The following is a 56,194-nucleotide window of genomic DNA, read 5'->3' as shown; positions in this document are numbered from 1 at the left end:
GCTGGCGGAGTCCCATGAGCTGCTGCGCAATGCGCTGGCCCACGATGCCCCGGTGATTGAGCTTTCCCGCTGGTACTCCACCCTGGTCTCTGACGCCCTGCACTCCCCCGCCATCGTTGAGTTGAGCGGCGGCAACCAGGTGATCCTCACCGGGGCGATCGGACGGGGCGATGCCCTCCCGACCTCCAAGGTGGAGTGGTTGCTGCTCACCGATTCCGCCGGTGACTCCGGCGCCGAGATCAACAGTGAGATCTCCAAGATCCTGAACAGCGTCGGATTACACCCCGCCCCACTGACCGGCTCTTTCTCCCCGACGGACCGATCGACCTGGGAGAACCGCATCGAGCAGGCTGCCGCCACCGGAGATCCGGCTGGCATTGAGGTCTTCGCGGATGCCGGTAGCTGGCTCCGGGAGCACCTGCTGAGGCACCTGGGCACCGTATTGCCGCTGCTCCACGGAGCCATAGAGCACCGGCCGCCGACGTTACGCAGCGAGAACGGACTTCCCGACCGGGACGCGGTGGTGGATATTCGCAGGGAGCTACTGGCCCCGGTCACCACTATTGCCCGCTGGGCGGGGTTGAGCACCCGGACCCACTGCCTGGCCACCCAGGAGTACCTCCATGCCGCACTTGCCGCCGACATCCTCAACGATGATGAGGCAGATCTCCTGCAACAGGGCTGGGTAACTGGGTTGGACCTGCAGTTTCACCGCTGGATGGATCACGTTGAGAACCGTGAGGTCACCGTCGCAGATCTACCAGCCCTGCAACGTTCCGCATTTGGGGCCGCCAGCCGGGGTATAGCCTGGGTAATTCGTTCGTTGGCAGCCCGACATGACATAGATCTTCCCGGCAACGGGGCCTAGTACTATTTCCTGGTCTGTGCTCGCTACAATGCGAACACTGATTCTTTTGGTCAACCGATAAGGAATGGAGTCCCAGTGGCTGGAGCAGTGGGTCGTCCCCGCAAGAACAGTCCTCGCCGACGCGGCAGTACCGCACGCGAGGAAATTCTCGATGCTTCCGCTGAGCTCTTCACCACCCAGGGCTTCGCCACCACCTCCACCCACCAGATCGCTGATGCGGTGGGTATCCGGCAGGCCTCGCTCTACTATCACTTCCCCTCGAAGACCGAGATCTTCCTGACCCTGTTGACCTCCACCATCGAGCCCTCGATGAAGCTCGCGGAACAGCTGGGCAGCACCGATGCCTCCGCCCCGATGCGGCTCTGGGCGCTGGTCGCCGCCGAGACCAGATTGCTGCTCTCCTCACGCTGGAACGTCGGCAAGCTCTACCAGCTCCCGGTCGCCGCCTCCGAGGAGTTCACCGAATACCATCAACAGCGCAAGAATCTATTGGAGATCTTCCGCTCTTTGGCCGCTGAGATCGTCGGCGAAGCGGACCCCCGCTGCGAACTGCCCTTCCATATCGCGCTCTCGGTGACCGAGATGCGCCCCAATGACGGTGTCGTCCCCGCCCCGCTGAGCACGGAAACCCTGCCGGTGACCACCATCATGCTTGCCGACGCCGTGCTCACCGTCCTCGGCTCGGAGCTCCCCGAGGACCGGGCACAGCTCACCTTGGCGATGCTCGCTGACGCTGAGCAGCAGTCCAGCTAAGCCGAGGTTCCGGTTGGCTCAGCTAAAGACCCAGGCCACCGGCAGCGCCGCCCTGGAGATAACCTGACCGTCCTGCTCGACGATCAGCCCTGCGCCCTGCACATTGATGACTGCAGGTGAGGCATCGACCATGAAACGGCCGCTCGCGGGGTTGGAGGCACCAGGCATAACCGGTGCAGTGAGCGTGCCACCGAAGATATCCGAACGGTAGGTCATCGCACCACTTCCGGATTCACAGACGGTCACCCAGGCATCGCTCCCTCGGGCGGCATAGATCAGCTCTTCACCGGAGGCACAGTTGACGGCACCATTACTGGCCCAGCCACGCTCGTTGACCCCATCGGCTTGGGCCGCCGCCGGAATCGCGCCCGGCTGCGGAGCGGGGGCCGGCGCTTCACTGAGCCGATTGGCATCACGGTCAGCGGCGCTGACCTCACTGTGGGTGGACGGCACCCGCTCCGGCTCTCCTATCATCTGAGAAGCTTCCCCGGAATCAGTTGCTGCCGGCGGTGTCACGGTGAGGGCTTCCTCGCTCGGGCCCCAAGCTGCGTTGCTGGAACCGCCACCGGGCAATCCGCCGTTGGACAGGAGCCAGCCCGTCGCCGCCGCAATCGCCAGGAGTAGCAGCACCACGACAGTGCCCAACACCCGCACCGTGTTATTTTTCCCGGCGTTCGTCACCACGGCCGTAGGAAAGTCATTCTGCTCCCGTGGTGCGCCCCAGGGGTTATTCTCATTGGCTGCCATCGGTGTTCCTCATTCTTCTTGGTCAAGCTGGGGGTGTGACACTCAGGTGTTGTTAGGTGCAGCTGGCGGCGGGCAGATTAATGAGCATTTTAGCGAGCCCGGTGGCGATCTGATCTGCCATAGCCTGGGCATCCGCAAAGGAGCCGGATCCCGGCGACACCGTCAATGCCACCGCCAAATCTCCCAGGGGCCCGGTGACCAGACCAAATTGACGCAGGTCATAGGCTCCCTGAGGGTCCGGACCCCAGCCTCCCTTGAAGCGGGCGCCCGGAAGCCTGCCCAGACCGACCGCCTGCTCCGGAATGATCCCGGACATCAAACTGAGGAGCTGCTCCCCGCCGTCGATGCAGGGCAACCCGGCGGCGAAGCGAGCTTGCTGGGCAGTGGTCCAAGCGGTCTGTCCGAAACTGCTGAAACCAGGTCTGGTGACCTCCGTGGTGACCGGTACCGGGCTACCACCCTCAGCCAGCACCTGTTCCACAGCAGTGCCAGCAGTCACCGAATCCCCGAGCGAAACCCACAATGCGGTGGCGGCTTCATTATCCGAGGACTGAATGGCGCTGACAGCAGTCTGAAACACCCCGGCGTTAACCCGGAGTGCCGCCAGCGCCAGTGGCACCTTGATCGTTGACCAGGCAGCTGCCGGGGCATCTGGTCCCGCCATAATCTCAGTACTGCCATCCGAGACCACCAGCGCGGCGGTACCACCGTAGGTGGCCACCGCGGCGTCGATAAGCGGCTGCAGCTCACCAGTGCTTATCGACGCCGCACTGGGCGCGGGCACCGTGGCAGGCAGGCTCGGCGAGGGCCTCACGACGCTGGGACTGCCAGATTCGGTGAGCGTCACTCTCGTGGGCTCAGCGGTCTCCTCCGGCGGAATCGTGCAGGCGGAAAGGCACAGGGCGACCAGCAGGACCGGCAGGATCCCGCGCTTCACGAGATATACACCACGGCGTTGTTTCCGCCGGTACAGGTGACAAATGCGCCGTTGTCACGGCAGCTCATGGTGTAGGTCCGACCGGTGACCGAGCTGTACACGTCCAACGTGGCGTCGAGCGCCCCGGTGCCCACGAAGTTACTGGCATAGACATCCCGAACGGCGCGGGCAAAAGGTTGGCTGGTCACCGAGGTACCGGCGTAGACATTATTAAAGTTACCGGCTGCGGCACCACTCTGGGCAGCCGGATTGGCGGCCACCGCCCCGGACGGTAGGCCCGGGTACTGCGGCCGTTCCACCACCTGTGGGGCAGCGCCGGCTCCATTGGCAGCCGGGTTCGTCGCCGCATCCGTCTCCGGTGCCGGCACCACCTCAGTCAGCGTGACCTGGGTGACTGCCCGCCCCTCCGAAGAGCGCAGGCCGAAGAGATTCAGGCCCCAGGCGGCGATCCCGAGTGCGAGTACCAGCACCAGCACCACCGCCAGTACGATCGCGATAATTGTCCCCGTGGCGGTCTTGGCCGGCGGGGACTGCTGTGGCGGGAACTGTTGGGACGGCGGTGCCTGGTGCGGATTCTGCCAGGGGTTGGCAGAGTTCTGCGGAGGCACCTGTGAAGGGGCATTCCAGTCGAAGGGGTTATTGGTGCTCATGCCGCTTCTTTCACGTCGCCAGATGATCCATACCTGAGAAATACCTACTCAGCATAAGAAATATCCCAGGAATCGGCAACCGTCAACGGGTGCCCAGGAGAATCTAAATAGGCAGGTGACGCGAGCAAATCCATTCCTGCCCCACCGGATACATGATGATCCAAAAATCACTAGCTGATAATTTCCCTATTTTTAGCACAACAGGATGCGGCGCTACGCCCTATCTGCGACCCGGGAGAGAATACGCTGCGCCTGGGCGATGATCGGCGCATCGACCATGGCCCCGGAAACCTGGTAGGCCCCGCCGCCCTGTTCCCCGCCCGCCAGGATCTGCTGTGCCCATTCGACCTGGGTGGGTTCTGGGCGGTAGGCCTCACGCACCACCGTCACCTGTGACGGATGGATGCAGGCGGTCCCGGCGAAACCGATCCGGGCGGCATCGACCGCCTCCGCCCGCTGGCCGGTGTCATCACGAAAATCAGCGTGGATGGCGTCAAGGGCGAACTTTCCGTGAGCGGCCGCATGCAGCAGCACCTGGGCGCGTGCCAACCGCAATGGCTCGCGGTAGGTACCGCTCATCGCCTCATCCGCCTGGTAGCGGGAATGTGTTCCCCCGAGCAGCGCGGTCAGGTCCTCTGCACCCCAGAAGAGACCGACCACATCCTCCTGCGCGGTGATCTCCGCGATATTGAGCAGCGCCTGCGGGGTCTCCACCATGGCGATCACCAGCAACCCCGCCAACTCCGCTGGGATATGGTCGATGATCTTGGGCACCATCACCAAACGGTAATCCGTTTCCTTGAGCATCGCCACATCCCCGGCGAAATCCGGATGCTGTGGCCCTACCACCCGGACAATGGTGCGGCTGGGATCCAAGGTACTGTCGCGGACCACCTGACGGCTGGCATCCCGGTCACCGTCGCCGGCACCGTCCTCCAGATCAATGATGACCATATCTGCCCGGGCCGCAGCCTTGGCCAGCAGTTCCGGTCGGTGGGCAGGGGCAAAGAGCAGCGCGGGGCCGAGGATCAGCGATTCCATGGACCCCATTATGCCTACGCTCAGCTGCCTCTGGTGGGGTGATGTCCCGGAACCAGCCTTCAGCTCAGCCGAGCCACGTTCGCCAACAGCTCCCGGCACCACTAACGTCGGTATTCATGAAGATGAGCGATACCGCAGGTACTTCAGGCGCCGCCGAAGAAAGCAACGAACAGTCCACGGCAAGCCCGCTTCGTCGGCTGGGCGCGGTGCTCTTTGTAGATATCGCCGCCATCTCGATCCTCTTGTTCGGCCTGCTGATGTTTCTGCCCTTCGAAGGCCCGGAAATATTGATCCGGGTGGTCATCGTGGCGGTGCTGGTGGCACTGGTCCGGATCATCGGTGAGATCGGCTGGGGTTCCAGCCCCGGCAAGCACTTGGCCGGGTTGCGCGTGGTCTTCCACGACCGCAACGGCCGCCCCGTTGCAGGCATCCACCGGGTGGTACCCGCCATCATTCGCAATGCCTGGCTCTGGCTACCCGTAACCTTCGCCTTCTTCGCCGTCGAGAACATCGTCTCCGGGCTCGGGGTCACGGTCGTGATTGCGGTCCTGCTGCGCCGTGACGGCCGAACGCTGACCGACCGGCTCAGCGGGGCCCGGGTCATCAGCGTCGGAGAAGACGAAAAGGGAGCCCGTTAACCGGACTCCCTTTAGGTCAGACGCTATTGATTAGTGCGCGAAGTGGCGGGCACCGGTCAGGTACATGGTGACCCCGGCCTTCTCTGCAGCTTCGATGACCTCGGCGTCACGGATGGAACCACCCGGCTGGACCACAGCCTTCACCCCGGCGGCGGCGAGTACCTCAAAGCCGTCCGCGAAGGGGAAGAAGGCATCAGAAGCGGCGACGGAGCCAGTGGCACGCTCCACACCGGCACGTTCGACGGCCAGTCGGGCGGAGTCGACCCGGTTGACCTGTCCCATGCCCACACCGACGGTGGCACCGTCCTTGGCCAGCAGAATGGCGTTGGACTTCACCGAGCGGACTGCGGTCCAGGCGAAAGCCAGGTCCTGCAGTGCGCCCTCAGCGAGAGCCTGGCCGGTGGCCAGGGTCCAGTTCGCCGGGTTATCGCCCTCGGCCTGGAGAACATCGCGCTCCTGGACGAGGATGCCGCCGGAGATCTCGCGACGCTCCAGGGTGGCGCGCTCCGGGGCCGCAGCGCTCAGGATACGGATGTTCTTCTTCTGGCTGAGGATCTCAATCGCGCCCTCTTCGTAGGAGGGGGCGATGATGACCTCGGTGAAGATCTCAGCGACCTGCGTGGCCATCTCCACCGAGATCTCACGGTTGGCGGCGATCACACCACCAAAGGCGGAGGTGGAGTCGCAGGCGTGGGCCTCGCGGTGGGCGGCGGCGATGGAGGCATCGGAGACCGCGATGCCACAGGGGTTGGCATGCTTGATGATGGCCACACAGGGACGCTCGTGATCCCAGGCGGCGCGCCAGGCAGCGTCGGTGTCGGTGTAGTTGTTGTAGCTCATTTCCTTGCCGTGGAACTGCTCGGCCTGGGCGACGCCACCTTCCGTGGTGGAATCCGTGTAGAGCGCGGCCTGCTGGTGCGGGTTCTCGCCGTAGCGCAGGGTGTGCGCCAGTTCCTGGGAGGAACCGATCCAGGCCGGGAAGCCTGCGGTGTCCTCGGCCTGCGGCAGCTGCTCGCCCATCCAGGTGGCGACGGCAACGTCGTAGGCGGCGGTGTGGCGGAAGGCGTCGACAGCCAGCTCGGTGCGCTGCGGGCGGGTGAAGCCACCGGCCTTGATGGCCGCAGCGACAGCACCATAACGGCTGGGATCGACGACCACGGCCACCGAGGGGTGGTTCTTGGCGGCGGCACGCACCATGGAGGGGCCGCCGATGTCGATCTGCTCTACGCAGGCATCGAAGTCCGCGCCGGAGGCGACGGTCTCGGTGAAGGGGTACAGGTTGACCACGACCAGCTGGAACGGTGCGACACCGAGTTCCTTCAGCTGTGCCAGGTGATCGTCCTTACGGGTATCGGCGAGGATACCGGCGTGCACCTTCGGGTGCAGCGTCTTCACACGGCCCTCGAGGCACTCGGGGAAGCCGGTGAGAGCTTCCACCGGGGTGACCGGGATACCCTGCTCCGCAATTTTCGCCGCGGTGGAGCCGGTGGAGACAATCTCCACGCCGGCGTCGTTAAGCGCCGCCGCAAGTTCCCCGAGCCCGGTCTTGTCGTACACGCTGATCAGCGCGCGCTTGATTGCCTTCTGGTCGCTCATGACTGAACTGAAACCTCTCCTGTTGCACGGTCGATCACTGCCCTGCGCAGAACCGACACGATTAGCTTGCGTTCCACCTGTTTGATGCGTTCATGCAGGGAATCTTCAGTATCATCCAGCGCCACCGACACCGCCTCCTGGGCGATGATCGGTCCGGTGTCCACCCCCTCGTCGACGAAATGAACCGTCGAACCGGTGACCTTGACGCCATAGGCCAAGGCATCCCGGACGCCATGGGCGCCGGGGAAGGACGGCAGCAGCGCCGGATGGGTGTTGATGATGCGGCCGCCGAAACGGTCCAGGAACGCCGTGCCGAGGATCCTCATGAAACCCGCCGATACGATCAGGTCCGGGTTCCCCTCCCCTGCGGCATCGGCGAGCGTGCCGTTCCAGGAATCGCGGTCCGTAGTCATCTCGACGACCCGCGTTTCGACACCCGCGTGACTCGCCCGGTCCAGGGCGGGGCACGGGGTGTCCGCGAGGACAAGACTTACGGAGTAGTTCTCATCCTGGCCATCGAGAATTGCCTGCAGCAGAGTTCCCGACCCAGAGACGAGAACGACAATGTTCTTCGGATTCGTGGATGTCACGTCCCCGATTCTAGCCTTTGGGGGTGACCTCCCCAGCATCGTCATCATCTGGGGTGGAAACCGACTCCGGATCAGCCGGGTTCTCCCCCGAATCTGCCGCCGCGTCCTCGTCTCCGGATCTGTCCTCTATATATAGGGTCTGTTCTGTCTCCGCAGCAGCTTCCTCCGGGACTGCGGGAGTGTGCGCTGACGCTGCTTCTTCGGGGGTGTCTTCCTCCTCTGGATCCTCGGCGATGTCAGTGCTTTCCGCCGCTGCGGTCAGCTCATCATCTTCCCCGTCGTTGTCACCGGAATCCTCCGCTGAGTCTTCCGCTGGTTCGTCTGTGGTGGCTTCGGTAGCTTCAGTGGCTTCAGAATCTTCGGTGCCTTCGAGATCCTCCTGCACCTCTTCCTCACTGGCAGCTGCGTCCTCATACCCCGCAATCTGTGCCTGGCGGCGTTCCACCAGCTTGAGCAGCAGCGCGGTGGTCACCCCCGCCAGCGCCATCCAGAGGAACACTAACCCGGCACTGAGCCAGACCATCGGGCCTGAGGGGCCGAACTCGCCGAGTGCCCCCTGCGCCAGATAGCCGGCGACCGCGGCGAAAAGTGCCGCAAAAGCAGAGGTGGACACCGCCGAGACCAGTGTGGGATTAGCGCGGTAGGCTAGAAAGCCGGCGATCGCGGCTGCCACCACCAGCAGTACATAGAGGCCGGGCAGAGTATCGGCGGGAATCGCGGCCACCAGGGGCAGCGGCGGCAGCGGCGTGTGGTGAATGCTGAAGAGCGAGACCGAGGCCTCACCAATATGGAACTCGGAGCCCACCAATACCGCGGCAGCGCCAATCACCGCGTTGGGGAGATAGAGCAGGGAAACAAAACCCAGGGCGACCAGCGCTCCCCCTCCGTCATAGATCTCCGCCATCTCGACCTGCCGCTGCCATCCCAGCGCCATGGCAACCAGGAGAACCACCATCGCCGCCACCGAGAGATAACCGAGGAAGCGCAGGGCACTGCGGGCGTTGGACACCAGTGCCTCGGGCAGTCCGTAGTGTTTGCACAGCGCCCGCCATAGTTTCCCTCCCATGCCGATCATCATGGCCACCGAGTGCAGGACAATCACCCGCGGGAGCAGCTCGAGGAGCTTGGGCGGATCAACCTCGTAGACCGAGCTGGCGTCCCAGAGCATACCCATGGCGATGCCGCTGAGGATGAGTGGAATCAACAGCGTCAGGATATAGAGGACACCTAGATCAGCCACACTGACGCGATCCTTCACTGCGCGGCGAATCTGCCGGGCCAGCAACCACACCAGGCCCATCGCCGGCAACAGCGGCAGCAGGCCGATGACGGTACCGCCGACCTGGAGCGGAACCAGGTTGAGCGCCAACCACAGCTGCGCGATGGTGGCCGCCAACGCCGCCATCTCGGTGGAACTCAACATCAGTACCGCCAACGCCACCACGATGACACTGAGGACGGCGACCACATTGGGCACCAGGACGGTCGGCAGGAATCTCCGGAGTCGACCACTGAAGGTTGTGGGCACCGGGGCATTGCTCTCACGGCGACGTGTTTTGGCCCGTTCAGCAGCGGCGGTTGAGGATCCGGTACCGGTGGCCCGCTGCGGCTGGGGCCCACGGGTCCTCGGACGGCGCTGGGGCCGGGACTGCGGACTGGTCTTCTTACTCACCCTGACTACTGTGCCACGGAAATCTCTCCGATTGCAGTTGCAACCACGGCTACCCGGACAATCCCGGGATCTGGAATATCGGGAGAACCTTTCAAGGGAGGATCTCTGAGGTGTTCTTCATCGATTCCCCGCCAAAAGGAAACCAAAATGTGACAATCCCTACATCGTCATACTTTTCACCCGTATAGGTTGCCGTGAATGTAACGAACCGCTATCGTTACGTCCAGCAGATAACAAGACGGTCACAATTAACGTGATTGTGACAGAGGATGGAAGTTGGCTACATGCAGAATCTGACTCAGCGGGCGTCCCGAGGTCGCCACCGCAAGTTTAGCGCCTCACAGACGACCAAGGGTCGGATTGCTCTCGTAGCCGTTGCCACCGGTGCGGTCTCCACCGCAGGCGTGGGTGGTGCAGCCGCAGCTTCGCTGCAGCCGGACACCACCACCGAGAACAGCAACGATGTCGATTACCAGCTGGCCGCGAACACCGCGCCGGCCATGGAATTAGGCTCCTCAGCTCCGCAGATTCTGGCGATCGCCGAATACAAGCCGGTCAGCAACCTGGATGAGCAGCTCCACACCGCTCTCCAATACAACACCGTGCGCGTCGAGGCCGATCTGGCCGCCCGTGCCGTCGAGGCGGCCCGCTCCTTGGGTGCCACGGTCGCCCAGTCCGCTGATGGCGCCGTCGCAAAGCCCGCCGAAGGCGCCTTCACCTCCGGCTTCGGCCCGCGTTGGGGCTCCTTCCACGCCGGTATCGATATCGCCAACGCCGAGGGCACCCCGATCATCTCGGTCATGGACGGCACCGTCGTCGATTCCGGCCCGGCTTCCGGCTATGGCCAGTGGATCCGCATCAAGCACGATAATGGTGCCATGTCCGTTTACGGTCACATGTCCTCCCTGAATGTCGGCGTCGGCGAGCGCGTCACCGCCGGCCAGCAGATCGCAGGCATGGGCAACCTCGGTTTCTCCACCGGCACCCACCTGCACTTCGAGATCCACCCCGACGGTAACACCGCCGTGGATCCGATCGCCTGGTTCGCTGAGCGCGGCATCTCCATCTAGTTCTCTGCTGGAACTTTCTCTCTAAACCCCTGTCAGGTCACTGGCCGGGGTTTCCGTCATCTCTGCCCCGAGCTGCGTAGGCTGGGCGGCATGAGCATCGTCAAAATCAACGCAATCACCATCCCTGAAGGTCGCGGCGAGGAACTGGAGAAGCGCTTCGCCCAGCGCAAGCATGCGGTGGACTCCGCCCCAGGATTTGAGGGCTTCCAGCTACTGCGCCCCACCGCCGGCGAGTCCCGTTACTTCGTGGTCACCCAGTGGACCGATCAGGCATCTTATGAGGCCTGGCGGGACGGGGACTCCCGCAGCGCCCACCAGGCCCCGGCGGGCGAGGCACCCCGTAAGCCGGTGGCCTCCGGTGCGGAACTGCTCGAGTTCGAGGTCGTCCTGGGATCCTCCCCCGAGGCCTCATAACCACAGCTCCACATCGGCGCCCCACAGCTAACCCCCGGCAGCTCCCCCATCCAAAGGGGGCGGACCAGAACATGGTTCGCCCCCTTTTTCTGTTTCACCGGCACACTCCAAAGGTTACTCAGTAAGCTTTGCGATCGGTTACTGAGTAACCATCCTTTAACACTTCCGTAGAGGGTGCCTATGTCCATTAAAATCGCGCTGCTGGTACTCCTCCAGGATGAGCCCCGCTCCGCCAGCCAACTCCAACAAGATTTCGCTGCGGCCACCGAGGAGATCTGGCCGTTGAACATCGGCCAGGTCACGCAGACCCTCGGCCGGCTCCAGCGTGATGAGCTCATTGAATCCGCCGGAACCATCACCGGCCCCACCGGCCACACCGCCGAGGTCTACCGGCTCACCCCCACCGGGCAGCAGACCGCCACCCAGTGGTGGAGCTCCCCGGTGCTGACCCCTGCCACCGAACGTGACGAGCTGGTGACCAAGGTGTCCCTGGCTGCCCGACGCCCTGAGATCGACCTGATCAGCGTGCTCGATGAGCAACGTAACGCCGTCATCGCTGAACTGCGGGAGCTCAACCGCAACTCCCGCGCCCTCCCAGATTCCCGGACTGCTGATCGGCTCCTCCACGAGCGCCGCATCTTCCTGCTGGAAGCTCAGGCGAGCTGGCTTGACCGCGTCGAATCCCTCGCCGCACCGGACTTCACTCCACCGCCTCCCCCGAATGAAAGCGAGGTCTGACCTCATGTCCCAACCTGTCAACCAACCCGGCACCGCCGCCCTCGAAGTGCAGGGTGTCTCCTGCGTCTTCGGCCAAGGCGCCTTCCGGCTCCGGTAAGTCCACCCTGCTCAACGTCGCTGGGCTCCTGCAGCAGCCGACCTCGGGCCGAGTGCTCCTCAACGGCGTCGATGCCTCCCAGCTGTCCCCGGCCCGGGCTGCCCGGGCCCGCCGCCGCCACGGATGGTGTCGAGCAGGCGCTGGCCGAGGTCGGCTTGGATGGCATGGGTCCGCGCCGGGACTCAACCGAACCACCAATGCGCTCTTCGGAGGCCGGATCACGCTGGCGGGAACGGTGCTGGGACTGGTGGTGGTCGCTCCGCTGGTGGCCGGCGCCCTCGGATGGGTGCTCACCCCGCAGACACAGCTCAGCGAATACCGGGTGGACTAGAGCTTTTCCATCGGGACGCCACCGATCAGCATCAGCCGGACCTTGCCGGCGGTGCCGAAGTCAATGGTCACCGTCGCCCGGACACCGGAGCCATCCGAGGAGAGTACGGTGCCCAGACCGTACTTGTCGTGGTTGACCCGGTCCCCCACCACCAGCTGCAGATCATTGTTCTTCGCCCGCTTCGGGATCGCCGAAGCGGGCTTTTTCGGCGTCGGGCTGCGTCGCTGTCCGAAGCCACCGGAGAAGCTGCCGCCGGAGCCTCCCGAACCACCCCCATAATAATTGGCCGGCGGGGAACCCCAGGCGGAACCACCCTGATTCTCCGGTTCCTCACGGCGCCAGTCGATCAGTTCGGCCGGAACCTCCTGCAGGAAACGGCTCGGCGGGTTGGTCACCGGGTTTCCCCAGGAGCTGCGCAGCATGGCGCGGGTCAGGTAGAGCTGTTCGCGGGCACGGGTGATGCCGACATAGGCCAGGCGTCGTTCCTCGGCCAGCTCAGTGGGATCGCCCAGGGCACGCAGGTGCGGGAACTGGCCGTCCTCCCAGCCGGTGACGAAGACCACCGGGAATTCCAGGCCCTTGGCGGTGTGCAGCGTCATCAAGGTGACCACGCCCTGCTCATTCTCGGGGATCTGGTCAGCATCAGCCACCAGGGAGACCTTCTCCAGGAAGGCTTCGAGGCTTCCCGGGGCAGCCTCACCTTCACCGAGCTCGAATTCCCCGCCGTCCATCTCTTCATAGGCGACCTGGTTGGCGGCCTCGGAGGAGAATTCCCGGGCGACCGAGACCAGCTCATTGAGGTTGTCCAGGCGGGCCCCATCCTGCGGGTCATTGGAGGCCTCGAGTTCGGCACGGTAGCCGGTGGCCGCCAGGATGTGGTTGACCATGTCGCCGATATCAGGCATGCCGGTGACCTCATTGCGCAGCTCCTCCTTCTGGGTGCGCAGGCCATCCATCATCTCGACGAACTTGATCACGGCGTTGCGGCCCCGGCTGCCGAGCAGATCAACCTTGTCGGCGGCGGCGTCGATAAGCGCTGCACCGAAGCTGAAGGCATTGTTCTCGGCGTGCAGGGCGATGAAGGCCTGGGCACGATCGCCGATGCCCCGGCGCGGGGTGTTGATGATACGGCGCAGACTGACGGTGTCATCCGGGTTGGCGAGGATCCGCAGGTAGGCGATGATATCTCGGATTTCCTTGCGCTCATAGAAGCGGGTGCCGCCGACCACCTTGTAGGGGATACCACTGCGGATGAACACATCCTCCAGGGCGCGGGAGGAATTGTTGGTGCGGTACATGATCGCGATATCGCTGTAGTTGCGCCCGTTGTCCACCAGGCGGTCGATTTCGGAGGCGATGAAGCGGGCCTCGTCGTGCTCATTATCGGCGACATAGCCGACGATCTGCTCGCCCTCACCGAAGGCGGTCCACAGTTTTTTCTCCCGGCGGCCGGTGTTACGGGAGATCACCGCGTTCGCGGCGTTGAGGATGTTCTGGGTGGAACGGTAGTTCTGCTCCAGGAGGATGGTCCGGGCCTGCGGATAATCGCGCTCAAATTCCTCGATATTGCGGATCGTGGCGCCACGGAAGGCGTAGATGGACTGATCAGAGTCACCGACCACGCAGAGCTCACTTGGTGGGACCGCATTGGGATCCTCACTGGCCTCCCCGACCAGGGTGGAGACCAGTTCATACTGTGCGTGGTTGGTGTCCTGATACTCGTCCACCAACACATGGCGGAAACGACGACGGTAATACTCGGTGACCTCGGGGTGCTTCCGGAAGATGCGCACCACCTCACCGATCAGATCATCAAAGTCCACGGCATTGGCCCGGCGCAGCCGCTGCTGGTACTCCGCGAACACTGCCGCGACGGTGCTCTCGAAGGGGTTCTTGGTCTGTGCCGCCTCTGCGGCGGCTTCCGCCGGGGAGACCAGCTCATTCTTCTGATTTGAGATCGCCGAGGCCAGCACCCGGGCACTGAATTTCTTCAGGTCCAGATTGAGGTCCTTGGCGATCATCGTCAACAGCCGCTTGGAATCATCGGAGTCATAGATGGTGAAGTTGGTGTTGAGCCCCGGGACCAACTGGGCCTGCTGCCGCAGGATGCGGACACAGACCGAGTGGAAAGTGGCCACCCACATCCGGTCCGCCACTGGGCCCACCAACCCGGCGACCCGCTCGCGCATCTCAGCGGCGGCTTTGTTGGTGAAGGTGATGGCCAGGATCTGCGCCGGGTGCACCCCGCGGTGACGCAGCAGATAGGCGATGCGACGGGTGAGCACCGCGGTCTTGCCGGAACCGGCACCCGCGACGATCAACAACGGGGATCCGACATGCTCGACGGCGGCCTTCTGCGGTGGGTTGAGACCTTCGCTCAAGTCGGTGGCGGAGCCGAAAGCATCGGGTGCGGACGAGTGAGGGGGTGTGAAACTTTCCATGATGTTTCCAACCTACCCCGGCCCCCGGACATCCCAGGTGATGCATGGGATCAGGACCCCAACGTGGCACAATTGGAGCTATGACCGATGCAGCTGATGAAAACTTCGAGATCCGGATGCCGACCGGCACCGATGACCCGCTCTCTGACGCGGAGATCCAGAAGTATCGCGAGGAAATCAACCGCCTCGACAATCAATTGCTGGACATCGTGAAACGTCGCACCGCGATCTCCAAGGCGGTGGGCAAGACCCGGATGGGCTCCGGAGGTACCCGATTGGTTCACACCCGTGAGGTGGCGATCATCAACCGGTTCCGCGAGGAGATCGGTGAGGAAGGCCCCGCCCTGGCGGCGGTGCTGCTGCGCATGGGGCGCGGCCGACTCGGCTGATTGCCGGTGCCCGCCACCCGCACCGCGGCACTCGTGAGCCAGCTTCACGAGATCGTCGCTGAGCTTGAAACCCTGTATCCGGGCCGGAAATTCACCCCGGACGGACATCTGGTGGGTTCCCTGGGTGAGGTCAGTGCCGCGACGCTTTTCGATCTCCGGCTGCTCCCCGCCTCCACCGCCGGACACGACGCCGTCGATGCCGAAGGCCGCCCGGTGGAGATCAAGGCCACCTATGGCACCCGGGGGACCTCGGTGCGGCAGACCTCTTTTGGTGTGGCTGAGCGGCTGATCGTGCTGCGGCTGGCCAAGGATCCGGAGCTGACGCATGAGGTGGTCTACAACGGCCCCTACTCGCTGGTGCATGCGCAGCTCGGCCGCTTCCAGAGCAATGGTGCCGCCGCCCTCAGCTTGTCCCGGCTCCGACTGCTCGATGCCACCCTCAGCGAGAAAGAGCGGGTCCCCCGGCGGGCGGGCCGCTAGCCTGAGGACATGACTGATGCCGCCTGGCCCATGCACATCTCGACCACCACCTTCGTTGCCCACCCCGATGATCTGGATCAGGCCCGGCACCGCTATCTCGAACGGCTGAACCAGATCCCGGCCGAGCACGCCCGGATCAGCCATCTCGCTGACTATCCCTGGCGGGAATCCAGCACTTACCTGTTGTGGAACCTACGCTGCGGGGCCGTCTTTGAGTCCCAGCGCGGCGAGATCCGGGATCCGGCGACCCTGGAGCTGTTCAGCCTGCACTGCGTTCTCAGCATCAATCCCGAGCATGAAGAGGCCGTGCACGAGAAGCTCTTCTTCGGCGATCACACCGCCTTCGACCCGTTCCCCGGCATGCTCGTATCGCATCCACTGGTGCCCTTCCACCCTGGCGAGAAGTGGGAGGCACCCCCAGCTGAAGAGCATATTGATGCGCCGAAAGCTGCTCTCACCCCTAAAGAACCCGCAGTCCCGGCGACGCAGTGGCTCCTCACCCTTTATCTGTTGGCGGCCGAAGGCGAAGGTCAGCAGCTGGCTGCGGAGTACGCCCGGCTGATCGAGGTGGTTCGCACCCAGTCCCCCGGTATCACCCTGCTCTCGTCCTCAGCTGCCCCGCTGCAATTTGCGGCGGAGGATCCCGATGCCGCCGCCGCGGTCGCCGGGCCACTGTGGTTGAAGGCTTGCCGGCAGTTGGCGGACAATACGGCCACCCCTGGGGTGTACCCGTTGGCGCAGTGGCCCCACCGCGCCCGACTGGTGGTCACCTGTGCATCAGATCCGCTGGACCACCTGCCGGATCCCAAGCTCACCGGTTCCTGGGAGGCCGAGCCCCTGGTCTGATATTCCCACGGGTGTGACCGAGGGGTCCCGGCCACCCGAAAAGCTGTCTCTCCAGCGAGGGGGCTGGTTCTTCACTACATTCAGGGGGAGAACGAATCCCCTCATCAGCAGCTACTAGGAGCCGACGTCATGGCTGATATCACCACCTCGCAACAGTGGAAGAACCTCGAATCCCGCTACGGGCAGATCCAGAGGCAGACCCTGCGTGAGCTCTTCGCCGAAGATCCCGGCCGCGCCGAGAAGTTCACCTTCGATGCCGCCGGTCTGCACGTCGACCTCTCCAAGAACCTTATCGACGCCGAGACCGTCACCGCGCTGGCGGACCTGGCCCGGGAGGCGGGGCTGCGCCCCAAGATCGAGGCCATGTTCACCGGCCTGCATCTGAACAACACCGAGGACCGCGCGGTGCTGCACACCGCACTGCGCCTTCCGGTGGACAAGGACCTCAAGGTCGATGGGCAGGATGTCGCCGCAGATGTCCATGAGGTGCTGGGCCGGATGCGTGACTTCGTCTCGGGGCTACGTTCCGGGGCCTGGCTCGGCCACACCGGCCGCACCATCAAGAAGGTGGTCAACATCGGTATCGGCGGGTCTGATCTGGGCCCGGCGATGGCCACCCAGGCACTGCGTTCCTACGCCACCGCTGGCATCACCGCGGAGTTCGTCTCCAATGTTGATCCGGCGGACATGGCGGCCACCCTGGAGCGGTTGAACCCGGAGTCGACCCTGTTCATCATCGCCTCCAAGACCTTCACCACCCAGGAGACCCTCTCCAACGCCCACGCCGCCAAGCGCTGGCTGCTCGAGGCCTTCGACGGAGACGAAGCCGCCGTGGCCAAGCACTTCGTCGCGGTATCCACCAATGCCGAGAAGGTCGCCGAGTTCGGTATCGACACCGCCAACATGTTCGGTTTCTGGGACTGGGTGGGTGGGCGCTACTCCGTGGACTCCGCCATCGGTCTCTCCTTGATGGCGGTCGTCGGCCCGATGGACTTCATGCGCTTCCTCGATGGCTTCCGCGTCATGGATGAGCACTTCCGTAACACCGACTTTGAGGAGAACCTCCCGGTTCTCATGGCCCTGCTCGGGGTCTGGTACTCCAACTTCGGCGAGGCCCAGACCCACGCGGTACTCCCCTATTCCCAGGACCTGGCCCGCTTCCCGGCTTATCTGCAGCAGCTGACCATGGAGTCCAACGGCAAGTCGGTGCGCCGCGATAGTTCCGCCGTAAACTACTCCACCGGTGAGATCTATTGGGGTGAGCCGGGTACCAACGGCCAACATGCCTTCTACCAGCTCATCCACCAGGGCACCCACCAGGTACCGGTCGACTTCATCGGTTTCGTCCGCCCCAAGGAGGACCTGCCTACCGCTGCGGGCACCGGTTCCATGCATGACCTGCTGATGGGCAACCTCTTTGCCCAGGCGAAGGTGATGGCCTTCGGTAAGACCGCCGAGGAGATCATCGCGGAAGGTGTTCCCGAGGATCTGGCCAAGCATAAGGTGATGCCGGGCAACCGCCCCTCCACCACCATCCTGGCGGAGGAGCTCACCCCGGCGGTGCTCGGCGCTCTGATCGCCCTCTATGAGCACATCACCTTTGTCCAGGGGGTCATCTGGGACATCAACTCCTTCGACCAGTGGGGGGTGGAGCTGGGCAAGGACCAGGCCAAGTCCCTGGCGCCGGCAGTCAGTGGTGACGTGGCGGTGGACTCCGGTGATTCCTCCACTGATGCCCTGATCAACTGGTACCGCGCCAAGAAATAATTATCGGTTACCCTCCCGCTGCCGGGGATTATGTGCTTTGCTCAGTTCATGGGCGATGCCATTTCCTCGGAGAATTACACCCCGCAGCAGCGGACCAGGTACCGCGAGCACCTGGGGCATGATCTGGAGATCTTCGACCGCCATCTGCAGCGGGCGGAGTTTGAGGATCGTAGCTCGATCGGGCTGGAGCTGGAGCTGAATCTGGTCGATGATCAGTTTCAGCCCGCCCGGGCCAACCGGGAGGTGCTCGGGTATCTCGATGAGGAGTACCAGTCGGAGCTCGGCAGCTACAATATCGAACTCAACCACCCGCCGTTGAGTCTCGACGGGGATGGTCTGCGACAGCTGCACCACGGCGTCGAGAAGCGTCTCGCCGAGGTCCGGGCTGCAGCGGCAAAGGCTGGGGTGCAGGTAGCGATGATCGGCACCCTGCCCACGCTGACCACCGACTTTCTGAAGAACCCGGAGTGGATGACCACGGAGAACCGTTATCGGGCGCTCAACAATGCAATCATGAATGCTCGTGGTGAGCTGGTGCGTATCGACGTCGCGGCCCGCGAGCACTACGTGCACGATTTCGCCGACATCGCCACCGAATCCGCCGGCACCTCCATGCAGCTGCACCTGCAACTGGCACCGAATAAGTTCGCCGCCGCCTGGAACGCCTCCCAGGCGATCGCCGGGGCCCAGGTCGCGCTCAGTGCGAACTCCCCGCTCTTCCTCGGTTGGAAACTGTGGCAGGAAAGTCGGGTCCCGGTGTTCCGCCAGTCCATTGATACCCGCACCCCGGAGCTGGTGGCACAGGGTGTGCGGCCGCGAGTGTGGTTCGGGGAACGCTGGATCACCAGCATCTTCGATCTCTTCGAGGAAAACGTCCGCTACTTCTCGCCGCTGTTGCCGGAACCCCGGGAATTCGCCGGAACCCCGATCATGCAGGGGCACAACCCCGCCCTGCATTATCTCAACCTGCACAATGGCACGGTCTGGCGTTGGAACCGACCGATCTACGCCCCCGGCAAGGATCTCTCGCATCTGCGGGTGGAAAACCGCAGCCTGCCCGCCGGCCCCTCAGTGATCGATATCGTCGCTGATGCCGCCTTCTACTACGGGCTGGTCAAGTATCTCGCGGAGGAAACCCGACCGGTGTGGTCCCGGTTGCCCTTCCATGATGCGGAGGCCAACTTCTTCGCCGGTGCCCGCGACGGGCTGAACGCCCGCATGCAGTGGCCCACCCAGGGGCAGGTTGAAGTCACTGACCTGATCGAGGACACCTTGGTGCCCAAGGCCCGGGAGGGTCTGCATGCCCTCGGGGTGGATGAGGATCTGATCGATACCTATCTCGAGGTCATTGAGGGCCGCGCCCAGACCCGCCAGAATGGTGCAACCTGGCAATTGCGCACCCTCGAGAAATTGGAACCCGCCGGTGCCGGCCCGGATTCCCCCGGCCGGAGACATGCCTTGGCTGAGATGCTGCAGCTCTATCTGAAGCATCAGGCGACCGGCGAGCCAGTACACACCTGGGAGGTTGGGGCCTAAACCCCCTACAATCAACGCGTACCACTCCCCGACTCGCGGGGAACAACTGTCCCGCAGGTGCTTAGGAGTATTCAGAGGATGAACGACCGCCAGGATGATCCCCGCCGCAACCAGGGCTTCGGTCACCAGGGTTTTGGCAATCAGAACCCCGGAAATGACGAAACTCAGTTCATCGGACGTGTCGGTGGGGATTCCAGCGGCACCGGGAATAACGGCGATTACGGTGGCCACCACCCGGAGAAGCCCACCCAGTACTTCCCACCGCAGCAGCCCCCGCAGCCGACGAGCGGCCACCAGCAGAGTTATGACTCCGGGCAAAGTTATGACTCCGGGCAGTATGGCCAGCCCGGGGGTTTCGGCTATGACCAGGAACAGCCCTATGAGCCCGAACCCTCCCGCCGCAGCGGTGGTGGCACCCCCTGGGGCTGGATCATCGGCATTGTGGTGCTGCTCATGATCCTCGTCGGTGCACTCTTCTTCCTCTTCACCAGCGGCTCAGGCAGCTCCGGGGAGGAGACCCCGGCTCCGGTGACCGAGACCCAGACCGTTCAGCAGACCACCACTGTCACCGCTACTCCCACCCCGGAGCCGATCCCCGAGGTCACGGAGGAGCCCCTGATCCCGGGGCTACCCACGGAACTGCCGAGCGAACTTCCCACGGAGCTGCCGAGCATCAACCCGGAGGATCTCCCCACGGATCTGCTTCCGGAGGGTTTCGACATCAATGATCTCAACCTCGAGAGCCTCCTGAACGGCTAAGCCCCCACTGCGGTCAGAGCTTCACCATCGGCTCATAGCCATCGGGGATCGAATCTGAGTCCACGATCTGCCGGCCAAAGGGGAAACAGGTCACCGGGATCATCTTGATGTTGGCGATCGCCAGTGGGATCCCGATGATGGTCACCGCCTGGGCTGCGGCGGTGAGCACATGCCCGATGGCCAGCCAGAGGCCGGCGATGAGAAACCAGATGACATTGGACAGGGTGGACATCCCGCCGGGCCCGCCCACCGGTTGGATCACCGAACGGCCGAAGGGCCACAGTGCGTAATTGGCCATCCGGAAGGAGGCCACGCCCGCCGGGATGGTGATGATGAACAGACAGGCCAGCAGGCCGAAGAAGAAGTAGCCCAGTGCCAGCAGGAAACCACCAAAGATGAACCAGATGATGTTCAGGAGAGTTTTCATGCCTTCAATGTAGGCCAGGACCGTGGCAGGTATGGTCTGATTCTGTGTCCCTCTTGCACCCCGTTGCGCATTACCCGCGTCTGACGGCACTGACCGCCATCCTGCTGACCTCGCTGAACCTTCGCACCGCGATCACCGCACTCTCACCCCTGGTCCCCCGGATCCAGGAATCCCTCGGCTTCGGTGCCGGTGTGATCGGCATCCTCGGCATGATCCCCACCGCAATGTTCGCGATCAGTGCCTTCGCCACACCCGGTCTGATGCGTCGGCTGACCACCTCTCAGGTGATGCTGGCGGCGATGATCTTCACCGCCTTCGGGCAGGTACTACGCGTGCTGGGTGAATCAACCTTCATGCTGTTGGGGGGCTCGGTGGTGGCGCTTTTTGCCATCGGTGTCACGAACACCGCCCTACCGGTGGCGGTTCGGGAGTACTTTCCCAACCGGGTGGCCGATATCTCCATCAGCTTCCTGGTGAGCAGCCAGGTCTTCACCGCCGCTGCCCCACTCTTCGCCGAACCCCTGGCGCAGTGGGCGGGCGAACGTGGTTGGGGAGGCTGGCAATTTTCCCTGGGATTCTGGTCCTTGCTGGCGGTGGTGGCCGCGCTGACCTGGCTGCCACTGTTGACCCGGCGCGGGGAGAATCCGAATGTCAGGACCCCCTCGATGGAGATGCGGCTGCCGGTGTGGCGGACCCCGGTGGGGCTCGGTCTCGCAGTGATGTTCGGCTTCACCTCCTTTGTCACCTATTCGGTGATGACCTTCCTGCCGCAGTTATTCGTTGAGGCAGGTGCCACCCCGCAATTTGGTGCGCTGATGCTGGCTTATTGGACCCTGCTGGGATTGCCGTTGAATATCCTCGGTCCCTGGCTGGTAGGACGTTTCACCCGGGTGTATTGGGCGGTGCTGATGGCCTCGGCATTGCTCATCGTGGGCAACCTGGGGTTGGCCTTCGCGCCGATGAGTGCGCCCTGGGTGTGGGCGACGCTTTCGGGGTTGGGTCCCTTGGCGTTCCCGATGGCGCTGACCCTGTTGAACACCCGGGCGCGGACCACGCCGGGCGCCACTGCCTTGAGCGCCTTCGGTCAAGGGATGGGCTATACCCTGGCTAGTTTCGGCCCGCTGTTGACCGGTGTCATCCACGGGATCAGCGGGGGTTTCCGCGCGAGCGTATGGGTGTTGATCATGGGCACTGTGCTGGTCTCCCTCGGTGCCTGGTTTGTCACCCGGGATGTCTTTGTCGAAGATCAGGTCACTGGCCGCTAGGAGATTGCCGGGGGCAGCCCCCTGCCCAATCAGAGTGATGCAGATTACGCTGGGGGGCATGGACGAGAAGTTCCGCTTGGGCGACAATGATCGCATCCACGCGCTACAGGCTCTGGGCAGTCACTTCGCTGAGGGCCGGTTAGATAGTGCTGAGTTCGATGAGCGTACGGGGCTGGCGGCCCAGGCCCGTACCGTCGGTGATATTCTCCCGGCTTTCGAGGATCTACCGGGTGGGTTGCCCTTCCACTCTGGAGAGGACGGCCGGTTGGTTCCGGTACCGCTGTACGCTCCCGATATACCGCCCGGCTCTGCGGTGGATCCCGATGTGGTCGAGCTACAGGATCTCAAGCGTCGGGGTAAGAAGATTGAGGCCCTCAGTGGTGTGATTATCGGTCTCACCCTGGCGACTTTCCTGGTGCTGCAGTTCGTGTTCGGAGTGGGCTGGGCGTGGCTGGTGTGGCCCTCATTGATGGTGACCATGGCGATACCCCGGATGCTCTACCGCTACAGCGATGCAGATGAACAGGCTTATACGGAACTGAAGAAAGTAGAAGATCAGGGTCGAAAAGATCGTATTCTGCGCGCCGCACAACGAATGCGTGAATTGAAGGAGGACACTTGATCCATTCCCACGAACACCTGAACTTTTAAAGGACCTGAATGCTGCAGTCCCTGATCGATTTCGTTATCCACCTGATGGACACCATCGGCGCCCCGGGCGTGGGTATCGCCATCCTGCTGGAGAATATCTTCCCGCCGATCCCCTCGGAGGTGATCCTGCCGCTGGCGGGTTTCACCGCTTCGATCGGGTCGATGAACGTCTACGCCGCCTTCCTCTGGGCGACCGCCGGCTCGGCGCTCGGCGCTTTCCTGCTGTACTGGCTCGGCGCCGGCGTCGGCGCTGCGCGACTACGCCGGATCGCGGAGTGGATGTGGCTGGTCAACCCCAAGGATGTCGATACCGCCCTGAACTGGTTCGAAAAGTACGGCCAGTGGTCGGTGCTCTTTGGCCGGTGGATTCCCGGCGTACGCAGCCTGATCTCCATCCCGGCAGGGGTGGCCCGGATGAACCTGTGGAAGTTCGGGGCCATGACCGTTTTCGGCTCGGCCATCTGGAATGCCGCGCTGATCACCTGCGGGGTCTGGCTCGGTGCCCGGTGGACCCTGGTCGAGGACATCATCGGCCAGTACTCCAATGTGGTCTACCTGCTGCTCCTCCTCGCGGTCATCGTGGTCATCGTGTGGCTGGTCATCCGTGACCGCCGGGAAAAGCGCGCGAAACCGGAATCCCCGGCGGATACTGCGCCGGCACCGGCTGACAGTTCGCACACCACCAGATGACTCTTTCCAGCTCATCGGATTGACCACCCAGGTCCGCCCCGCCGAGCATCCCCTTGGTGATGGCGGTGCCGCAGCGACGGCAGGGCCGGTGGTTCCGGCCGAAGACATAACTGTTCTCCCCCGCCCGTTTGACCCCGGTGGTAACTCGGAGCGGGGATGTTCTATTGGCCTGCATCAGGCGCTGGGTGGTATCAAGTACCCGGTCGATATCGACCCCGGATACCGGGGTGGCCGGGTGGATGCCGCAGACAAAACAGATCTCCACCCGGTATTCATTGCCCACCCCGGCGAGGTTCTTCTGATCGAGCAGTGCCGTGCCGATGGGGCGCTCCGGCTGCGCGAGCAGCCGGGCCCGGGCGATGGCACGGCCGTCGATAAGCCAGTCCGGGCCGAGGACATCGGGGCCGAGGTAGCCCATGGTTTCGCGGTAGTGGTTGGCGGGGAACACCCGCACCAGCCCGAGGGAATGACCCACCACCTCGATGGGCCGGGGATGAGGTTGGCCGGCCAGGTGCACCACCACCCGGGCGGTATGGCCGGGTTTGCGCCAGCGGTCCCCCTTGAGGTGGATCGCCCAACTACCCTCCATCTTCAGGTGGGTGTGCAGGATCTGGTCGCCGAAACGCATGAAGAGATGTTTGCCGTGAGGCCAGATGTCCTCGACCTCCCGGCCACTGAAGTCCACGAGCGCGAAGGAGGGCACCCGCAGCTGGGTGGCCAGGACCTCTCGGCCCACCATGAATTGCAGGCGGTCGGAGAGTTGATGAACGGAATCTCCCTCAGGCATGTGGATGAGAGTAATCCAGTGCCGACCCGGGGTCGAAATCCGGTGCCGTTCCCCCTGCCGAGGGTCCCGAGGTGTCACACCAGCCACGGCAGACGGCAACCGGGTGACCCCGGGTCCGGTGGGGGCAACGCCCACCAAATGCAAGATAACCCTAGAGAATACTTAACGCAACCTAATAAGTATTCCCTTATTGGACATCCAGATCATTATCAAGTTCCGCCAGCGCCTCCGACATACTCCGGCCCCGGCGCGGCCCAGACAGTGTCGGCCGCCCACCGATCCGGATGCCCTTGGGCGTGATCCCGGCGCCAGCACGCCGGAAGGCCTCCAACAGCGCACTCTCGAGGGCAGGTGAACCATTGATCTTTTCCACCACCACCCGGGACATGGCATTGCGGGAACCCGCATCCGTCAACGCCTCGACGATCATGCCGATCAGCTCCTCCTCGCCCACCGGAATCCCGGCCGGCAGCTGTTCCAGGAAGAGGCTGAGGCTGCGCCCACCACGAGTCAGGTGAGCCAGCAGCAGCCCATCCACCAGAATCACACTGGCCCCGGCCGCCCGCGAAGGCCCGGTCTCCGGCCACGGCAGCGCCGCACCATAAGGATTGGCGGGGTCCGCGGCGGCCAGCAGATACACCGCCGGCTCCGCGCTTCCCGAGGGCCACCCTTCCAAATCCGGGGTATCGGCTAATCCGCGCAGCCGGTCAATCACCGCAGGTGTGGAGAACTGTGCCGCCCCCAGTCCCTCAATGAGATAGCCACGCATGGCCTTGCCATTTTCCTCAAAACGGGAAAGCACCTTATAGGCCAGTGCAAAACCACCGAGCACCTCCTCCGCAACGACACTGCCGCGGGTGAGCACCCCATAACGATCCAGCCAGGCCTCACCGTGCGCCACCGAGCGTGAAGTCGCCTCCTCCGCGGCCGGGACCGCCAGCGCCCAGCGTCCACCCATGTCCGGCGGGCTTATCGACGCCGCCCTCGTGGCCTGGGCGAAACTCGTCCGCCCCATCCGGAGGCGGGAACGGGTGGGCCGACGCTTCGCCCGGTGCGCGGTGCTGCCCCCGGCGGCGAGCCGGGCACGGATCGGCGCGAAACTGTCCGGGGAGACCAACCCTGCCTCCACCAGCCCCCAGATCGCCTCCCGCAGCTGCTCTGCGGTGACCTGCCCACTGAGCAGCCCCAGGTCCTCCCCGGTGACCTCCGCGAGAATCTCCGGGAAATGGAAGCCACCACCCCGGCCCAGCACCGCCAGCACAGATTCCTGCAGCGCACTCACACTCAGCTCCGGAAGTTCCGGGGCGAGCTGTCCGGCATAGTCCGCCGGCAACAACATCAGCCAGGGGTCCCGCGCCCCGGCAGCACCCGCGCCCAGGATCAGCACCTCACCGGAGGAGGTCAGCTCATCAAGCTGAGTCGGGGAATAGTTACCCACCCGCGCGGGCAGCACCAATGATTCCCAGGCCGAGGCCGGAAGACGCACCCCGGCCAATTGTTCGATCACCGCGAAAACCCCGTCCGGCCCCGAAAGTCCCGGCCGCGATCCCACCGGCGCCACCTGCTGCCATTCAGGAAGAAAACGCGCAAAGGTGGACGCGGAGACCGGCTGTGCCTCCTTACGCGCCGCCGCCAGACTGCGGGAGCGGATGATTCTTAGCACCTCCGCGGCGCAGTACTCCGGCTCATCGACCCCCTGCCGGTAGCGGCCCTCTACCACCGCGCCCCGCGTGACCTGGACGGTGAGCGCGGCATGGGCGGCACTAGCCCCCAGGCCGAAGGTCTCCGCGAGATCCCGGAGGGTGAACGGTCCCCGGGTTCGGGCGAAACGTCCCACCAGCTGATCCAGGGCATCAAGCACGGTGGCCACCTGGGCGGCAACCCCAGGTGGGACCGGGACCCCCAGGGCGTCGCGAAGCAGCGGCGCATCCAGGGACTGCGCGAGGTGCTCCCGGCCCCCGATCCGCACCGACATCACCCGATCCCCCAGATGGAGCAGTGCGTTCTGGAAGGGCTCAGGGAAGGCGCAGTGAGCCTCGAGTTCCTCGACCGGAAGGGGGCCGAGAATCCGCAGCACATCAGCCAGCTCCTCGGGAGAGCGCGCCCTACGCTCCGGATGGGTGCGCTGTAACTGGGCGTGGACCTCCCCGATGATCTCCGGAGCCAGCAGCTCGCGCAGCTCCACCTCACCCAACAGCTTCGCCAGCAAGGAAGGATCCAGCGCCAGGGCGGCCGCCCGCTTCTCTGCGAGCGGGGAATCCCCCTCATACATGAAGGCACCCGTGTAATTGAAGAGCAGCGAGGACGCGAACGGACTCGGCTGATCCACCGTCACCTCGGCGATCCGCACCCGCCGGTGCCCCAGATCCTGACACAGCTGTATCAGAGCCGGCAGATCATAGACATCCTGCAGGCACTCCCGCACCGTCTCCAGGATGATCGGGAAACTCGGATACTTCCGCGCGACATCGAGCAACTGCGCGGCCTTTTGCCGCTGCTGCCACAAGGGCGCCCGCTTGCCCGGAGTGCGGCGCGGCAGCAACAGACCACGCGCCGCACACTCCCGGAACCGGGAGGCAAAAAGCGCCGAGTTCCCCACCTGGTGGGTGACCAACTCTCCGATCTCTGCCGCATCAACCATAAACAACGCGGCAGAGGGTTCCTCATCGCTCTCCGGCAGCCGCAGGACAATGCCATCATCACCGGCCACCGCCTGGGCATCCATCCCGGTCCGCTCAGCGACGATCGCGCCCACCGCCAGTGCCCAGGCCGCATTGACCCCGCGACCATAAGGCGTGTGCAGCACCACCCGCCAATCCCCCAACTCATCCCGAAAACGCTCCAGGAGCAGGGTCTTCTCATCCGGAACCAGCCCGGTGGCCTCGGCCTGATCCGCCAAATAGCGGGTGAGATTTGCGGTGGCGTACTCATCCAGCCCCAGGTTGTTCAACCGCTCAGGGTCCGCATGCACCTCCCGCCGAAAAGCCCCCAGAGCCCTGCCCAGCTCAGCCGGACGCCCCGCCGCATCACCGGTCCAAAACGGCAGCCGGCCGGTATGCCCCGGCGCCGGGGTGACAATCACCTGATCCCGGGTGATGTCCGCAATCCGCCAGCTACTCGCCCCCAACGTGAACACATCGCCCACCCGGGACTCATAAACCATCTCCTCATCCAGCTCACCCACCCGGCGCGGCGCTCCCTCGCCACCGGCGAGAAACACCCCGAACAGGCCGCGATCCGGGATCGTGCCGCCACTGGTCACCGCCACGCGCTGCGCCCCGGGTCGCGCACTCATCATCCCGGAAACCCGGTCAAAGACGATACGGGGGCGCAACTCCGCAAAATCCGTCGAAGGGTAAATCCCGGCAGCCAGATCAATCACCGCATCAAAGACATCCCGCGGTAGTTCCCGATAAGGCTGTGCCCGCCGCACCGTGGCGTACCATTCCTCCACATCCAGATCCTCGACCGCCACCGCCGCCACCGTCTGTTGCAGTAGGACATCCAGCGGATTGCGCGGCACCTTCAATTCTTCGATCAACCCGAGCTTCATCCGATCTACCGTGACCGCGGACTGCACCAGATCGGAACGATGCTTCGGGTAGAAGGCACCCTTGGACACCTGCCCCACCGAGTGCCCGGCACGGCCCACCCGCTGCAGACCGGAGGCCACCGAGGGCGGCGATTCCACCTGCAGCACCAGATCCACCGCGCCCATGTCAATGCCCAACTCCAGGGAAGATGTAGCCACCACTGCCTTGAGGCTGCCCTCCTTGAGCAACTGCTCGGTCAGGGCCCGTTCGTCCTTGGACACCGACCCATGGTGGGCCCGCGCGATCACCGCCGGAGCTTTACCCGCCACCCCGCTCTGCGCCATCACCTGCGCCGGATCACGCCGGGTGGCCGGAGAGAGGGTTTCCGGGGCGAATTCCTCGGCATAGAGTTCATTGAGCCGGCTGGTCAGGCGCTCTGCCGTGCGCCGGGAGTTGACGAAGACCAGCGTCGAGTTCGCCGCCATCATCTCACGGTAGAGCTCAGCCTCGATGAAGGGCCAGATCGACTTCTGGGAGGGAAGCGCGGATTCCGGCGCTTGTTGCGCAGCATGGCTGGGCCCACCGATTCCGAGGGGATCATCGATGACGAATTCGCCGATGGTCGAGGCCTCCTCCGGGACAGGAAGATCCGACATATCCGCCACCGGAACATGCACATCCAGCTGCCACTGCTTCTCCGCCGGGGGCGCGATAATCTCCACCGGCCGATCCCCACCCAGGAATCCAGCCACTGTCGTCAGCGGGCGGACCGTCGCGGAGAGTCCGATTCTTTGGACCTTCCGGGCAGGGCTGAGCCGCTCCAGGCGCTCCAGGGTCAACGCCAAATGCGCCCCGCGCTTAGTGCCGGCGAGCGCATGAATCTCATCGAGGATCACGGTATCGACCTCGCGAAGAATCCCCGAAGCCTTCGACGTCATCATCAGATAGGCCGACTCCGGGGTGGTGATCAGGATGTCCGGAGGTTTGCGCAGCTGCCGGGCGCGCTCGGCGGGAGGGGTATCGCCGGAACGCACCGCCACCGAGATATTCGGCATCTCCAGGCCCAGCCGATCCGCCACCCGGGAAATACCGGTGAGCGGGGCGCGGAGGTTATTCTCCACATCCACGCCCAGTGCCTTGAGCGGAGAGATATAGAGGACCTTCACCGACTTTCCGGTCACGTGGGTCGCGGGGGCATCAGGGACCGGAATGACGGCCTGACCACTCGGCTCCACCAGCGAATTCAGGGCCCAGAGAAAGGCCGCCAACGTCTTACCGGAACCCGTAGGTGCGACCACCAGTGCGTTGTCTCCGCCGGAGATCTTCTCCCAGGCCTGCTCCTGAACCAGGGTCGGGCGGGCGAAGACATCCTCGAACCAGGTGGCGACCTGAGGACGGAATCGATCGAGGACATTTTTAGCCATGCTTCACTCTAACCAACCAGTTAGAATCACAGTCATGACCGCTGAAATCAATGATGCCCGCCTCACCCACCTCCTCGCCAAGGGCACCGGCGAGATCTTGAAGGGGGTCCGCGACGTCGGACTACTCAGCGGACGTAACCTCGGTGATGCCGGTGATGATCTCGCCCAGAACTGGATCTCCCGGGTGCTCGCCCAGCACCGCCCCGAAGATGGCTTCCTCTCCGAGGAGGCCGCCGACAACCTTGAGCGGCTGAACAAGGAACGCGTCTGGATCATTGATCCCCTCGACGGCACCCGGGAATTCGCCACTGGACGCCAGGACTGGGCTGTCCACATCGCACTCGTCGAGAACGGCACCCCCACCCACGCCGCCGTCGGCCTTCCCGACCTCGGGGTGGTCTTCCACTCCGAGGACGTCCGCGCGGTGACCGGTCCCTATTCCAAGCGGATCGCCATCTCCCATAACCGTCCCCCCGCAGTGGCACTGCATGTCGCCGAGGAACTCGGCTACGAGACCAAGGCCATTGGCTCCGCCGGCGCTAAGTCCATGTACGTCCTGCTCGGCGATTATGATGCCTACATTCACGCCGGCGGCCAGTTCGAATGGGACTCCGCCGCCCCGGTCGGCGTTGCCCGCGCCGCCGGCCTGCACTGCTCCCGCCTCGACGGCTCCGAACTCACCTACAACAACGAGGACACCTACCTCCCCGACCTGCTGGTCTGCCGCCCGGAACTCGCCGAGGATATCCTCAAACTGGTGGCGGAGTTCAAGGAGCAGAACGGCGGATATCAGTAAACTGCCGCTGGTACGGTCGTGCCATCTACGCCAGAAATAGCCTGCAGGAGTTGATCTCCCGCAGGCTGTTGTTGGTTTTCAGGCAGGGGTCATTCTGAGTTGTTGAGTCAGTCTCCCGGTAAAAGCAAAGAACAACCCCGCTAAACACCGCTCCACCCCTCCCCCTAAAATAACGTTTCACCAGCACATATGGCCACACCAGGGCCCGCCACCTAAAGTAGGCCCCATGACCGTCGCTAATTCCATCCCCACTCCCTACGAGGACCTGCTGCGGGAGATCCTCGCCGAGGGCGCCCAGAAGGGCGACCGCACCGGCACCGGCACCACCAGCCTCTTCGGCCGCCAGCTCCGCTATAACCTGGCCGATTCCTTCCCGCTGTTGACCACCAAGAAGGTTCACTTCAAGTCCGTGGTCGGTGAGCTGCTGTGGTTCCTGCGCGGCGAGTCCAACGTGAAATGGCTGCAGGAGAACGGCATCCGCATCTGGAATGAATGGGCCGATGAAGACGGCGAGCTCGGCCCGGTTTATGGCGTGCAGTGGCGCAGCTGGCCCACCCCGGACGGCCGTCACATCGACCAGATCTCCGGCGCCCTTGAGACCCTGAAGAACAACCCGGATTCGCGTCGCAATATCGTCTCCGCCTGGAATGTCTCTGAACTGGAGAACATGGCGCTACCGCCGTGCCACCTGCTCTTCCAGCTCTATGTCGCGGAGGGGAAGCTGTCCTGCCAGCTCTACCAGCGCTCGGCGGACATGTTCCTGGGCGTGCCCTTCAATATCGCCTCCTATGCCCTACTGACCCACATGTTCGCGCAGCAGGCGGGCTTGGAGGTCGGTGAGTTCATCTGGACCGGCGGCGACTGCCATATCTATGACAACCACCACGAACAGGTCGCTGAGCAGCTCAGCCGCGATCCTCGGGCCTACCCGCAGCTCAAGCTGAACAAGGCGGAATCGATCTTCGATTACACCTTCGAAGACATTGAGATCATCGGCTACGATCCGCACCCACTGATCAAGGGCAAGGTCTCGGTCTAGTGATCGGTTCGATTTGGGCGCAGTCCCTCGACGGTGTCATCGGGGACGGCATCGACATGCCCTGGCATGTGCCGGAGGATCTCGCGCATTTCAAGGAGATCACCCTCAAGTATCCGGTGATCATGGGCCGCCGCACCTGGGAATCACTGCCGGAACGCTTCCGGCCACTCCCCGGCCGTGAGAACCTGATTCTCTCCAGCCGCGCCCCGGGCGCCTGGTCCGCGGGAGCCGCGGTCGTCGATAAGATCCCCGATCTCGAGGATGCCTGGATCATGGGTGGTGGCAGTGTCTATGCCGCCACCCTTGATAGTGCTGCGGTGCTCGAGGTCACCATCTTCGATGCGGAGCTGCGCGAGACGCTTGGCGACGCCGCGGTGCTCGCCCCCGAGATACCCGCAGCCTTTGAGCTGGTCTCTGACACCGGATGGCTCACCTCCGCCAACGGAAGGCTTAAGGTTGAGGGAGACAACACAATGAGAAACGCGGAACCGGTGAGATACCGCTTCCAGCGATACCAACGAAAGGACATTTAATCCATGAGCGATCCAATAACCATCTACATGACCGACTGGTGCCCCTTCTGCAAGAAGCTGATCGGCAACCTCGACCGCACGGAAACCCCCTATACCCTCATCAACGTCGACGAGGATGTCGAGGCCGCTGCCTGGGTCGAGTCCGTGAATGAGGGCAACCGGGTGGTGCCCACCGTCCGCTACGCCGACGACACCCACGCCACCAACCCACCGGCCGGTGACGTGCGCTCCAAGCTGGCGGAGCTCAGCGCCTGATGAAGCCCTAGCTCTGGCCGCCGAAGAGAGCGAGCATGTCATGCGGGGAAAGCCCCACATGGTTGCCGCTCATCTCTGCGGAATACACCTGCTTCAGGTAGATTTCACAGGCGCCGGAGAGCTGCTGGGCATCAAGACTGTTCAGCAGCATGAGGTTCTTGAGGGAGCCATCCTCCTGGATCTGATCAATTGACAGTGCCGGGATGCCTTCCTTCTCCACGATGCGGGCGACGATCTCCCGGCGCTGGACGTCAATGAAGGTGGGCTTGTGGATATCCATGTCAGCTCCCCTGGATTAGGTTCGGGTGCCCCGGCGCACTTAAATGGCCGGGTGCTCTTATCTCCAGCTTAGTTTGTTTGACCTGCACAACATACTCACCCAACCCCGGGGGAACTGACCCCCATTTACCTCTTTGATCCGACGATACGATAAATTGGAATCGCATCTTGCCCCAGTAGCTCAGTGGATAGAGCACCGCTCTCCTAAAGCGGGTGTCGGAGGTTCGATTCCTCTCTGGGGCACCATTTCCAGGGCACTAAAAGGCCTGGAGCAGCACAGACACTGTGCCGCTCCAGGTCTTTCTGCTTCCGGTGCCCCGGAAGTCTCCTGATTTCCACCAACTTTTACACTTGAGCACTCATACACCAGCGGGAATACTGCACTTGTCCTTATCAATGAAAGGTGCCTTCCTCTCGCTGAGCAGCTGTTTCTTGCCCCACACTCCCTAATGGAACAGCTTTTTCATCTGGTACAAGCAGACGGCTATTGCTAACCTGACTCTTGTCGCAACTCGCAAAAACCTCTTTGCGCTCACGATCAGTTCTCATCATGTGAGCAGATACCCCTTAAGGAAATCATTTGATGGCCAAGTCTCTCTTCTCCACCCCGATCAGCCGTCGTACCCTCTTCCGTGCCACTGCGGTCGCAGTCACCGCAGGTGTCGCAGTACAGGCCGCTCCGGCGGCTCTCGCACTGGGGCCGGTACTCGGCACCGTGATCGATTACGCAGCCGGTGTTCCGAGTGCGCAGGCCATCAAGAACGCCGGCCACCTGGGCGCGGTGCGCTATGTCTCCCAGCGCCGCCCCGGGACTGAATCATGGATGATCGGCAAGCCGGTCACCCTGCAGGAAACCCAGGCTTTCGCTTCGTTGGGATTACAGACCGCCAGTGTCTACCAGTTCGGCAAGGGAGCGACCGCCGATTGGAAGCAGGGTGCATCGGGTGCCGCCACCCATGCTCCGCAGGCCATCGCCCTGCATGTGGCGGCCGGTGGGCCGAGGAACCGTCCGATCTATGTCGCGATCGATGACAATCCGAGCCGGGCAGAGTACAACAACCAGATCCGCCCCTACCTCCAAGCCTTCAAGGTTGCATTGAGCGGTGCCGGCTACCAGCTGGGCGTCTACGGCAACTACAGCGTCGTTGACTGGGCTATCGCTGACGGCCTGGGCGAGTACTTCTGGATGCACAACTGGGGGTCCAACGGTCTGATTCACCCGCGCACCACCATCCACCAGATCCGCATCGACAAGGATTCTGTCGGCGGGGTCACGGTGGATATCAACAATGTCTACGCTGCTGACTGGGGCCAGTGGACCCCGGGCACCGCCGCACCGGTCATCCCTGGCACCTCAAACCCCGGCACGTCTGTCCCGGGGGCTGACCTGACTCAGTTGATCGGCTCCTCCTTGCCTGCGGCCGGCCAGGCCCCCACTGCTGAGCAGATCAACCAGGGTGCCAAGGTCCTGAATCTGCTGTCCAGCCTCCAGTAGTCGGGTTACTCCGCCCGGGGCAGGTTGTCTCGCTGGTGCTCCACCAGCGAAGTCAGGTCCTCGGCGGAGCCGGTGACCGCGGCAGCCACCACGAAGTCCTCACCGAAGGACACCGAAGAGTGCAGCTCGCGGTCATCAGACCAACCCCACTTGGTGCCGATGACCCCCGGTAGCACGGCAGTCCCGAAGTTCTGTCTGTAGCCATCCGTGGCCACGTCATCCGCGCCAGCCATGGCCACCAGAATCGGGTGGGTCATGTTCTTCTCCATGAGGGCAGCGATGAACCTCACCACATCATAGGTGGAGGTCACGCTATACCCCCAGCGTTCATGGGATCGGGTGGAAAGCAGTCCGTACTTGAATGCGGTCTCCTCGATGGCTTCCGGATACTTCTCATGGAGCACATCTGCAGTCTCATTACTTGATGAGCTGACCATCGAGATCGCATCGAATTGCTCGTCCACGGTGCCGTGCTCAAGTACATAGTCCGCAAGGTAGAGCTTGATCAAGCTTAATGCTGGGCGTGCGAAACGTTCGGTGGCGGTACCGGCGTGCAAATCTTCCGAGAGGCTGATGTAGGTCAGCTGCGAGCCGGTGGCGTTCTGCAGGAATTCCCCGGTGACATCGCCACCACCAACCTCAGCAGTGGGCATCGCCGGTGCTGCCCCTTTGAGTTCATCGGGGATAGTGAGGGTGGCGCGCATCGGGGTGCTCGCCTCCGCCGGGGCGGGAGCGTTCCCCACAGAAGAATCCCCGCCGCCGATCATGGCGACGAGGGGGATGGCGAGAAGTGCGAGTATGGCTACCAAGGAGATGATTATCCCCCAGGGGCCCTTCTTGGACCCTCGCCCGACCCGCGCCTCAGAAGACGCTGGTGTCATGCCTCAGATACTAGTACCACCCCAGTGCGCTGCACTGGGGTGGTACTAGCTAAGGGTTTCTGGTGAAACCCTCAGGGCAAAACTTCAGGGATGAATCTTAGTGGTCGACCGCAGCCTCGACACCGACGCCGGTGAGGGAACGGACCTCCATCTCAGCCTGGAGGTGATCCAGGTTGTCCGGCTTACCGAAGTAGGTACCGACGATACCTGCCAGGAAGGCCAGCGGGATGGAAACGATACCCGGGCTAGACAGCGGGAAGAAGGACCAGTCTGCACCCGGAACCATCGAGGAATCGGCACCGGAAACTGCCGGGGAGAAGAAGATCAGCAGCAGTGCGGCGAGCAGCCCGGTGTACATGGAGGCCACTGCACCGGTGGTGTTGAACTTCTTCCAGTACAGGGAGTACAGGATGGTCGGTAGGTTAGCCGAGGCCGCGATGGCGAAGGCCAGGGAGACTAGGAAGGCAACGTTCTGCTCCATGGCCAGAATACCCAGGACGATGGAGACCACGCCGATGACAACCACGGTGATGTGGGAGACCCGAACCTGCTCAGCCTCAGTGGACTCGCCGTTGCGGAAGACCGCATCGTAGATGTCGTGACCGACCGCGGCGGAGGCGGTGATGGACAGACCGGCAACCACGGCGAGGACGGTGGCGAAGGCAACTGCGGAGATCAGTGCCATGAAGATCGGGCCACCGAGCTCGAGTGCGAGCAGCGGTGCTGCGGCGTTGGCGCCACCCGGTGCGGCGAGGATACGGTCCGGGCCGACGAGAGCGGCAGCGGCGTAACCCAGGACCAGGGTCATCAGGTAGAAACCACCGATGAGGATGATGGCCCACACCACGGACTTACGGGCTTCACGGGCCGTCGGGACGGTGTAGAAGCGCATCAGGACGTGCGGCAGGCCAGCGGTACCAAGCACCAGGGACAGGCCGAGGGAGATGAAGTCGAGCTGGGAGGCCAGGGAGTCACCGTACTTCAGGCCCGGGTTGAGGATCTCGGTTGCGGCGTAGCCCGCATCTGCCAAGGTCTGCGATTCAGCATGCGTAGCTACCGCTGCATCAAGCAGAGTGGCAAAACCACCCTTGATGGCAACGAAGGAAAGAATGGTCATGACCAGGACACCGGAGACCAGGAGCACGGCCTTGATCATCTGGACGTAGGTGGTGCCCTTCATGCCGCCGATGAGAACATAGGCGATCATGATGATGCCGACGACCACGATGACGGCAGCCTGGGCCCCGAAGGAGTGGAGGTCCAGCAGCACGGAAACCAGGGAGCCGGCACCGGCCATCTGGGCGATCAGGTAGAACAAGGTAACAAAGAGGGTGCCGAAGGCAGCCGCGATGCGGACCGGCTTCTGCCGCAGACGGAAGGAGAGCACGTCCGCCATGGTGAACCGGCCGACGTTGCGGAGCGGCTCTGCGACGAGCAGCAGGGCCACGAGCCAGGCGACGAAGAAGCCGACTGAGTAGAGGAATCCGTCATAACCGCTCAGTGCGATGGACCCGACAATGCCGAGGAAGGATGCTGCCGAGAGGTAGTCGCCGGCGATCGCCAGGCCGTTCTGGGTACCGGAGAAGGACGCGCCACCGGTGTAGAAGTCCGAGGACTCCTTGGTGCTCTTGCCGACCCGGAGCACCACGGTCATGGTGATCACGATGAAGGCGACGAAGACACCGATGTTGAGCCACGGATTGCCGGTGGATGATTCTTGTGCCAGGTAAATGGTGTTGTTCATCTTTTTCTCCTAGCTTTCCATTGCTTCACGGATGGCTGCCTGGCGAGGTTCCAGGTTCTTGTTGGCAAACCTGACGTAAACCCAGGTGATGACGAAGGTGGTCAGGAACTGAAGCAGTCCGAGGAGCAGACCCACATTCAGCCCGGGCATGATCATGGTGGACATGACCTCGGGAAGGAAGGTTGCGGCCACCACGTAGGCGATATACCAGACGAAGAAGGCTACGGACATCGGGAAGGCGAAGCCACGGAACGTGGACTTGAGGTCCCGGAACTCGGGGCTGGCCTGCATCGCCAGCCAATCTTCGGAGGTCGGCTCGCGCCGCTTTTTGATCTGAGGTGCGTTACTCACAGCTTCTCATCTCACTTTCTGTACCGCTTGCACGGTGTCTCGGACGACATGGACTGCGGCCGCCCATTGTGGGTGGGGTCACAATACCTGTTGCGAACTTAAGTTACCCAACTCACATTGCAATGACTAAGCGAACATGGCGACTTTATTAACGCACTTCAATATTCCACCCCCACACGAACCTTCTACCTGCAAAATCACCCCAAAGAAACCCACCCCCACAAACTAAGAAAAATTACGTTTGTAAATTCTGCAAACCATGTCATGGCAACGTTAACTAGCTTCGCTGGACATCTGTACACGCGAAAACCGGGTATGAAGGACTGATTGCACACCTTCACACCCGGTTCCGGGACAATAAAATAGTCAGTAATTAGATATCCCCGGGATATGTGAGTGGATCCCCGAAGACCCGACCGAATCCCCGAAGTTCATCCAGGGCTTTGATCTGATTGACCTGTCCCGGCGAAAGCTCAAAATCAAAGATGGAGATATTCTCCTTCAACCGATCCAGGGATGAGGTCTTGGGGACGACGGACACCCCGAGCTGGATGGCCCAGCGCAAAATTACCTGGGCGGGGGAACGACCCACCTGGTCCGCAATGTCCGAGATCAGGGGGTTCATCAGGAGGATGCCCCGCCCGAGCGGCGACCAGGCCTCGCTGAGGACACCCAACTCCGCATGCACCGCCCGCAGCTGCGACTGGGAGTATCCGGGATGGAGCTCCACCTGATTCAACGCCGGGGTAATGCCGGTCTCGGCCACCAGCTCCCGGAGCACCTCTTCATAGAAGTTGGCCACACCGATGGACTGGACAGTTCCCAGGCCCTGAATCTTGGCGATCGCCTCAAAGGTCTCCACATACTGCCCGCGCTGCGGCCAGGGCCAGTGGATGAGATAGAGATCCAGGTAGTCCAGCCCCAAGCGGGACAGGGAGTCCTGGAAGGCTTTGGAGGCGGCTTCCGCCCCATGATCCTCGTTGCGGACCTTAGTGGTGATGAAGAGCTCTTCCCGGGTTACCTCACCGGCTTTGATGGACTCGGCGATCCCCTGCCCGATCGCTGATTCATTTTCATACATTGCGGCAGTGTCGAAGTGCCGGTAGCCCACGGCAATTGCCTCACGGACCACCCGCACCGCGTCATCGCCGTTGATCTTCCAGGTACCGAGGCCGATCTGGGGCATCTCGGTGCCATCATTCAGTGTGAAGGTGGGTATCGATACTTGTTTCATGCCACCCATTCAACACTGAATCCTGGGGTACTGCTGCCAAATTAGCTGCCGACGCCGATCAGATCGATGATGAAGATCAAGGTGCGGCCGGAGAGCGGGTGGCCGCCACCTGCCGGGCCGTAGGCGGCCTCCGGCGGGACAGTCAGCTGACGACGGCCGCCGACCTGCATCCCCGGAATGCCTTCCTGCCAGCCGGCGATCAGACCTGTCAGCGGGAACTGCGCGCTCTCGCCGCGATCCCAGGAGGAGTCGAATTCCTGGCCGGTCTCGAAATCGACGCCGACATAGTGGACCTCCACCAGTCCGCCGGGCTGGACCTGCTCACCATCACCTTCAATGAGGTCGACGATGACCAGATCCTCCGGTGCGGGGCCGGTGGGGGTTGCAATCTGCGGCTTTTCCATGAGGGTCAAACTCCTTGGATTTCTTCAATGTTACTTCTCGTTCCGACCCAGGACGTAAAAAGACGGGTCGGACGCTTCACCGGACATTATAAATGCCGAGTGTCACCTCCGACCCGTTGGGCACGCCACGGAGTGGCGGCCAACCCTTCAAGTCCCTAATTAACGCTGCTCACGCGGCACGAAGCTGCGGAGGGTCTCGCCGGTGAAGATCTGGCGGGGACGGTTGATCTTGGTGTTCATCTCCAGCTGCTCGCGGAAGTGGGCGATCCAGCCCGGCAAGCGACCGATGGCGAAGAGAACGGTGAAGAAGTCGGTCGGGAAGCCCATGGCGCGGTAGATCAGGCCGGTGTAGAAGTCAACGTTCGGGTAGAGCTTGCGGGAGACGAAGTAATCATCGCTCAGTGCAATGCTCTCGAGCTTCATGGCCAGATCCAGGAGGTCATCGCCGCCCAGGTGCTCAAGCACCTCGTAGGCGGTCTCCTTGACGATGGCGGCACGCGGATCGTAGTTCTTGTAGACGCGGTGCCCGAAGCCCATCAGGCGGACACCCTTCTCCTTGTTCTTGACCCGGTTCATGAACTCAGTGGCATCGCCATCATGGTTGTTCTTGATGTCCTCGAGCATCTCAAGGACAGCCTGGTTGGCACCACCGTGCAGCGGGCCGGAGAGGGCGTTGATGCCGCCGGCCACGGAAGCGAACATGTTGGCCTGCGCGGAGCCGATCATGCGGACGGTGGAGGTGGAGCAGTTCTGCTCGTGATCAGCGTGCAGGATCAGGAGCTTGTCCAGCGCCTTGACCAGAATCGGATCAATCTCGTAGGGCTCGGTCGGGTAACCGAACATCATGCGCAGGAAGTTCTCGCGGGCATTCAGCGAGTTATCCGGGTACATGTAGGGCTTGCCCTGGGATGCGCGGTAAGCATAAGCAGCCAGCATCGGTACCTTCGCCATCAGGCGTACGGTCGCCTTATCCAGCTGCGCCTCATCCATGGGATCAAGCTGATCCTGGTAGTAGGTGGAGAGGATGTTCACCGAGGATGCCAGCACGGACATCGGGTGAGCATTGCGCGGGAAAATGTTGAACTGGGACTTGAAGTCCTCATCCAGCAGGGTGTGGTGGCGGATGTCATCGTTGAACTTGTGCAGCTCATCCGTGGTCGGCAGCTCACCCTTGATCAGGAGCAACGAGACCTCGTTGAAGGTGGCCTTCTCGGCTAGATCGGCGATGTCATAGCCGCGGTAGCGCAGAATCCCCTGATCACCGTCGATGTAGGTGATCTTCGACTCGGTGGAGCCGGTGGAGACGTAGCCCGGATCGAAGGTGGTGAAGCCGGTCTCGGAGAGCATCTTGCCCAGCTCAATACCTGAGTTACCCTCGGTAGCCTGCTTGATATCCATCTCAAACTCACCACCGGGGTAGTGAAGGACAGCCTTGTCATTGTTCTCAGAAGCCACAGTTTCCCTTTCAAAAATCAGTTGTTAATTAATCCCGGGTCCTGGGATGGCCGCCGGTTACCCGGCAGCTACGCCGCGATCAGGCCGCCTTCACCAGGTGAAGTGACTCTCACCACGCAAATCCCGCCGGGAAGCCTGAGCCATATTTCAGCTTAGGCGAAGCTACCACGGAAGTGGATGTCAGATACCGCCTCAGACCAGCGATGCGCCACCCCGGGAGTGCCCCAGGTCATTCCTATTGAATTATTACGTTCCCGCGGAATCACCGGACTCTGGCCATAACCTGCGCGCCACCGGCCTATTCCCGCCGACACTGATGTCACCCACCACAGCCCACCGTGGAACTGGACACAGTCTAGCAAACTTTGTGATGATCGCGACATCATTGTGGCCGCATCCACAACCCCCTCCTGTTGAGGGTGGTTTACGCAAGCACCCCCGTCACAAGTGCAATAATCCCCCGGCACTACCTACCTATCAACCGGCATGACTATGGTGAGGGGGTCCAAATTTTATGAGACCGTCGCGAAAGTGTGCAGGAGACCATGTCCGAGACCTCCCAGTTCCCCACCCTCCCCGAAGATCTGCTTCCGGTGGACGGCCGTTTCGGCTGCGGCCCCTCCAAGGTGCGTCCGGAGCAGATCCAGGCCATCGTCGCAGGCGCTGAGTCCATTATCGGCACTTCACACCGCCAGCCCGCGGTGAAGAATGTCGTCGGCTCCGTCCGCGAAGGCCTGTCGGATCTCTTCTCCCTGCCCGAGGGTTATGAGATCATTCTCTCCCTCGGCGGGGCGACCGCCTTCTGGGATGCCGCCACCTTCGGCCTGATCGAACAGAAGTCCGGTCACCTGTCCTTCGGTGAATTCTCCTCCAAGTTCGCGAAGGCTGCTAAGCAGGCTCCCTGGCTTGAAGACCCCACGGTCATTGAGGCACCCACCGGCGATGCGCCGGCACCGGTCGCCATCGACGGCGCCGACCTGATCGGTTGGGCTCATAACGAGACCTCCACCGGCGCCATGGTCCCGGTCGTCCGCCCGGCGGGTTCCGAAGGTTCCCTGATCGCCATCGATGCCACCTCCGGCGCCGGCGGACTGCCGGTCGATATCTCCCAGTCTGATGTCTACTATTTCTCCCCGCAGAAGTGCTTCGCCTCCGACGGTGGCCTGTGGCTGGCAGCGATGTCCCCCGCCGCCATCGAGCGCATCGAGAAGATCAAGGCTTCCGGCCGTTTCATCCCGGCCTTCCTTGATCTGCAGACTGCGGTGGATAACTCCCGCAAGAACCAGACCTACAACACCCCGGCGGTATCCACCCTCTTGATGATGGATGCCCAGGTCAAGTGGATGAACGAGAACGGCGGCCTGGACGGCATGGTCGCCCGCACCACCGCTTCCTCGAACACTCTCTACCAGTGGGCCGAGCAGCGCGCGGAGACTTCTCCTTATGTCTCCAACCCCGCCAAGCGTTCCCTGGTGGTCGGCACCATCGACTTCAACGATGACATCGATGCTGCCGCGCTGGCCAAGATCCTGCGCGCCAACGGCATCCTCGATGTTGAGCCTTACCGCAAGTTGGGCCGCAACCAGCTGCGCGTGGGCATGTTCCCGGCGATCGAGACCGGCGACGTCGAGAAGCTGACCAAGGCGATTGATTTCGTCCTGGATGGTGGCCACGCTCGCGTCTGAGCTGGCGGAACTGCCTAACATGCGTCGCGACCTCACCCGTCGCGGCGCTTTTCTGCGTTAGGGTTGAAGCTATACCCACTTGGTACATCCCCGAAGGAGAACGGCATGCGCGAGCTATTCCTCGTCAGCAGTGAATCGACGGAGTCCTCCCTGGTGTTCCGCAACTCCGCGGAGCCCTCGGAGTCCGCCGAACAGTTCTTCTTGGCTGTCGATGAGAACCTCCGCGCGGTACTTCTTGGCCGGGCCCCCTCGATTCCGGAGGCGCCCACCCAAAAGCCCGAGCCGGAGCCGGAGGCTGCGCAGGATAACGAACCTGAGCCGACACCGGAGTCCGAACCGGCACCGGAGACCAGGGCAGTGATCACCCCACCCACCCAACCCCGTCCCCCGCGTGTTGACCCGGATCCGCGGATCTCCGCCCCGCTGACCATGCGGCCACGGGAGATCCAGGACCGGGTCAGGGCCGGTGCCACCACTTCCGAGCTGGCCGAGGAGATGGGGGTCACCGAGGCCCGGGTGGAACCCTATGCCCACCCGGTGCTGCTGGAACGTGCCCGCGTCGCTGAGGTGGCCAAGCAGGCCCACCCGGTGCGTGACGACGGCCCCGCCAGACTCACCCTCTGGGAGGTGCTGGCCACCGCCTTCGCCGCCCGTGGCAATGATCTGGCCCAGGCAACCTGGGATGCCTACCGGGACGGTTCCGGGCAGTGGGTGATCCGGGTCTCCTGGCAGGTCGGGCACACCGAGAACACCGCCGAATGGACCTTCCAGAACCACACCACCAGCTCGCCCACCGCCGTGGCCCGCAACAGTGTCGCAGCCGACCTCACAGACCCGGATTTTGTGCAGCCGGTGCGTTCACTCTCCTCGGTCGGCGGCAGTGGCATCCGCTATGTCGAAGACTTCGAGGATCACCATGAGGATCCGGATGAGGTTCCCGAGGTCCCGCCCGCAGCGGATGAGGTCCACGCGGTGGAACCCTCTGAGGAGCTGCGCGAACCGGAACCGGAGCAGGCCCCAGCCAAGCGAAGGCGCAAGGCGGTGACCCCACACTGGGAGGATGTCCTCCTCGGGGTGCGCACCAACACCAAGCGGCCCAAGAACTAGCGGGGAAGATCCGACATGGACTACTGGCATCGGGAAGAAGATCCCCGGGGTGTCGTGGTGACCCTCTGGTTCATCACCGCCGACTCCCCCACCGCGGTCATCGAGTCGGAGCCGCGGGCCGACCGCGGCTTCGGCCGAAAGTACCTGGCCCAGCTCAATCCGGCATGGCCGATCAGCCCGATCGGGCAGTTCCCCCTGAACCGCTCCACCCCGGCGTCCCGGGGCGAGTTCTATATCGCTGGATTTCCCGGGGTCACCATCGTCCAAACCGTGGTCGAGGACCTGGAGCAGCTCTCAGAGCTCAGCCCGCAGCTACTGAAATCGCTCAAGGCCCGCGAGATCTACGCCTTCGCGGAGAACACGAGTACCGAGTTCGGCGGCTTCGCCCACTGGCACCGCGGTGAGCTCAAGCGCTCACTCTGTGCCCGCCCAATGCAGCTATTGGAGGACCTGGGGTTACCGGTCCCTTTCGAGAGCCCCTATTGGGCCGGTGAACACGGCAAGCAACGCGGTGGCATCTATCTGCCCTTCCAACCCTTGGACCTCGTCGCCGAAGCACAGCGCAGCTGGCTGGGGGTGGATGTCAGTCCGGAGGGACCGGACATCAATGTGGTGGCCTATGCCGTGGATGGTCGACCCGAGCCAAAGGTGGAACCTCACCCGGCACAGCTTCGTCGCAGTGTCGGGGAGATCGCCTCGGCAGCTACCGCACGGCTGGGTATCGGGGCCGGGCGCGGACATTATGACGACTATGAAAATCACGAGGAGAACACCTCGACCGGGGATGAATTTGCCCGCCTGGCCGGGGCCACCTCCGTCGCAGCCAAGCGGGTGGGCCGGGGGTTGCTCCGCCGGGTGCGTTCGGCCCGGGAAGTCCTCGTGGAGCAGATCCGGCACACCGATCGGCCGAAAAAGACCGATCCCAAAGCCTAACGCAGCGAGCGCTGCCGCTCGTAGAAGGCGATGGCTGCTGAGGTAGCCACATTCAGGGAGTCGGTGTCCTGTGCCATCGGGATCCGGGCGCGGATGTCGGTGGCCCGCATGGCATGTTCAGTGAGCCCCGGGCCTTCCCCACCGACCAGCAGGGCGACCTTCTCCCAGGGGTTGCCCGCGTCGTCGATAAGCGCGTCGGAGAGGTGCTCAGCGGCCTCGTCCGGGGTTAGCGAGACCAGCCGAAACCCGGCCTCCCGCAGCTCCTCGAGCTCGCGCTGCCAGGTGGTGTAGCTGCCGCCGAAGTGGGCGAAGGGGGTCCGCAGCACGTGGCCCATGGATACCCGCACCACGCGCCGGTAGAGCGGATCGGCGCAGCCGTTACCGAAGAGCAGGGCATCAATGCCCATGCCGGCGGCGTTGCGGAACAGGGAGCCGATGTTCTCGTGGTCCCCCACGCCCTCAAGCACCACCACGGTGCGCGCGCTCCCGAGGATCTCGCTCACGGTACTCTCTGCCACCCGGTCGGCGGCGGCGAGCAGACCACGGTGCATGTCAAAGCCAGCGACCTCGGACAGGATCGCGCGGTCCACGGCGTAGACCGGGGTATCGCCCACCAGCTCGCGGTTGACGGGATCAGCCAGGAAGGTCTCCAGCTTCGCCGGGAAACCCACCAGGGAGCGCACCGGGAAGCGGGATGCGAAAAGCCGACCCACCACCAGGGGGCCCTCCGCGATCACCAGGCCCTTGCCGCCCGGAAGATCAGGGCGGTTATCGGAGTGGTTGAGGTTACGGAAGTCGTCCAGGCGGGGGTCGGTGGAATCTTCGATGCGAATCACGCCCCTCATGCTAGAGGCGGAACCACGCAGGATTAAAACAACAGGGTTAAAAACAGCAGCTGAAAACTAGCCCATGGCAGCCATGATCGGGTCCATCGCAAAGTAGACCACGAACAGCGCGGAGATCAGCCACATGATCCAGTGGACTTCCTTGATCTTGCCGGCCGCGACAGTCATCAGGGTGAAGGCGATGAAGCCGACCCCGATGCCGTTGGCGATGGAGTAGGTCATCGGCATGACGACGATGGTCAGGAAGGCCGGCAGGGCGATGTAGAACTTGGAGAAGTCAATATCGGCGACCTGCCCCATCATCATCGCACCGACGATGACCAGCACCGGAGCGGCGGCCTCGATCGGGACGACCTCGTAGAGCGGGGTGAGGAACATGGCCAGCAGGAAGAGAATGCCGGTGACGATATTGGCCAGACCAGTTCGGGCGCCGTCGCCGATGCCGGCGGCGGAGTCCGCGAAGACGGTGTTGGAGGAGGCGGAGGCCGCGCCACCGATGATGGCACCGGCGCCCTCGACAACCAGGGCCTTCTTCATGTCCGGCAGTTCATTGTTCTCATCGACCAGGTTGCCCTGCTTGCCCAGGGCGGTCATGGTGCCCATGGCATCGAAGAAGTTGGCCAGCACCAGGGTGAACACCAGCATGGTGGCGGCGACCACGCCGATGCGGGTGAAGGCACCGAAGAGATTGACATCACCGACGATGGACAGATCCGGCAGCCCCCCGAAGGAGTTCGGGATGGCGGGTACCGCCAGGGACCAGCCGCCCGGCCCCTCTGCGGAGGAACCCGCTCCGACGATCGCCTCGATGATCATGGCGATGACGGTGGTCGCCAGGATGCCAAGGAAGAGACCACCGCGAACCTTGCGGACCACCAGGGTGCCGCAGATGATCAGGCCGACGATGAAGACCAGGGTCGGCCAGGAGCTGATGGAACCGCCGAGTCCCAGTTGGACGGGGACGGTGGTCATGGCGGCATCTGGAATTCGGGTGACAAAGCCGGCGTCGACCAGGCCGATCAAGGCGATGAACATGCCGATGCCGACGCCGATGGAGGCTTTCATCGCGGGAGGAATCGCCCGGAAGACCGCGGTTCGGAAGCCGGAGACCGCCAGAATCACGATGACGATGCCGTCCAGGACCACGAGGCCCATGGCCTCTGGCCAGGTCAGGCCCTCACCGGCAACCAGCGTCACCGCGACGAGGGTGTTCAGGCCCAGGCCAGCGGCGATGCCGAAGGGATAGCGTGCGATCAAACCGAAGGCGATGGTCATGACACCCGCGGCCAGCGCAGTGGCGGCGGCAACCTGGGAGATTCCCAAGGTGTTGCCGGCGCTATCTGCGGTGGTACCGAGGATGAGTGGGTTAAGGATCACGATGTAGGCCATCGCGAAGAAAGTCACGACTCCGGCACGAACTTCCGTGCCGAGAGTCGAGCCTCGTTCAGAAATGTGGAAGTACCGGTCCAGCGCGCTGCGGGAAGCTTCCGTCTTGTTTGACTGATCTACGTTTGGGGTCATCCGGAGATCTCCATATCACCAATGAAGTTGTGTTTCACCAATCAAGAGTCCCACTCATACCCCCGATTCTCAAAAGATCCGGGTAATAACTGAGCAAAATCACAGGTAGTGCTACGTTGAAGTTTCCAGCTCAAAAGGGAAGTTGCGATGGTTACCTTCGATTTCATGGTCCGCGACCGTAGGGTCGCCCACTTCGGGGCGATCCTGGAGACCTTGCGTATGCGGCGGAGTTTCACGCCGGCGCATGAGGCCCAGTTGAGGGCGGCGCTCACCGGCGCCAACTCCGGTACTCACCGGGTACTGGTCTCCACCCGTCCCGGTAATTTCACCATTGAGTTTCGCCCCGTCGAAGATTATTCCGATGAGCTGATCATGGATGCCGCCGGTACCCGTGATCAGCGGGCGCACCCGACGCTGCCGGGTCCGGACCGCGGTTGGCAGTCCCGTCAGCTCACTGAACTCCGCCGGCGGGGTGCCGGGGAATCGCTACTGCTGGATGAGTCCGGTCAGGTGATTTCGGCGATCGCGTCACCGCTCCTGCTGCTGGAGGGCGCGAATGTCCATTCCAGCGCGCACCCACTGGCCACACCCTCGGTGATGCTGGAGGATATTGTCTCTCACCTGGTCGACCAGGGTCTACAACTTATCGACGTCCCGATGGGCTTCAGCATGCCGTTGCTGCGGCGTGGGGAGGTCTGGGTGCTTGATGCCGTCGGTGGGGTGCGCAAGGTCAGCGGTTGGTTGGAGTACGGCTCCATCCTCGAGGTCCGCCCGCTGCCCCAGCGCATTCCGCCGACCCACCTGGCGGTGGAGGCCTGGCGCTGGGAACAGGCCACGGATTTTAATTAAGGGCTAGTAATCGACGGGTAGCTCATCATCGAAGGCGAGCGGCGGTTCCTCCTCACCCCGGTCTCCGCTGGGGGTTTCAGAGTGGGCACCACAGCCGTAGGTGGCGTGCACCAGATGACCGTCGGCGGAGAACTCATTGGCACAGACGCCGAAGTTCTCACCGATCTCGCCCCCGGCCTTGATATAGAAGGCACAGCTGCGGCAGTGCAGGGCCGCCTTCTCGGCGAATTCTGAGGTGGGGCCGAAGTCCCCGGTATGCCAGCGGTGGAGGGCTTCCTCCAGGCCATGCGGGCTGAGCCGGTAGTGGCCCTCCTCGCGACTGAGGCGCTCATCGCCGGGTAGCGGTGGCATGAGGTCGCCGGGGCCGAGGTCGCCCGGAAGGACACGTTCCTCATAGGGCACCCAGTCGGGTGCTTTCAGCGCCTCATGGGCGGGGACCAGAGCCACCTCATTGACGGTGACGTGGCGGGAACCTTCGGCGCAGGCCAGCACAGCGTTCCATTCCCACCCGTGGTAGCCGGGAACAGCAGCCTGGAAGCGGTGGGTGGCCACATTGTGGCCCTGCATCGAAACTCCGATGTGCTCGCCGACCTCACCGTCGCCAAGCTCCTCCAGCGCGCTTCTCGCCACCTCGACGGCGGGGACGTCGAGAAGCGGGTTGATGTTATTCCTTCGGTAATTTCGTTGACGTTGACGGGACACGCCCCCATTATCCATGCTGTGCGGCATGATGGTGCACATGGCCCTGTACATGCCGCGATTCCTCTCCACTCTCTGTCTTGTCCCGCTGCTCAGTTCCTGCACCTCAGCGGCCCAGGGAGACCCCCCGGTGGAGCACCTCGAACCTGAAATCATCCAGGTCCACCCCTTCGACCAGAGCAGCTTCACCCAGGGCCTCGAGGTCGATGCCGGGGGTAATCTGCTGGTCGGTACCGGACAGATCGGCGAGTCCCGGATTTACCGCAGCACCCTCGATGGGGTGGAGCTGCAGTCCGCTGATCTCGATCCCGCCTTCTTCGGCGAAGGTGTCACGGTCGATGGCGATCATCTCTGGCAGTTGACCTGGCAGGACGGGGTGGCGCTCAAACGCGATGCCCGCACCCTCGAGGAACTCGACCGGGTGGAACTGCCCGGCGAAGGCTGGGGGATCTGTTCCCGCCAGGATGAGCTGCTACTTTCTGACGGCTCCGATAAGCTCTCCCGCCTGGATCCGGAGACCTTCGAGGTCCGGGAACAGATCCCGGTGACCTTGAACGGCACACCGGTCCGCGGACTCAATGAGCTTGAATGCGTGTCGGATCAGGTCTACGCCAATGTCTTCCTCAGCACCGATATCATGCGTATCGACGCCGCGAGCGGCAAGGTCACCGCCGTCATTGACGCCGCCAACCTACCGAACAATGCCGCCTCGGATCCCAATCATGTGCTCAACGGCATCGCCCAGCTGCCGGATGAGGGCAACTTCCTGCTCGCCGGCAAGCGCTGGCCGGACCTCTACGAGGTCCGCTTCATCCCCGCCGAACAGGACTGAATAGGATAAGGAATCATGGTCAGTCCTAAAAAAGCCAAGAAGAAGTCTCTGTTGCGGGTTCTCGCACTGATCATCGCGGTGGTGATCGTGGTGGTTGCCTCCATCCTGGCGCAGACCTGGTGGAACAATCGCCCGGGCCCCGCTCCCACGGAGGTCTCGCTGACCGCCCGGGTCGGAGAGAACACCACCGAGTTCCTCCCCTACCTCGCCTGTGAGCCCGGCACGGAGTGCCCCGAGGGCGAGATCCCCGCGTTGAACGTCGGTGCTGATGAGACCCTGGTCCTCGAGATCCCCGAGGTCGTACACCGTGGCGAGTGGTCCCTGCTGACCATCTACGATGATCCGGCCGCCAATGACCAGATCCTGCACGGCAGCAATGACGCCACAACCGTGGAGGTCCCCGGCTCAGTGGACCCGGTGACCGAGGAATCCACCGAGCGTCCCCGACTGGTGGTGGTGGAGGTTTCCGCCGTGTTGATCGGCGAGGATGCCAACGGCGAGGAAACCCCCTTCAGCGTTGTCTGGTCATTGAACACCGCGGGCGAAGATGTTTCCCCTGATTCAGATGCCCCTGAATCCGAATCAGGGCAGTAACTACTTAAGCATCGAGTTCGCGTGCCACCGCGCGCAGGATCTCGGCGATCTGCCGGCTGGTCTTGCGCTCCGGGTAGCGGCCTGAGCGCAGATCCGGCTGCACCTTGGCTTCCAGCAGGGTGATCATGTCGGAGAGCATGCCGTGTAGTTCATCCGGATTGTGCTTGTGCTGCGTGCGACGGGCCTTCGGCTCATCCAATATCTTGACCCGCAGCGCCTGGGGACCACGACGCCCCGCTGCGAAATCGAATTCAATACGCTGACCGGGCACAAGTTCCGTGATCCCCGCCGGCAGCACCTGCTTCCCGACGAAGACATCCTCATCGCCCGGATTCGACACGAAACCAAAGCCCTTATCGACGTCGTACCACTTGACCTTGCCAATCGGCACCTGAGCTCACCACTTTCTGGTTGATCCTGATGGAGGGGAAACTTCACTCCCCACGCACATCCCGCGGATCCGGCAAAGGCATGCGTTTTATTGATGACATGAAGATGTGAGTATACACCCCACCCCATGCCCGCTTAAGCATGCGGAAATTACAGGTGAGATACAACTCACATACGCGTTTGTAACGTTCTGACCTGCATTGTTATTCCTGATTTCAGAAATTAAGCGTCATCTCGCGCCGTTAACGTGACTCAAACGTTATAAAACGTTATCGTGATCCGCAGGCACAAAGGGGACACCATCTACCGACGCTAACGCCGAACCCTGTCTGAGCGTCGGAAGAACCCCTTATAGATGTGCACGATAACCCGTCGGAGCAGCGAAATCGCCGTTCCTTGAAACTAAACATCGACATTACAGACAGGGGCGGGGAACCCACCGCGGAGCAATCCGCACCGGGGGGAAACCTCCTTGGGGTGAAGCCGCAACCGCGGCCGGGCGGATAGACATCCTCACGCCCGAACCCGACAGCTCACTTCGCAGGCGAACAATGAGAGGAAAACTTTTTCATGGCCCGTCACACCCGCAAGTCCGCAACCTTCACCAAGATCGCCGCTACTACCGCCGCCTTCGGCGCTGCAGCAGCCATCATGGCTCCGACCGCAGCAGCTGCCCCTGATTCCGACTGGGATCGCCTGGCACAGTGTGAGTCCGGTGGCGACTGGAACATCAACACCGGCAACGGCTACCACGGCGGCCTGCAGTTCTCCGCCTCAACCTGGTCAGGCTACGGCGGCAACGAGTTCGCTCCCTACGCCTACCAGGCCACCCGCGAGCAGCAGATCGCTGTCGCTGAGCGCACCCTCGCCGGCCAGGGCTGGGGCGCATGGCCGGCCTGCTCCGCACGTCTGGGCCTGAACTCCGCCCCGACCCCGCGGGACGTCTCCGCCGCCGCACCGGCTCAGGTCCAGCAGGTTGTCGCTGAAGCCACCGCCGCTGCCATCGAGTCTTCCTCCAATGATGATTCCCTCGCAGTTGACGCCGTCTACGGCCTGCTGCGCGAGACCTTCGCCTCCTACGGGGTGGCCGTCCCCTCCCAGGTTGAGGCTTACTACGCCGCCAACCGCGGTGATTTCAACGCCTTCTACACCGCTAACCGCGAGGTCATCGATACCGTCCTGGCCTAAGCCCGGAAGACTTCACTGCGAAGCGCCGGATCTGAACCCACAGGGGTTCAGATCCGGCGCTTTTAGCATGGTTTGCTAGGTGGCCCCCGTTACCGTTGTGGGTCCCCCTGAGGTTCCTGTCCGAGGGGCAGGGGCACAAAAATCCCCGCCGCCACCGAGCAGGACTCGATGGTGACGGGGATTGCTGCTGAAAAGGGTTAGTCCCGGTTGATTCGGGTGTAGGGGTGGATGTAGCCGACTTCCTGGTACGGGACCGGGAAGTCGACATCATCGCCGTAGGGGCTGGAAGCTCCGGCGAGCAGGGAGTTAATTTCGGTGACTACATGTCCGCCACCCGGGACGTGCTTCGGCCAGCCCGGATCGACGTAGCCCTTCTTCTCAACGTTTGCCATAGGTCCTATTCTGTCAAATACCCGCCCAAAAAGTAACTTAAGAAGGATTCAAGTTCCCCACACCATGAAAAATTCCAGCTCGAAGGTCCCCTCGACCGCATATTTCCGGAGGTGGTTGTCCCAGCTGGATGATGAGCAGTTGGCGCAAACCCTGCGGCTACGCCCAGATGCGGTGCTCCCGATTCCGCCAGGTTTTAGCCCGCTAGCTGCCCGTTTGCGGCTTCGGGCCTCGGTATCCCGGTCGATGCGCACCCTCGATGCCCTGCATCTGGCGGTGCTGGAGGCGGCGGCAGACCTAGGGGCTGAGCTCCACCCGGTTACTGCCCCCGAAGTGGTGAACAATATTCAACAACGCACCGGAAATACCCCGCGAGAGTTAATTGAGGAGGCCATCGCCGGGCTCCGTGCCCGGGCCCTGCTTTTCGGCGAGGAGGAACTCCAGCTGCTCCCCGAGGCGATGCCTTCGCTGCCCTCGGACTGGCAGTTGCTGCCCGAGGCCTCGGGTGCTCAACTGCCCGCCACCCAGGTGCGTGAACTGCTTGCTGCCCTCGAGCCCCGCCAACGCAAGGTCCTGGACACCCTCGCAAGTTCCGGCGGTCGCGGCCTGACCAAGGACGCCGCCCCTGATGCGGATCCGACCCGCCCGATCCCGCAGCTGATCGCCTCGGGCCTGCTCACCCGTATCGATGTCCAGACCGTCGCCCTGCCCCTGAGCATCCGCCGGGCGATGCGCGGCGAGGAGCATCTGGAGATCCCGCTGCTCCCCTCCCCCAGGTTCTCCCCCGGCCCTCCGGATGCCAAGGCGATAACGCGGGCAGATCAGTCTGGCGCGGCCGCTGGTCTGGAGGTGGCACGACAACTGCATCAGCTCATTGAGCTGTTGGGGGCGCAGCCGGTGGCACTGCTCAAAGAGGGCGATGTCGGGCTCCGGGCCACCACCAGGCTCGCCAAGGACCTGGCTCTGAGCGAGGAGGAGCTGATACGTGCGGTCTGTCTGGGAGAGGCCGCCGGTCTGTTGGGCCGTGGCCAGCCGGTGCCGGTGCCCGTGAATGATGAAGGCGTGGACTATCTCGCCCCGACCCCGGCCGCTGATCCCTGGCTGGAAGCTGATCTCGGTTCCCGGTGGGCCACCCTGCTTCAGGGTTGGTGGTCTTCGGTCTGGGAGACCTGGCAGGAGGACCACCGCCTGCTCTCCCGGGAGTCCCAACGGGATCAGCTCCCGGAGACCCGCCGGCTGATCATCGCCCAGCTGACCCGCCCAGCCATCGGCGTGGCTCTCACTCAGGAAGAACTGCTGCAGGATCTACGGTTTTCCGCCCCAGTCGCGGCACTGCGGATCAGCACCGGACTGGTCTCGGAGATCCTCCGGGAGGCCCGCTGGATCGGGGCGCTCGCCGGTGATGTGGCGACGTCGGTGATGCGGTCCCTGGCTGAGCAACAGGACCTCACCGCCATCGCCGCGGAGATAACACCTGGCACCGTCGAGCGGGTGATTCTGCAGGCGGACATGACGATCATGGCACCCGGTCCGCTGCCCAGGAAGCTCCAGGAGGAGCTGGATCTGCTGGCGGAATTGGAGTCAGCCGGCCTGGCCAGTGTTTATCGGGTCACCGAGACCTCGGTCCGGCGGGCCTTGGATACCGGGCGTACCAGTACGGATCTGATGTCTTTTCTCAGTGCGCATTCCCTAGGTGAGGTGCCGCAGTCGATCACCTATCTCATTGAAGATGTCGCTCGGCGTCATGGTTCCCTGCGCGGTGGTCCGGCGATGAGTTACCTGCGCTGTGATGATCCGACAGTCCTGGTACAGGTGGTGGGAACGCCAGCCGCGGAGCTGGTGGCGCTGCGACTGATCGCCCCGACCATCGCCATCGCCCAGGCTCCGCTGTTCACCGTCATTGCGGCGTTAAAGGAGTATGGCATTCACGCGGTCGCTGAAGATGCCACCGGTGCCAGCCTGGACATTCGCCCACCGGCGGCCCGGGTCACGGTGAAATTGCGTGGTCCCCAGCAGGTTCCGGGGCTGGATGAAACCCGTATCCGGGCGGCCGTCGCCGCGATCAAGCGGGCCGAGGGCGCGGATGCCTCGGCGCAGACCGGCACCCGTGCCACCGCTGACCCGCTGACGGTGCTGCAGTCGGCTGCACGGGCGGGGCGGACGGTGACCCTCGGGTTCGTCGATAAGCAGGGCACCGCGGTGCACCGCGTGGTCCGCCCCCTGAAGGTCGGCGGCGGTCAGGTTGATGCCGTGGATCCGGCAACGGGTTCGGCGCACCGCTTCACCCTGCACCGGATCACCGAGGTCATTCTGGACTAAGCGGAAAACAGTGCCATAATGGAGGTTTGACACTCTTCTGAGGAGGAATTTTGGGTTTCGGTGACGGCCCCCTGATCGTCCAGTCCGATAAAACCGTACTCCTGGAGATCGACCATGCCCTGGCCGGTGAGGCCCGAGCCGGTCTGGCCCCTTTTGCCGAGCTCGAACGTGCTCCCGAGCATGTCCACACTTACCGCATCACCCCGCTGGCGCTGTGGAATGCGCGTGCCGCCGGGCATGATGCCGAGCAGGTCGTCGATGTCCTGGAGCGCTTCTCGCGCTTCCCGGTACCCCAGGCATTGCTTATCGACGTCGCTGAAACCATGTCGCGCTATGGCCGGGTCCGGCTGCACAAGCACCCCGCCCACGGGCTGCTGCTGGAATCGGCTGAGCCGGCCATCCTCGCAGAGCTGCAGCGGCACAAGAAGATCAAGCCGATGTTGGGCGCCCAGGTCGATCCGGACTCCATCGTGGTGCACCCCTCTGAACGCGGCCGACTGAAGCAGGAACTGCTCAAGGTCGGTTGGCCGGCCGAGGACCTGGCCGGCTACGTCGATGGCGAAGCCCACCCCATCGAGCTCTCCACCGCCAATGAGAACTGGGAGCTGCGCGATTACCAGCGTTATGCCGCCGACTCCTTCTGGGAAGGCGGCTCCGGGGTGGTCGTGCTCCCCTGTGGGGCGGGCAAGACCATGGTCGGTGCCGCTTCCATGGCACGTGCCAAAGCCACCACCCTGATCCTGGTGACCAACACCGTGGCTGGCCGGCAGTGGCGCGATGAACTGATCAAGCGCACCACGCTGACCGCCGAGGAAATCGGCGAGTACTCCGGGGAACGCAAGGAGATCCGCCCGGTCACCATCGCCACTTACCAGGTGGTCACCCGCAAGACCAAGGGTGAGTACCGCGCCCTGGAACTCTTTGACTCCCGGGACTGGGGGCTGATCATCTATGACGAAGTGCACCTCCTGCCCGCACCGGTGTTCCGGATGACCTCCGATCTGCAGTCCCGTCGCCGCCTGGGGCTCACCGCCACCCTGGTGCGGGAGGATGGCAGGGAGGGCGATGTCTTCTCCCTGATCGGACCGAAACGCTATGACGCCCCGTGGAAGGATCTCGAATCCCAGGGCTATATCGCCACCGCCGAGTGCATCGAGGTGCGGACCACGATGAGCGAAACCGAACGGATGATCTACGCCACCGCAGAAAACTCCGACCGTTACCGCTTGGCCGCCTGCGCTGACTCGAAAACCCGGGTCGTAGAGAAGCTGCTGGCCCGCCATGCCGGGCAACCCACCCTGATCATCGGTGCCTACCTCGACCAGCTCGCGGAACTCTCCAGGCTTTTCGACGCCCCGATCATCGAGGGAAAGACCTCGAATAAGAAACGCGGGGAACTCTTCGATCGCTTCCGCTCCGGAGACCTTTCGGTGCTGGTGGTGAGCAAGGTGGCGAACTTCTCCATCGACCTGCCGGAAGCTGCGGTGGCCATCCAGGTTTCCGGCACCTTCGGTTCCCGCCAAGAAGAAGCCCAGCGACTGGGCAGACTGCTGCGTCCCAAGGTCGACGGCGGGGAGGCACACTTCTACTCCGTGGTCAGCCGTGACAGTCTGGACGCCGAGTACGCCGCCCACCGCCAGCGTTTCCTGGCGGAACAAGGCTATGCCTACCGCATCCTCGATGCCGAGGACCTGGAGACCCTAGCCGTTTATGAGGCTCCGGGGACTCCGGAGGCACAGGACACTTTAACCATCAACGAATCAGCTGAGGAAGAACTCTAGTGAAGGTATTCAAGTTCGAAGTAGATGAGGCATTCGCCAAGAAGAACAATGAGATGCTGCGCGATAACAACCGCTTCAAGCTCTCTGGCACCATCTTCTCCCTCGTGCTGCTCGCCTTCGGTGGCCTGATGTGGTGGCTCGCCGATGGTGCTGCCTGGGGTGGAATCACCGCGATCGTCTTCGCCGTTCTCGCCGTGATCTTCCTCCTCGTGACCTTCATAGCCCCCCAGAAAATGGGCTCTCCCCAACAGATCTACGATACCTACCCACTGGCCCCCTCCATCATTGCGGAATCCAACGCTCGGGATGCCGTGATCATGTCACTGGTCAACTCCAATGTGGACCCCGAACTACCGCCGCGTTGGGCACTGGCACTGCGTACCATCAACCGCACCGGTGTGCACCAGAACAAGTTGGGCACCCAGATCCCCGTCGCGGCAGTCCACGGCCAGCGCACCACCAAGGACCCCCATCACTGGGCGCAGATCCTACCCATGCCGATCGCCTGGGGAACCCCGGATGAGGACGTGGTCAACCAGGCCCGCAAGTCTGTCCCCCACGAGCAGTGGATCCTGCTGGAGAAGAACCGCAATCGCTTTGAAGAGGTCAAGGGAACCCGGAATAACTTTCTGGTGCTTTAAAATTCTCAAGCCTCGGAGGCGCTCAACCATCTGCTCAGATGCCACCGGCTCTTCGCCGAAACCGTGCTTATCTCGAAGCGCGAAAGCCGTGGCATAAGCGAAAATGACCAGTACGGCCCCGGCCGGGGTGAATCCCGGCTCTGTGAGGCCAACACCGCCACCCTGCTGGGTTTTGTGGAGCCTGGGTCCGAAGTCATGCCCTCAAGCCCTACGGCCAACGCGGTCCGGGTGCCCATCCCCTTGCCGCGATGACCCCCGAATCTCACTTGATCAGTCTTTTCCCAGGCTGTGCTGGTGTTTTCCGAGGCCCTGTTTCTGCTCTCTGATTAAAGTCTATGAGTAACTCATCGTCCAATATCCCAAGGCTGTGACGGTCACGAACACCCTGCGGTGATGACGCTCCCCCGGGGATGCAGAAACGCACCACCACCGTCTTCCCCGCCGCAAAAACCTTCAACACGATCGGTTGAAAACTCGGCTGATCGTGGCTCACTGTACCCCGCATTTCCAGGCAGCCGGGGCACACGTCCGAGGGTCCTGGAGGCGTTCCTTGGGCACAGCTGTTGGCCTGGGATATCACCAAGCTTGCCGGAGCGCTTCGGATCTCTGAGGGCTGCCCGGGCGTTTATCAGCGGGTTTGTCGACTGGTACAACTATCACCACCAGTATTCTTCGCTGACGGTGTTGCGCAGCAACGCTCCTACACGCTGGCCGCGGCCCTGATCATCCTCGGCCCTCAACACCCATGCTTATCGACGCTGGCGGCTTCTGCAGCGACGCCGGCACCCCGCGGTGTTTCCCGGCCAGCCACCCCAAC

The 56,194-nt window shown here is 63.1% G+C and carries 53 protein-coding genes, 1 tRNA gene, 1 pseudogene and 1 riboswitch (1 of these 56 cut by a window edge); of the genes and pseudogenes, 32 read left to right on the top strand and 23 right to left on the bottom strand.

The genetic code is table 11. The features are described from left to right. Both ACTU46_RS12720 and ACTU46_RS12715 read left to right on the top strand, forming a co-directional pair. Positions 1-868 carry the 3' portion of a putative nucleotidyltransferase substrate binding domain-containing protein gene (locus ACTU46_RS12720; RefSeq protein WP_443382243.1) on the top strand. Its footprint begins 74 nt before the window's first position, so the window shows 868 of its 942 coding nt (coding positions 75-942); its start codon lies beyond the left edge, outside the window; its stop codon occupies positions 866-868. A 75-nt stretch (positions 869-943) separates the two neighbouring features. Continuing rightward, positions 944-1,621: a TetR/AcrR family transcriptional regulator gene (locus ACTU46_RS12715; RefSeq protein ID WP_443382241.1), complete on the top strand. Its 678-nt coding sequence runs from the start codon at positions 944-946 to the stop codon at positions 1,619-1,621. An 18-nt stretch (positions 1,622-1,639) separates the two neighbouring features. Here ACTU46_RS12715 and ACTU46_RS12710 read toward each other — a convergent pair whose 3' ends face one another. The 4 genes from ACTU46_RS12710 to ACTU46_RS12695 form a co-directional block, all read right to left on the bottom strand. After that, the gene (locus ACTU46_RS12710; RefSeq protein WP_443382239.1) at positions 1,640-2,368 is read right to left on the bottom strand and encodes a hypothetical protein; all 729 of its coding nucleotides are present in this window, start codon (positions 2,366-2,368) and stop codon (positions 1,640-1,642) included. Positions 2,369-2,420: 52 nt separating this feature from the next. After that, positions 2,421-3,305 carry a hypothetical protein gene (locus tag ACTU46_RS12705; RefSeq protein ID WP_443382238.1) on the bottom strand — a complete coding sequence of 295 codons (885 nt, stop codon included), beginning with the start codon at positions 3,303-3,305 and terminating at the stop codon, positions 2,421-2,423. Beyond that, positions 3,302-3,955, bottom strand: coding sequence for a hypothetical protein (locus tag ACTU46_RS12700; protein WP_443382236.1), 654 nt, complete (start codon positions 3,953-3,955; stop codon positions 3,302-3,304). Before ACTU46_RS12700 ends, ACTU46_RS12705 begins: the two co-directional genes overlap by 4 nt. Before the next feature lie 213 nt (positions 3,956-4,168). After that, the gene (locus ACTU46_RS12695; protein WP_443382234.1) at positions 4,169-4,996 is read right to left on the bottom strand and encodes an HpcH/HpaI aldolase/citrate lyase family protein; all 828 of its coding nucleotides are present in this window, start codon (positions 4,994-4,996) and stop codon (positions 4,169-4,171) included. Positions 4,997-5,112: 116 nt separating this feature from the next. Between ACTU46_RS12695 and ACTU46_RS12690 the strand changes: the two genes are divergently transcribed. Beyond that, on the top strand, positions 5,113-5,634 hold the full coding sequence (locus ACTU46_RS12690; protein ID WP_443382232.1) for an RDD family protein: 522 nt from the start codon (positions 5,113-5,115) through the stop codon (positions 5,632-5,634). 30 nt (positions 5,635-5,664) lie between these two features. Here ACTU46_RS12690 and purH read toward each other — a convergent pair whose 3' ends face one another. Genes purH through ACTU46_RS12675 form a run of 3 tightly spaced genes read right to left on the bottom strand, consistent with a single transcriptional unit; the run spans position 5,665 to position 9,492 of the window. Continuing rightward, positions 5,665-7,230 carry a bifunctional phosphoribosylaminoimidazolecarboxamide formyltransferase/IMP cyclohydrolase gene (gene purH, locus ACTU46_RS12685; protein ID WP_443382230.1) on the bottom strand — a complete coding sequence of 522 codons (1,566 nt, stop codon included), beginning with the start codon at positions 7,228-7,230 and terminating at the stop codon, positions 5,665-5,667. Next, positions 7,227-7,859 (bottom strand): phosphoribosylglycinamide formyltransferase, encoded by a 633-nt coding sequence (gene purN / locus ACTU46_RS12680; RefSeq protein WP_443382228.1) that lies wholly within the window; start codon positions 7,857-7,859, stop codon positions 7,227-7,229. The genes purH and purN overlap by 4 nt, the downstream gene beginning before the upstream one ends. Further along, positions 7,831-9,492, bottom strand: coding sequence for a cell division protein PerM (locus ACTU46_RS12675; RefSeq protein ID WP_443382226.1), 1,662 nt, complete (start codon positions 9,490-9,492; stop codon positions 7,831-7,833). Before ACTU46_RS12675 ends, purN begins: the two co-directional genes overlap by 29 nt. 284 nt (positions 9,493-9,776) lie before the next feature. Here ACTU46_RS12675 and ACTU46_RS12670 point away from each other — a divergent pair, with 284 nt between their 5' ends. From ACTU46_RS12670 to ACTU46_RS12655, 4 genes and pseudogenes are all read left to right on the top strand, one after another. Then, on the top strand, positions 9,777-10,562 hold the full coding sequence (locus ACTU46_RS12670) for a M23 family metallopeptidase (RefSeq protein ID WP_443382225.1): 786 nt from the start codon (positions 9,777-9,779) through the stop codon (positions 10,560-10,562). A gap of 90 nt (positions 10,563-10,652) precedes the next feature. Then, positions 10,653-10,976: an antibiotic biosynthesis monooxygenase family protein gene (locus ACTU46_RS12665; protein WP_443382223.1), complete on the top strand. Its 324-nt coding sequence runs from the start codon at positions 10,653-10,655 to the stop codon at positions 10,974-10,976. 180 nt (positions 10,977-11,156) lie between these two features. Beyond that, positions 11,157-11,714 carry a PadR family transcriptional regulator gene (locus ACTU46_RS12660; protein WP_443382221.1) on the top strand — a complete coding sequence of 186 codons (558 nt, stop codon included), beginning with the start codon at positions 11,157-11,159 and terminating at the stop codon, positions 11,712-11,714. Positions 11,715-11,794: 80 nt separating this feature from the next. Further along, positions 11,795-11,932: pseudogene (locus ACTU46_RS12655) on the top strand (ATP-binding cassette domain-containing protein); the annotation flags it as partial. A 206-nt stretch (positions 11,933-12,138) separates the two neighbouring features. Here the strand turns inward: ACTU46_RS12655 and pcrA are convergent. Next, the gene (pcrA, locus tag ACTU46_RS12650; RefSeq protein ID WP_443382219.1) at positions 12,139-14,583 is read right to left on the bottom strand and encodes a DNA helicase PcrA; all 2,445 of its coding nucleotides are present in this window, start codon (positions 14,581-14,583) and stop codon (positions 12,139-12,141) included. An 80-nt stretch (positions 14,584-14,663) separates the two neighbouring features. Here pcrA and ACTU46_RS12645 point away from each other — a divergent pair, with 80 nt between their 5' ends. The 6 genes from ACTU46_RS12645 (at position 14,664) to ACTU46_RS12620 (ending at position 20,360) form a co-directional block, all read left to right on the top strand. Continuing rightward, complete coding sequence (locus tag ACTU46_RS12645) at positions 14,664-14,972, top strand: chorismate mutase (protein ID WP_443382217.1); 309 nt, start codon at positions 14,664-14,666, stop codon at positions 14,970-14,972. 33 nt (positions 14,973-15,005) lie between these two features. Further along, the gene (locus ACTU46_RS12640) at positions 15,006-15,452 is read left to right on the top strand and encodes a DUF6998 domain-containing protein (RefSeq protein WP_443382215.1); all 447 of its coding nucleotides are present in this window, start codon (positions 15,006-15,008) and stop codon (positions 15,450-15,452) included. Between the two features lie 9 nt (positions 15,453-15,461). Further along, positions 15,462-16,298: a hypothetical protein gene (locus ACTU46_RS12635; protein ID WP_443382213.1), complete on the top strand. Its 837-nt coding sequence runs from the start codon at positions 15,462-15,464 to the stop codon at positions 16,296-16,298. A 129-nt stretch (positions 16,299-16,427) separates the two neighbouring features. Continuing rightward, on the top strand, positions 16,428-18,065 hold the full coding sequence (pgi, locus tag ACTU46_RS12630; protein WP_443382211.1) for a glucose-6-phosphate isomerase: 1,638 nt from the start codon (positions 16,428-16,430) through the stop codon (positions 18,063-18,065). A gap of 48 nt (positions 18,066-18,113) precedes the next feature. Continuing rightward, entirely contained in the window at positions 18,114-19,601 is a 1,488-nt protein-coding gene (locus ACTU46_RS12625) for a glutamate-cysteine ligase family protein (RefSeq protein WP_443382209.1), read from the top strand. Between the two features lie 78 nt (positions 19,602-19,679). Then, a complete protein-coding gene (locus tag ACTU46_RS12620) occupies positions 19,680-20,360 on the top strand; it encodes a hypothetical protein (protein WP_443382207.1) in 681 nt (226 codons plus the stop codon). Between the two features lie 13 nt (positions 20,361-20,373). Here the strand turns inward: ACTU46_RS12620 and ACTU46_RS12615 are convergent, their stop codons facing one another. Then, entirely contained in the window at positions 20,374-20,787 is a 414-nt protein-coding gene (locus tag ACTU46_RS12615; protein ID WP_443382205.1) for a YccF domain-containing protein, read from the bottom strand. A gap of 44 nt (positions 20,788-20,831) precedes the next feature. Here ACTU46_RS12615 and ACTU46_RS12610 point away from each other — a divergent pair, with 44 nt between their 5' ends. Genes ACTU46_RS12610 through ACTU46_RS12600 form a run of 3 tightly spaced genes read left to right on the top strand, consistent with a single transcriptional unit; the run spans position 20,832 to position 23,393 of the window. Next, positions 20,832-22,052 carry an MFS transporter gene (locus ACTU46_RS12610; protein ID WP_443382203.1) on the top strand — a complete coding sequence of 407 codons (1,221 nt, stop codon included), beginning with the start codon at positions 20,832-20,834 and terminating at the stop codon, positions 22,050-22,052. A 58-nt stretch (positions 22,053-22,110) separates the two neighbouring features. Beyond that, positions 22,111-22,674, top strand: coding sequence for a DUF1707 SHOCT-like domain-containing protein (locus ACTU46_RS12605; protein ID WP_443382201.1), 564 nt, complete (start codon positions 22,111-22,113; stop codon positions 22,672-22,674). 38 nt (positions 22,675-22,712) lie between these two features. Beyond that, positions 22,713-23,393 carry a DedA family protein gene (locus ACTU46_RS12600; protein WP_443382199.1) on the top strand — a complete coding sequence of 227 codons (681 nt, stop codon included), beginning with the start codon at positions 22,713-22,715 and terminating at the stop codon, positions 23,391-23,393. On the opposite strand, the gene ACTU46_RS12595 is transcribed toward ACTU46_RS12600, so the two are convergent. Then, the gene (locus ACTU46_RS12595; protein WP_443382197.1) at positions 23,302-24,180 is read right to left on the bottom strand and encodes a DNA-formamidopyrimidine glycosylase family protein; all 879 of its coding nucleotides are present in this window, start codon (positions 24,178-24,180) and stop codon (positions 23,302-23,304) included. The two genes, ACTU46_RS12600 and ACTU46_RS12595, sit on opposite strands and share 92 nt — an antisense overlap. Positions 24,181-24,367: 187 nt before the next feature. After that, positions 24,368-29,137: an ATP-dependent helicase gene (locus ACTU46_RS12590; RefSeq protein ID WP_443382195.1), complete on the bottom strand. Its 4,770-nt coding sequence runs from the start codon at positions 29,135-29,137 to the stop codon at positions 24,368-24,370. Positions 29,138-29,171: 34 nt separating this feature from the next. On the opposite strand from ACTU46_RS12590, the gene ACTU46_RS12585 reads away from it, so the two are divergent. The 4 genes from ACTU46_RS12585 to ACTU46_RS12570 all read left to right on the top strand — a co-directional run bounded on the left by ACTU46_RS12585 (position 29,172) and on the right by ACTU46_RS12570 (position 31,760). Continuing rightward, a complete protein-coding gene (locus ACTU46_RS12585; protein WP_443382193.1) occupies positions 29,172-29,933 on the top strand; it encodes a 3'(2'),5'-bisphosphate nucleotidase CysQ in 762 nt (253 codons plus the stop codon). A 226-nt stretch (positions 29,934-30,159) separates the two neighbouring features. Further along, positions 30,160-30,972, top strand: coding sequence for a thymidylate synthase (locus tag ACTU46_RS12580; protein ID WP_443382191.1), 813 nt, complete (start codon positions 30,160-30,162; stop codon positions 30,970-30,972). Beyond that, positions 30,972-31,505 (top strand): dihydrofolate reductase, encoded by a 534-nt coding sequence (locus tag ACTU46_RS12575; RefSeq protein WP_443382189.1) that lies wholly within the window; start codon positions 30,972-30,974, stop codon positions 31,503-31,505. The genes ACTU46_RS12580 and ACTU46_RS12575 overlap by 1 nt, the downstream gene beginning before the upstream one ends. Positions 31,506-31,508: 3 nt before the next feature. Then, the gene (locus ACTU46_RS12570; RefSeq protein WP_443382187.1) at positions 31,509-31,760 is read left to right on the top strand and encodes a mycoredoxin; all 252 of its coding nucleotides are present in this window, start codon (positions 31,509-31,511) and stop codon (positions 31,758-31,760) included. 7 nt (positions 31,761-31,767) lie between these two features. Here the strand turns inward: ACTU46_RS12570 and ACTU46_RS12565 are convergent, their stop codons facing one another. Then, complete coding sequence (locus tag ACTU46_RS12565) at positions 31,768-32,040, bottom strand: hypothetical protein (RefSeq protein WP_443382185.1); 273 nt, start codon at positions 32,038-32,040, stop codon at positions 31,768-31,770. Between the two features lie 169 nt (positions 32,041-32,209). On the opposite strand from ACTU46_RS12565, the gene ACTU46_RS12560 reads away from it, so the two are divergent. Together ACTU46_RS12560 and ACTU46_RS12555 are read left to right on the top strand one after the other, a co-directional pair. Continuing rightward, positions 32,210-32,285, top strand: a tRNA-Arg gene (locus ACTU46_RS12560). A gap of 337 nt (positions 32,286-32,622) precedes the next feature. Further along, entirely contained in the window at positions 32,623-33,534 is a 912-nt protein-coding gene (locus tag ACTU46_RS12555; protein WP_443382183.1) for a DUF1906 domain-containing protein, read from the top strand. Between the two features lie 5 nt (positions 33,535-33,539). On the opposite strand, the gene ACTU46_RS12550 is transcribed toward ACTU46_RS12555, so the two are convergent. The 6 genes from ACTU46_RS12550 to ACTU46_RS12525 form a co-directional block, all read right to left on the bottom strand. Then, entirely contained in the window at positions 33,540-34,301 is a 762-nt protein-coding gene (locus ACTU46_RS12550; RefSeq protein ID WP_443382334.1) for a hypothetical protein, read from the bottom strand. 211 nt (positions 34,302-34,512) lie between these two features. After that, positions 34,513-36,159: a solute symporter family protein gene (locus tag ACTU46_RS12545; RefSeq protein ID WP_443382181.1), complete on the bottom strand. Its 1,647-nt coding sequence runs from the start codon at positions 36,157-36,159 to the stop codon at positions 34,513-34,515. A 9-nt stretch (positions 36,160-36,168) separates the two neighbouring features. Then, a complete protein-coding gene (locus tag ACTU46_RS12540) occupies positions 36,169-36,450 on the bottom strand; it encodes a DUF485 domain-containing protein (RefSeq protein ID WP_443382332.1) in 282 nt (93 codons plus the stop codon). Between the two features lie 433 nt (positions 36,451-36,883). Continuing rightward, positions 36,884-37,744 (bottom strand): aldo/keto reductase, encoded by an 861-nt coding sequence (locus tag ACTU46_RS12535; RefSeq protein ID WP_443382179.1) that lies wholly within the window; start codon positions 37,742-37,744, stop codon positions 36,884-36,886. Positions 37,745-37,785: 41 nt separating this feature from the next. Next, the gene (gene fkpA, locus ACTU46_RS12530; RefSeq protein ID WP_443382177.1) at positions 37,786-38,148 is read right to left on the bottom strand and encodes an FKBP-type peptidyl-prolyl cis-trans isomerase FkpA; all 363 of its coding nucleotides are present in this window, start codon (positions 38,146-38,148) and stop codon (positions 37,786-37,788) included. A gap of 159 nt (positions 38,149-38,307) precedes the next feature. Beyond that, entirely contained in the window at positions 38,308-39,621 is a 1,314-nt protein-coding gene (locus ACTU46_RS12525) for a citrate synthase (RefSeq protein WP_443382330.1), read from the bottom strand. Positions 39,622-40,148: 527 nt separating this feature from the next. Between ACTU46_RS12525 and serC the strand changes: the two genes are divergently transcribed. The 3 genes from serC (at position 40,149) to ACTU46_RS12510 (ending at position 43,328) form a co-directional block, all read left to right on the top strand. Further along, entirely contained in the window at positions 40,149-41,288 is a 1,140-nt protein-coding gene (serC, locus tag ACTU46_RS12520) for a phosphoserine transaminase (protein WP_443382175.1), read from the top strand. Between the two features lie 105 nt (positions 41,289-41,393). Then, positions 41,394-42,395 carry a septation protein SepH gene (gene sepH / locus ACTU46_RS12515; protein WP_443382173.1) on the top strand — a complete coding sequence of 334 codons (1,002 nt, stop codon included), beginning with the start codon at positions 41,394-41,396 and terminating at the stop codon, positions 42,393-42,395. Between the two features lie 15 nt (positions 42,396-42,410). Beyond that, a complete protein-coding gene (locus ACTU46_RS12510; protein ID WP_443382171.1) occupies positions 42,411-43,328 on the top strand; it encodes a DUF6928 family protein in 918 nt (305 codons plus the stop codon). Here ACTU46_RS12510 and ACTU46_RS12505 read toward each other — a convergent pair. Further along, entirely contained in the window at positions 43,325-44,173 is an 849-nt protein-coding gene (locus ACTU46_RS12505) for a TrmH family RNA methyltransferase (RefSeq protein ID WP_443382169.1), read from the bottom strand. The two genes, ACTU46_RS12510 and ACTU46_RS12505, sit on opposite strands and share 4 nt — an antisense overlap. Before the next feature lie 57 nt (positions 44,174-44,230). Continuing rightward, entirely contained in the window at positions 44,231-45,694 is a 1,464-nt protein-coding gene (locus tag ACTU46_RS12500; RefSeq protein ID WP_443382167.1) for an NCS2 family permease, read from the bottom strand. A gap of 147 nt (positions 45,695-45,841) precedes the next feature. Here ACTU46_RS12500 and ACTU46_RS12495 point away from each other — a divergent pair, with 147 nt between their 5' ends. After that, positions 45,842-46,543: a hypothetical protein gene (locus tag ACTU46_RS12495; RefSeq protein ID WP_443382165.1), complete on the top strand. Its 702-nt coding sequence runs from the start codon at positions 45,842-45,844 to the stop codon at positions 46,541-46,543. Positions 46,544-46,546: 3 nt separating this feature from the next. On the opposite strand, the gene ACTU46_RS12490 is transcribed toward ACTU46_RS12495, so the two are convergent. Continuing rightward, positions 46,547-47,260 (bottom strand): DUF3027 domain-containing protein, encoded by a 714-nt coding sequence (locus ACTU46_RS12490; protein WP_443382328.1) that lies wholly within the window; start codon positions 47,258-47,260, stop codon positions 46,547-46,549. Positions 47,261-47,273: 13 nt separating this feature from the next. Here ACTU46_RS12490 and ACTU46_RS12485 point away from each other — a divergent pair, with 13 nt between their 5' ends. After that, positions 47,274-48,074, top strand: a complete 801-nt coding sequence (locus ACTU46_RS12485; RefSeq protein ID WP_443382327.1) for a glutaminyl-peptide cyclotransferase — start codon at positions 47,274-47,276, stop codon at positions 48,072-48,074. Positions 48,075-48,089: 15 nt separating this feature from the next. Beyond that, on the top strand, positions 48,090-48,668 hold the full coding sequence (locus tag ACTU46_RS12480; RefSeq protein WP_443382163.1) for a DUF2771 domain-containing protein: 579 nt from the start codon (positions 48,090-48,092) through the stop codon (positions 48,666-48,668). A gap of 4 nt (positions 48,669-48,672) precedes the next feature. Here the strand turns inward: ACTU46_RS12480 and ACTU46_RS12475 are convergent, their stop codons facing one another. Beyond that, positions 48,673-49,059 carry a cold-shock protein gene (locus ACTU46_RS12475; RefSeq protein ID WP_443382161.1) on the bottom strand — a complete coding sequence of 129 codons (387 nt, stop codon included), beginning with the start codon at positions 49,057-49,059 and terminating at the stop codon, positions 48,673-48,675. 396 nt (positions 49,060-49,455) lie between these two features. Next, positions 49,456-49,621: riboswitch (cyclic di-AMP (ydaO/yuaA leader) on the top strand. 7 nt (positions 49,622-49,628) lie between these two features. On the opposite strand from ACTU46_RS12475, the gene ACTU46_RS12470 reads away from it, so the two are divergent. Then, positions 49,629-50,246, top strand: a complete 618-nt coding sequence (locus tag ACTU46_RS12470) for a resuscitation-promoting factor Rpf1 domain-containing protein (protein ID WP_443382159.1) — start codon at positions 49,629-49,631, stop codon at positions 50,244-50,246. A 197-nt stretch (positions 50,247-50,443) separates the two neighbouring features. Here ACTU46_RS12470 and ACTU46_RS12465 read toward each other — a convergent pair whose 3' ends face one another. Next, complete coding sequence (locus ACTU46_RS12465; RefSeq protein ID WP_443382157.1) at positions 50,444-50,638, bottom strand: hypothetical protein; 195 nt, start codon at positions 50,636-50,638, stop codon at positions 50,444-50,446. Positions 50,639-50,702: 64 nt separating this feature from the next. On the opposite strand from ACTU46_RS12465, the gene ACTU46_RS12460 reads away from it, so the two are divergent. From ACTU46_RS12460 to ACTU46_RS12450, 3 genes are read left to right on the top strand one after another with little or no spacing between them, the layout of a single operon-like run. Next, positions 50,703-52,955 (top strand): helicase-associated domain-containing protein, encoded by a 2,253-nt coding sequence (locus tag ACTU46_RS12460; protein WP_443382155.1) that lies wholly within the window; start codon positions 50,703-50,705, stop codon positions 52,953-52,955. Positions 52,956-53,005: 50 nt separating this feature from the next. Next, positions 53,006-54,736, top strand: a complete 1,731-nt coding sequence (locus ACTU46_RS12455; RefSeq protein ID WP_443382153.1) for a DNA repair helicase XPB — start codon at positions 53,006-53,008, stop codon at positions 54,734-54,736. Continuing rightward, positions 54,736-55,377, top strand: coding sequence for a DUF3239 domain-containing protein (locus ACTU46_RS12450; RefSeq protein ID WP_443382151.1), 642 nt, complete (start codon positions 54,736-54,738; stop codon positions 55,375-55,377). Before ACTU46_RS12455 ends, ACTU46_RS12450 begins: the two co-directional genes overlap by 1 nt. Positions 55,378-56,194: the final 817 nt, after the last annotated feature.

Origin of the sequence: Corynebacterium sp. A21, from assembly GCF_052266655.1 — a bacterium.
Taxonomy (GTDB): Bacteria; Actinomycetota; Actinomycetes; order Mycobacteriales; family Mycobacteriaceae; genus Corynebacterium.
Note: the sequence above shows the minus strand (reverse complement) of the source record. Positions and strands in the feature narration are given on the sequence as shown.

Bases quoted from the DNA above. Each gene is read 5' to 3' on its own strand.
- ACTU46_RS12585 (WP_443382193.1), top strand. From the start codon at position 29,172: ATGACCGCTGAAATCAATGATGCCCGCCTCACCCACCTCCTCGCCAAG.
- purN (WP_443382228.1), bottom strand. From the start codon at position 7,859: ATGCTGGGGAGGTCACCCCCAAAGGCTAGAATCGGGGACGTGACATCC.
- ACTU46_RS12470 (WP_443382159.1), top strand. From the start codon at position 49,629: ATGGCCCGTCACACCCGCAAGTCCGCAACCTTCACCAAGATCGCCGCT.
- ACTU46_RS12595 (WP_443382197.1), bottom strand. From the start codon at position 24,180: ATGCCTGAGGGAGATTCCGTTCATCAACTCTCCGACCGCCTGCAATTC.
- ACTU46_RS12635 (WP_443382213.1), top strand. From the start codon at position 15,462: ATGACTGATGCCGCCTGGCCCATGCACATCTCGACCACCACCTTCGTT.
- ACTU46_RS12495 (WP_443382165.1), top strand. From the start codon at position 45,842: ATGGTTACCTTCGATTTCATGGTCCGCGACCGTAGGGTCGCCCACTTC.
- pgi (WP_443382211.1), top strand. From the start codon at position 16,428: ATGGCTGATATCACCACCTCGCAACAGTGGAAGAACCTCGAATCCCGC.
- serC (WP_443382175.1), top strand. From the start codon at position 40,149: ATGTCCGAGACCTCCCAGTTCCCCACCCTCCCCGAAGATCTGCTTCCG.
- ACTU46_RS12670 (WP_443382225.1), top strand. From the start codon at position 9,777: ATGCAGAATCTGACTCAGCGGGCGTCCCGAGGTCGCCACCGCAAGTTT.
- ACTU46_RS12485 (WP_443382327.1), top strand. From the start codon at position 47,274: ATGGTGCACATGGCCCTGTACATGCCGCGATTCCTCTCCACTCTCTGT.
- ACTU46_RS12625 (WP_443382209.1), top strand. From the start codon at position 18,114: ATGGGCGATGCCATTTCCTCGGAGAATTACACCCCGCAGCAGCGGACC.
- ACTU46_RS12510 (WP_443382171.1), top strand. From the start codon at position 42,411: ATGGACTACTGGCATCGGGAAGAAGATCCCCGGGGTGTCGTGGTGACC.
- ACTU46_RS12465 (WP_443382157.1), bottom strand. From the start codon at position 50,638: ATGGCAAACGTTGAGAAGAAGGGCTACGTCGATCCGGGCTGGCCGAAG.
- ACTU46_RS12535 (WP_443382179.1), bottom strand. From the start codon at position 37,744: ATGAAACAAGTATCGATACCCACCTTCACACTGAATGATGGCACCGAG.
- ACTU46_RS12605 (WP_443382201.1), top strand. From the start codon at position 22,111: ATGGACGAGAAGTTCCGCTTGGGCGACAATGATCGCATCCACGCGCTA.
- ACTU46_RS12570 (WP_443382187.1), top strand. From the start codon at position 31,509: ATGAGCGATCCAATAACCATCTACATGACCGACTGGTGCCCCTTCTGC.
- purH (WP_443382230.1), bottom strand. From the start codon at position 7,230: ATGAGCGACCAGAAGGCAATCAAGCGCGCGCTGATCAGCGTGTACGAC.
- ACTU46_RS12665 (WP_443382223.1), top strand. From the start codon at position 10,653: ATGAGCATCGTCAAAATCAACGCAATCACCATCCCTGAAGGTCGCGGC.
- ACTU46_RS12500 (WP_443382167.1), bottom strand. From the start codon at position 45,694: ATGACCCCAAACGTAGATCAGTCAAACAAGACGGAAGCTTCCCGCAGC.
- ACTU46_RS12540 (WP_443382332.1), bottom strand. From the start codon at position 36,450: ATGCAGGCCAGCCCCGAGTTCCGGGACCTCAAGTCCACGTTCCGTGGC.
- sepH (WP_443382173.1), top strand. From the start codon at position 41,394: ATGCGCGAGCTATTCCTCGTCAGCAGTGAATCGACGGAGTCCTCCCTG.
- ACTU46_RS12505 (WP_443382169.1), bottom strand. From the start codon at position 44,173: ATGAGGGGCGTGATTCGCATCGAAGATTCCACCGACCCCCGCCTGGAC.
- ACTU46_RS12460 (WP_443382155.1), top strand. From the start codon at position 50,703: ATGAAAAATTCCAGCTCGAAGGTCCCCTCGACCGCATATTTCCGGAGG.
- ACTU46_RS12555 (WP_443382183.1), top strand. From the start codon at position 32,623: ATGGCCAAGTCTCTCTTCTCCACCCCGATCAGCCGTCGTACCCTCTTC.
- ACTU46_RS12645 (WP_443382217.1), top strand. From the start codon at position 14,664: ATGACCGATGCAGCTGATGAAAACTTCGAGATCCGGATGCCGACCGGC.
- ACTU46_RS12690 (WP_443382232.1), top strand. From the start codon at position 5,113: ATGAAGATGAGCGATACCGCAGGTACTTCAGGCGCCGCCGAAGAAAGC.
- ACTU46_RS12550 (WP_443382334.1), bottom strand. From the start codon at position 34,301: ATGATCGGCGGCGGGGATTCTTCTGTGGGGAACGCTCCCGCCCCGGCG.
- ACTU46_RS12700 (WP_443382236.1), bottom strand. From the start codon at position 3,955: ATGAGCACCAATAACCCCTTCGACTGGAATGCCCCTTCACAGGTGCCT.
- ACTU46_RS12590 (WP_443382195.1), bottom strand. From the start codon at position 29,137: ATGGCTAAAAATGTCCTCGATCGATTCCGTCCTCAGGTCGCCACCTGG.
- ACTU46_RS12580 (WP_443382191.1), top strand. From the start codon at position 30,160: ATGACCGTCGCTAATTCCATCCCCACTCCCTACGAGGACCTGCTGCGG.
- fkpA (WP_443382177.1), bottom strand. From the start codon at position 38,148: ATGGAAAAGCCGCAGATTGCAACCCCCACCGGCCCCGCACCGGAGGAT.
- ACTU46_RS12695 (WP_443382234.1), bottom strand. From the start codon at position 4,996: ATGGAATCGCTGATCCTCGGCCCCGCGCTGCTCTTTGCCCCTGCCCAC.
- ACTU46_RS12565 (WP_443382185.1), bottom strand. From the start codon at position 32,040: ATGGATATCCACAAGCCCACCTTCATTGACGTCCAGCGCCGGGAGATC.
- pcrA (WP_443382219.1), bottom strand. From the start codon at position 14,583: ATGGAAAGTTTCACACCCCCTCACTCGTCCGCACCCGATGCTTTCGGC.
- ACTU46_RS12490 (WP_443382328.1), bottom strand. From the start codon at position 47,260: ATGGATAATGGGGGCGTGTCCCGTCAACGTCAACGAAATTACCGAAGG.
- ACTU46_RS12660 (WP_443382221.1), top strand. From the start codon at position 11,157: ATGTCCATTAAAATCGCGCTGCTGGTACTCCTCCAGGATGAGCCCCGC.
- ACTU46_RS12620 (WP_443382207.1), top strand. From the start codon at position 19,680: ATGAACGACCGCCAGGATGATCCCCGCCGCAACCAGGGCTTCGGTCAC.
- ACTU46_RS12600 (WP_443382199.1), top strand. From the start codon at position 22,713: ATGCTGCAGTCCCTGATCGATTTCGTTATCCACCTGATGGACACCATC.
- ACTU46_RS12615 (WP_443382205.1), bottom strand. From the start codon at position 20,787: ATGAAAACTCTCCTGAACATCATCTGGTTCATCTTTGGTGGTTTCCTG.
- ACTU46_RS12710 (WP_443382239.1), bottom strand. From the start codon at position 2,368: ATGGCAGCCAATGAGAATAACCCCTGGGGCGCACCACGGGAGCAGAAT.
- ACTU46_RS12480 (WP_443382163.1), top strand. From the start codon at position 48,090: ATGGTCAGTCCTAAAAAAGCCAAGAAGAAGTCTCTGTTGCGGGTTCTC.
- ACTU46_RS12545 (WP_443382181.1), bottom strand. From the start codon at position 36,159: ATGAACAACACCATTTACCTGGCACAAGAATCATCCACCGGCAATCCG.